The sequence below is a fragment of the Ruegeria sp. CDSC025 genome (assembly GCF_059610805.1).
Genome location: NZ_JBXWOJ010000013.1, coordinates 54505 through 111329 on the forward strand (window position 1 = coordinate 54505; position 56825 = coordinate 111329).

Consider the following 56825-nt stretch of genomic DNA (forward strand, 5'->3'; position numbering starts at 1 on the left):
TGAAAATTCCGCGCCAACCAACCCATCCGAACTGCTCGACGCGATAGGGTTGGCCGATCTTGTCATACCAACTCGTGACCGCCGGCTGCTCGTCGAAGGGCAGCGACAATGCGATATGATGCAGCGACGATCCCGCTCCTGTTACGGGACCCTCTGCACCGGCCCGATGTTGCCCCGATCGTGGCGCGGTGCTGTGGTGAAACAGGGCCAGAACTTGCGTATGGCCGCTAAACCCCTCGGCTATCCGGAAGAAGGTTATAGCGCTGTCATGGTCACCGCTCAGACGCTGCAGGCCGATCACCTGTTCATAGAATTGCACCATAGCGGCCATATCTGCGCAGCGAATGGCAATCTCGCCCAGCGCGCGGGGGTGAAATCCACGGTCATCAATCATGTCGGCAGCCTAGATCGCTCAGGTTTCGTCATCAAGAACCGGTTGCGTTCCGTCTGGCCGATGGTCAAGGATCATCTGGTGGATTTTCTGTTTTTGCAGCGGTTTGGTCAGGTAGTAGTCCAATCCAGCCGATAAAATACCCTGGTCATCTCCGCTCATTGCATGTGCGGTCAGGGCAACGATCGGGACGTGCTGATTGGTTTCAACCTCGCGGCGGCGGATTTCACCTGTGGCCTGTTTACCGTCCATTCCGGGCATCGAGATATCCATGAATATCAAATCCGGGTCGAATTCCAGATGGGCGGCGACCGCCTCAAGCCCGTTGCCCGCAAAGCGAAGATCAATGTTCAGATCCTTGACCATCTTGCGCAGGATCAGCTGGTTGGTCTTGTTGTCCTCAGCAGCCAGAACCCGCATGAGCCTTTGATCCCCGGCAATCGGTCTGACCTGCGCAACCGTTGGGTTTTGCGTGTCGGAACCATTCGATATCGAATCCGCTGATCGTCCCAGAGCGGTCAGACGTGCATATAATTCTGAACGAGGGATCGGCTTTTGCAACACTCCGTCAATAAGCTCGCAGGCCGGATGAGCATGAATCACGCCGGGATTGGCCGACATGACCACGACAGAGGTATCCGTCCACCCCCGACCCTTTATCGTGGCCGCCAAATCCAGCCCATCCATGTCCGGCAGATCGTGATCGCACAGCACCAGATCTACCGTGTCATCAAGCGTAGCCAGCGCCTCGGTTCCGGTGGTACATTCGGTAACCTTGGCACCCAGGCGACCAAGTTGCTTTGACAGGATCGCTCGATTGACAGCCAGATCTTCAACCACGACCACATGGCGCAGACATCCTTCCAGATTCGGGGGGGCAGGTTGCGGACCTTCGACCGTCGGCAGCGTTATCCGAAATCCAAAACAGGACCCCTGGCCCGGCTCGCTTTCGACCCAGATGGCACCGTCCATCAATTTGATCAGTCGTTTGGTGATGGCCAGACCCAACCCGGTCCCTTCAAACTGTCGGTTTTGTTCATCCTCGACCTGATTGAATTCACCAAAGATATGCGCCGCTTTATCCTCGGCAATACCGATACCGGTATCTTCTATGGCAACATGAATATCACAGGCCTGGGCCTCCGCGCGGGGGACCCCCGTGACGCGGATCAAGACATGCCCTTCCGCGGTGAACTTGACCGCGTTGCCAACCAGATTGGTCAAGACCTGACGTACCCGGCCCGGATCGCCCACGAACAGAGTTGGCAAAAACAGGTCATAGTCGACTAAAAGGCTTAAGCCCTTGTCACGAACACTGGGCTGCAGCAGCATCGCCACCTCAAGGATACAGCGTTCGAAATCGAACTGTTCGGGGTGCAGGACCAGCTTATCCGCCTCAATCTTCGAGTAATCCAGAACATCGTTGATGATCACCAGCAAGGCTTCACCGGAATTGCGGATCGTGTTGAGATAGAGCCGTTGTTCTTCATCCAGCGCGGTTTCGGTCATCAACTCGGTCATGCCAACAATACCGTTCATGGGCGTGCGGATTTCATGGCTCATATTGGCCAGGAATGCAGATTTCGCGCGGTTTGCGGCCTCGGCCCGTTCGCGCGCAGCGGTCAGTTCGGCCTGATGCCGGACCGAGGCGGTTATATCAAGCGCAAGGCTGACCACATCGCCACCGCCACCGCGTTGATCAATCAGCTTGATATAGAGCCCGTTCCACAGCTTGACGATTTCTGACGGCGGGTTGGACAACTTCCAACGGGCCAGCATCCTGGCGCGCCAATCATCCTGCGCCTCGTCCACGGTATCAATCAGACCCTCCTGCGTGAGGGTTTCCAGAATTCTGCCATAGCTGATGCCGGGCGCTACTTCATCCAGCCCCTCAAACAGGCTGAAATATGAGGCATTTGCCCCGATCAACCGGCTCTCTTCGTCGAAGAATGCAAACCCGTCTGGGAAGGTCTGGATCGAATGCCATAGCCGCCGTTCGGCCACTTCGATCTTGGCATTGGCCAATGTCAGGTCCGATTTAACTTTTTCATTTTCATCGCGCACCGTCTCAACCTCGGCCCGCGTTTCACCAATGCGTTTAGTCAGAGCCATCGCGTGCAGGCCCAATTTCCGGTTGGCCGCTGATAGCTCGGCTTGTTTCATCTCAAGCAGACGTTCAGCGGCAAGCCGTGCGCGTCTTTCCTGTGCCAGTTTGGTTGCAAGACTCATCAAAGGTGATCCCGGTACAATCTGCCCACAGCATCCCAACAGAGCGTGAAAAAGTGTTTAAGTCGTTGCCTGTTGCAACAGACCAAATGCAGGCTCAGAGGCCGTAAACGCCCAAAACTGCCTGCCTCGCCGGTACCTGCCTTTTCCTACTCAACGCAAAATCTGCGGTATCTGAATGCGCTACAGGCGCTCAGATCAAAGAAATTGTGTGGGATTACACGACAAACCTGACGCAGCAAAGCCGGTTCAAACGGTGCTTTACCAAGACTGATGCTGGTGGTTGGGGCCACAATCAGCGTTGTGGTCGAATGACCTAACGTCGACCTTCACGCAGCCAACCCGCCAGAAGGAAACCGCCGGCCAGCAAAAGCACCAGCCAGGGCGGTAGAACACCAGCCTGTGTTACAGAGCTGGTCTGGTAGGCATCGCGCGGGGTCAGCCCGATCCAACCGCGCCCCGATGCTGGCCGCCCAGCGCGGACATTTCGGATCGAAGGCAAACCGTCCTCGACCCGGATCACACCGCCGCGCAATTCGGCCAGAACCGGCTCAAGGATCTGATCAGTAGCAATCGTGCGCTCAAATTCTTTGGGGGCCGCAGGGCCCAACCCAATTACCGCCGAATGTTCACCCTCTTGCAGCCGATAGAGGCCAATCTCGGGGCCGAAGATCTGAGCTTCGAACCGCCCCGGAGAAACTTCGTTCAGCGTCACCTCAAGTGTCTCGCCATTGGGCTGCGTGATGGTAACTGTTCCGACGTCATCCCCCAGGGTTTGACGGATGACGCGCATGATTTGACCATTTGCTTCGGCCCACAGAGCCTCTTCCTCAAGCTCGGGTTCTTTCATCATCCAATGTGCCAATCGCCGCAGCAGTTCAAGCTGCGGACCACCGCCGTCGAAGCCACGGCTCCAGAGCCAGGCGTGGTCAGAGGCCAGCATTGCCACGCGCCCCTCTCCGACCCGGTCTAGCACCAGCAGCGGCCGGTCATCGACGCCGGTCATCAGCGTTTCACCTGATCGGAACAGGACATCAACCTGGCGCAACCATGCTCCCCAATGCTCGGAATCGCCCAGATCCGTCGTCACCGGGTGCCGGTGCCCCATATCTGTAACTGTGGGGACAAAGCGTTCTTCGATGACCCGCGCGGTGGGTTGGGCCGGAAGAATCGGCGCCAGCGGCGAGCGGAAGATACTGTCGGCACTGGCAAAATCAGGGCCAGCCGCAATCAGAACCGCACCACCATCATTGATGTAATTGGTGACATTCTCCAGATAGACCGCAGGCAGAATACCGCGCCGCTTATAGCGATCAAAGATGATCAGATCGAAATCGTTGATCTTTTCCAGAAACAGTTCTCGAGTCGGAAAAGCGATCAAAGACAACTCGTCCACAGGCACACCATCCTGCTTTTCAGGCGGTCGCAGGATCGTGAAATGCACCAGATCGACCGAGCTGTCGGATTTCAGAAGGTTCCGCCAGGTCCGTCCACCGGGATGCGGTTCACCCGAAACCAGCAGCACCCGCAGACGGTCGCGCACACCATTCATCTGAATCAGTGCGGTGTTGTTGCGGTCGGTCAACTCTCCTTCGACGCCTGGTACGGTAAACTGGATGACATTCCGCCCGCCATGGGACAGCTTGACCGGTAGCTCGACATCGACACCGATTGGAATGGTGAAATGCTCTGGCGCATTGCCATCAACCGAAATTTCCAAAGGCGCATTCGCAGCCGCAACAGGAACTGCGCCGCTATCCTCAACCCGCAACGTCAGCGTGACCGGTTCTCCGATAATGGCAAAAGCCGGTGCATTGCGGACGATCAGACGGCGGTCCCAGTCGCTGGCCCGCCCAGTCTGCAACAAGTGCATCGGTGCAGGCAGGTCAGGGGCCTGATCAACGTCATGCACGATCCCATCCGAAACCACGAGGATCCCCGCAATGCGCGCACGGGGTTCCTCGGCCAGGACTTTGTTCAGCGCAGCCATGACCTGTGTGCCCTCATCCCCATCGCTGTCAGCCACCCGGATCCGGCGCAGCTCGGTATTGTCGCGCGTGTCGATCTCGGCCGCCAGTTCGGCAGCGGCCTGTGCTGTCTGTTCCGGGCGATCGGACAGGGTCTGGCTGGCGCTTTCATCCTCGATCATCACCACGATGTCGGTCAGCGGAGTGCGATCTTCGACCTGATAAACAGGCCCCGCCATGGCCGCGATCACGACCAGGGCGGCCAACCCGCGCAAGGCCCAGCCAGACAGGCCCCGCCACAGGGCTAGAACAACGCCTGATATGGCAATCGCGGCAACGACCATCAGAACGGGCCACGGAATCAGAGGGTCAAATATAACGGTTCCGGTCATTGTCCCAACCTGTCCAGCAGCGCAGGCACATGGACCTGATCCGATTTGTAATTCCCGGTCAGCACATGCATCACCAGATTGACGCCAAACCGATTGGCCAATTCCCGCTGCCGCTCACCGGCATATCCGCGCCCGACCGGCAACAGGGCCTGCCCGTTTCGGTCGACGGCCCAGGCTCCGGCCCAGTCATTCCCGCCGATCACTACCGGGGTCACATTGTCGTTTAGGTTGCGGAACGGCATGCCGTCGATTTGTTCCGCATCCGGCGGGGCGGCTTCGACCCAAATCTCGGTACCGGCATATCGGCCCGGGAAATCCTGCAGCAAATAGAAGGCCCGCGTCAGAACATGGTCATCCGGAACAGGCTCTAACGAAGGGATATTCAGCGGGGCGGCCAGTTGTTGCAGCTTGCGGCCATTGGGGCTGGCTGCACCGAAACGCGCCACATCCGCGTCGCGCGTGTCGAACAGGATCATGCCGCCCGAGCGGAGATAGGCATTCAGCTTGGCATAGGCTTCGTCCGAGGGTTGCGGCTGTTCTGGCGTGATCGGCCAGTACAGCAGCGGGAAAAACGCCAGCTCGTCCCGTTCCAGATCAACGCCGATGGGCTCTGCCGGTTCGACCGAAGTGCGGAAGAACAAAGTTTGCGCCAAGCCACGCATCCCGGCGCCCGCGATATCGTCAACCTCCGCGTTTCCGGTCATGACATGAGCCAGTACCAGCTCTTGCGTTGCCATCAGGGCAAAATCGGTTTCCTCGGGCGTCTGAGCCTGAAGGTCAGGTGCAATCAGCAACGCACCCAGCGCCATCGCCGCGGCCCGGGCCAGCCCAAGTCGCCCCGACAACAGAAGTGACGCAATGACGTCCACTGTCAGCAAGATCAGCGCGAGGCTAAGCAAAATGCCCCCGACCGGCGTTTCGGCGCTGATTTCCTGCCCTTTGATCGGCACATCAGATGGCCAGATGGCTGGCGTCAGCACCGTATCCGCATCCAGTACATTCAGCGCCAGTTTTTGCTTGCCGCTTTCATACAGGCCCGGCCGCAGGTCCGGCCCGATTGCGCCCGAGGCCAGATCAACCCCATCGACACCGGCCAGGTTATCCGCATCCGACAAACCTCCGAACCCATCCATGACCTGCAGCGGTTCCCAGGTCGTGCCCTGTAGTTGCGATTCTTCCCGGGATTTCGCAGCCGAGGCAACGGCGAGCCGGTCCAGCATCTCGACAAACAGGCCCGACAGAGGAAGGCTCGACCATTCGGCATCAGCGGTGACATGGAACAGCACCACCTGCCCCAACCCCAACGCCTTGCGCGTGACCAGAGGTGTGCCATCCGAGAGCGATGCAATCACCCGATCGGCCAAATTAGGGTCTGGTTGCGCCATGACCTGCGTGGTCACCGAAACATCCGGTGGCACGCGCAGCCCGTAGAAGGGTGAGGTTTCGGGGAACGGGGCCAGACCTTTGGCCTCACCCCAGCTCATCGCGCCGCCGACCGAACGGCCACCGCTGCGCAGGCGCACCGGCAGCAAGGTATCCTCGACATCCCGCCCCAGATCGCTAGCGGCCATGCGCGGCCCGGCAAAGCGCAACAGCAGCCCGCCCTGTTCGACCCATTCGGTCACCGCCAGTTGTTCCGCTTCGGCCAATTTCGCCACATCCGCCAGAACAATCACATCCGGATTGGCGGGCAACACATCCATCAACCCGCCCTCGACAAAATCCGCGGTCGGGACCAAAACCTGCGTCAGATAATGTAGCGGCGACAACAGCTCTAACCCTTCACGGTTCAAACTGCCCGCAAGCAGGGCCACCTCACGCCTGCGCAGGCTGTCATCGGTCAGCGTTACGGCACCCGCCGACCGCTGGCCCTGAATCTCGAACCGGGTGATTCTGGCCCGTAGTTCCGAGGGCAGCGCCAGCTCCACCTGAGCAAGCGTTTCACCTTCAGCAAAGACGACATTGGCGGATTGCAGAACCCGCATTGCGCCCGCCGGATCGCGCCCCTGTGCCAAAATGGTCAGGATGTTTTCCGGACCAGCAGTGGCGCGTTGGGTCGTCAGTTGAATGACACCATCCTGATAGGCGGCGGGCAGAATCGCATAAACAGGCGAGCCTGACTGGTACACGGTCACTTCCCCGCGCGATTGCAACGCAGCCAGAACCGTTTCCCGACCCGCAAATCCCAGACCGTCGCTGAACCAATATGTATCAAAACCACCATCAAGCTGATCCAGCACATCGAGCACCTGATCCATCTGCAGCTGAGTTGGTTGCCAGGGCATCGGAGTCACCCCCGGAAGCCGACCCCGCCACGCTTCGGCGGCCTGAAAGACTGGGGCTTCTGGCTCCGTCAAGTTGAGCAAGGCCACCGTGCGTCCGGCGCGTCCGGCCTCGGTCAGCTGCGTATCAAGCTGGTCCTGAAGCGATGGCCAGCCGCTTGCACCTGCCCAGCTGGCATCCAGCACCAACAACAGCGGCCCCGAACCCACCTGATCCCGCGAGGGATTCAAAACCGGCCCGGCCAGACCGATAATGATCGCCGCCGCCGCCAGCATTCGCAACAGCAGCAGCCACCATGGTGTCCGATCCGAAACACTCTCGTCGTCCTTCAGCCCCAGCAGCAGCGTTACGGCCGGAAACATTCGCCGGATCGGCGCAGGCGGCACAGCGCGCAGGACCAGCCACAGGATGGGCAGGGTCAACAATCCCAGCAACACCCAGGGCGCGGTAAAGCCTATCCCAGCCAAAACCGTCATACTCTGCCCCCGTCCAAAGCGCGATACAGCCATAACAGAGCCGCCTGTGCGCTGTCGCCAGTGTGGTGCAGCCCCAGTTGCCATCCCGTCACCCGACACAAGCGCATCAAGGCATCCTTTCGTTCGGCAAGGCGCGCAAAATATCGGTCACGAAGATCAGAAGCCTTTAGCGTTTCATGCCGGGCCGAGCCGCCCACACTTTCGAAAATGGTGCGTCCACGATAGGGGAAATTCTCTTCACCGGGATCCAGCACCTGCAGGACCACCCCGCGCACGCCACGATCCGCAGCTTTGGACAGGGCCAGTTCAACCTCTTCCATCGGGCCAAGAAAATCAGAGATGAACACCGCCCGCGCATGAGGGATCATGGCGCGGTGTTCGGGTGGCGCATAGTCGGCTTGATCATCCTCGGACCAGGCCTGCGCAAGCCGGATGATCTGGGCATTGCCGCGCCGGGGCGGCAGGGTTGTGCCCGTCAGGCCCACACGCTCACCACCACGCGCCAGCAAGATCGAAGTTGCCAGCCCCAGCAAACGCGCGCGATCCGCCTTGGTGGGCAGCGAAGCGTCCGAGGCAAAGCGCATCGACGCGCCCTGATCCACCCACAGCATCACCGATTGGGCAATCTGCCATTCGCGTTCGCGCACAAATTGTTGATCGCCACGGGCCGAGCGGCGGTGGTCAATCATCCGGCGGCTGTCGCCAACCTGTGCCGGGCGGTATTGCCAGAAATCATCGCCCATCCCGGATCGGCGACGCCCATGGTCACCCAGCAGGACGGTTCCGGCCAGGTGTTCCGCCCGCGCCAACAGGGGCGGCAACCGAGATGCCTCGGCCTCGGATCTTTCACGAAGGGTCAGCCCGGCATTCACGCCGCAGCCTCGGTTCGGATCAACCCAAGTGCAGTCGAGTCAATCAGATCGGCCAGACTGTCACCGCGCGCCCGTGCCGCAAAGTTCAGCGCCATACGATGGCTGAGGACCGGGCGGGCCATCTCAAGAACATCTTCGGCGTTGGGGGCCAGTCGCCCCTGCAACATGGCGTTGGCACGCACCGTCATCATCAACGCCTGCGCCGCGCGGGGGCCAGGGCCCCAGGCCACGGTTTCGGCCACACGATCGGACACGCCTGCTTCGCCGGGGCGGAATGCGCGGACCAGATCCAGAATCAGTTCGACCACAGACTCGCCAACCGGCATCCGGCGCAACAGAAGTTGCGCCGCCAGCAATTCCTCTTTGGTGAAAATCTGATGGGCGTCGTCTTCTTCGACACCGGTCGTGGCCAGAAGGATATCCCGCTCGGTCTGACGATCCGGGTATTCTACGTCAATCTGCACCAAAAAGCGGTCCAACTGCGCCTCGGGCAGCGGATAGGTGCCTTCTTGTTCAATCGGGTTTTGCGTGGCCAGCACGTGAAACGGCTCATCCAGCGCACGATCCTCGCCCGCGACGGTGACGGTGCGTTCCTGCATCGCTTGCAGCAAGGCCGACTGTGTGCGCGGGCTGGCGCGGTTGATCTCATCCGCCATCAGCAATTCGCAGAAGATCGGTCCGGGAATGAACCGGAAGTGGCGACTGCCATCCTCGGCCGTATCCAGAACCTCGGATCCCAGAATATCAGCCGGCATCAGATCCGGCGTGAACTGGATACGGTTGCCATGCAGGCCCATTACGGTCGACAAAGTCTCAACCAGCCGGGTCTTGCCCAGCCCTGGCAATCCGATCAGCAATGCGTGCCCGCCGCATAACAGCGCGGCCAGCGTCAGGTCCACGACCCGCTCTTGCCCGATAAAGCGTCGGGTGATCGAGGCCTTGGCCTCTTGCAGTTTGGTTTCCAGCGCTTCGATCTCGGATACGAGGTCGGCAGGTTCGCTCATGACTTTCCCTTCCGTGGACGAGTATGGTTGAAGTGTATCGCGCGAAAAGGAAATGGCAAAAGTAATGAGCGGACAAATCCCTGTGACACCTTCTCCTGATGGCATTGCGGCATCAGTCAAAGCCGCGAAAACACGGGATTTACCCCCTGTTCACCTGTGGAATCCCCCGTTTTGTGGCGATCTGGACATCAGGATCGCAAAAGATGGTTCTTGGAGTTATTTAGGCTCGCCCATCAACAGGTTCGAGCTTGTGAAGCTTTTTTCCTCAATTCTTAAGAAAGAAGAAGGCAAATATTACCTGGTGACCCCGGTCGAAAAGGTGGGAATCACGGTTGAGGATGTCCCGTTCGTCGCTGTCGACATTGATGCCACAGGCTCAGGCGCGGCGCAGATTTTGACTTTCAGCACCCATGTGGGTGACACGGCCAAGGCCGGACCGGATCACCCGATCCGTGTTGAGTTTGATCCGAAGACCCAGGAACCCTCGCCCTATATCCTGATCCGCGCAAATCTAGAGGCGCGCATTGACCGCAAAAGCTTTTACCGGCTGGTCGAGATCGGCACCGACCATGAAGACTGGTTCGGGGTATGGTCAGGCGGTCAGTTCTTTCCGCTGATCCGCTCAGCCGATCTGGGCTGAGCGCGGCCTGCGATCCTGCGCCAGAACAACGGCGACCGCCACGATGCCCGCGCCCAGCGCGCGGGTTGAATTCCACTCATCCCCCAGCACAATCATGATCAGCATCACGTAAAATGGCGCGATGTTCATATGGAACGAGGCCAGCGCCACGCCCAGCTTTCCAACCGAAGCAACGAACAGGATCTGGCTCAGCCCCAGCGAAATCAGCGCGTAAATCCCCAGCATCCCGATCTGCTGCACGTCGATGGCAACCTCAGGCATCACCTCCATGCCCAGCAACCCAGCGGCAAAGCACAAGATCACGGCCATGGCAAAGCCCCCGATCAACGTGATCGTCGCGCGCCCGGTCTGGCTGAGTTCGGGGAAATCGCGCGCTGTGGTCATGCTGCCCCAGCTGAAAAAGACGACCGACACGACCGCGCATAAGGCCCCAAGGCCCAGCTGCGCCGGGGCGACGGCGCTAGTGGCGATCAGCCCGCCGATAATTGAAACCAGAACGCCCAGGCCAAAATTCCAGCTCAGCCGACGTGTGCCCGCCTTAAGCTCCAGCAGGGTTGCGATTAGTGGCGCGCAAGAGGCGATGATGACGACGGTTACCGGATCGGTCAGCTTTTGCGCCAGGATCAGCAGGAACATCGGGCAGCCAAAGCCAAACGCCCCGACGATCATGGCCCATCCCCATCTGGCCCTTAGAATACGACTGGGACCGTCCAGCATCAGCCAGATCGGCAGCAGCACCAGAACCGCCAGACCCAGACGTGCCGCCAGCAAGCCCACTGGCGACCAGCTTTGCAACAAGACCTCCGCCGCCGGAAAGCCTGCGGCCCATGCAAGCATCGAGGCAACCGCCAACCCGTTGCCAGACAACGCGGAGTTGCGGTCGGCAGACATAGAAATAGCGGTCCCGCGCACGGGGTCAGGGCTCATTGCCATGGGTCATACCTCTGGTCAAAGCGGCGCCAGAAATGATTCGCCGCATTGTCCCGAACGTCACTGAATTAAACCGGGTGATCTGGCCGATTTTCGACAATCTGTCGTTTTCAGTCCCTTTCGCTGAAATCTCCCGACCGATATGGTCCGGCGAACAGACACGCAAAGGCCATCCATGCCCAAATTCGCTGCAAATATCTCACTGCTCTTTGCCGAATTGCCCTATCTCGACCGGTTTCAGGCCGCCGCGCAGGCCGGGTTCAAAGCGGTTGAGATTCTGTTTCCCTATGATCTGGCCGCCAAGGAAACCCGCCGCGCCCTGTTGGCCAATGGGCTCGAGTTGGTGCTGATCAACGCCCCACCGCCCAACTATACCGGTGGCACCCCCGGATATGCCGCCATTCCCGGCGGTGAGGCGCGGTTTCAGTCCGACATCCGCCGCGTCCTGCGCTATGCCGGGGTGTTACGGCCCGAGAAAATCCACATCATGTCGGGATATTCCACGGGCGCGGATGCGATGGATTGCTTTGTTCAAAACCTGCAATGGGCAGCAGACCACGCTCCCCAACAGCCGTTCACGATCGAACCGCTCAACCCGGTGTCACAGCCTGAATATTTCCTGAACTCTTACGATCTGGCCGCCGAGGTTTTGGATAGCGTGAACCGGCCCAATGTCGGCCTGCAATATGACAGCTTCCACGCCCAGATGATCCATGGCAACGGGCTGCAAGTCTGGAAGGATTACCAAGACCGCATCGTACACGCCCAGATCGGAGCGGCCCCGGATCGCGCAGAGCCCGGTCGAGGTGAGATGAATTTTGCCGAGTTGTTCCGAGCGATTGATGACAGCGGCTACACCGGCTGGGTCAGTGCCGAATATCAGCCCTCGATCCAACGTACCGCCGAGACGCTCGGCTGGATGCACCTTTGATTGTCCGCTCGCACTGGTATTACCCGGAAAAATGGCGCAGATCATTGCCACCTCACACCAAGGATGTCCGGATGATCCCTGCCCGCTATGCCCGCGCCCTGTTCAGCCTGATCATGTCAGGCATGATGTCCTGCATCGTCACCGGTATCGCCACGGCCAAGGCCGTCGGCTTCGGTCCCGCGACGCTGGGCGACTGGATGGGCTCATGGGTTTTCTCCTGGCCCATCGCGTTCACAGTTATCCTACTGCTGGGCCCCAGCGTGCAACGGATGGTCAACCGCATGGTCAGACCACAGGGCTGACCCGCCGCGAAGAGGGCCCGCAGGGCTTGATGAACGGCGGCGCTAGTGCGCCTCGGCCCAATTCGCGCCCTGTCCCGCATCAACGTTGAGTTTCACATCCAGTTTCACTGCTGGGTCCGAAGCCCCCTCCATCACGTCGCGCGCCGCGTCGATCAGCGGGTCAACGGCGTCCTCGGCCACTTCGAACAGCAATTCGTCATGCACTTGCAGCAACATTTTCGCCGGCAACCCATGGATCGCATCCGGCATCCGCACCATGGCGCGTCGGATCACGTCGGCCGCGGTGCCTTGAATCGGAGCGTTGATCGCTGCCCGCCGCGAAAATCCCGCATGCGGCCCCTTGGCATTGATTTCGGGCGTATGGATTTTGCGCCCGAATAGGGTCTGCACATAGCCATTCTCTTTGGCAAAGGCGACGGTGTCGTCCATATAGGTCCGAATGCCGGGGAAGCGTTCGAAATAGCGGTCGATGAAGCCCTGCGCCTCGGCCCGTGGAATACGCAGGTTGCGCGCCAGACCAAAACCCGAGATGCCATAGATCACACCGAAGTTGATCGCCTTGGCCTGACGGCGAATATCCGGCGTCATCTCATCCAGCGGCACGTCGAACATTTCGGACGCAGTCATGGCGTGAATGTCCAGCCCATCGGTAAACGCCTGCTTCAAGGCCGGAATATCGGCAATATGCGCCAGAATGCGCAGCTCGATCTGGCTATAATCCAGGCTGACCAGCACATTTCCCGGCTCGGCAATGAACGCCTCGCGGATACGGCGGCCTTCTTCGGTGCGCACAGGGATGTTCTGCAGGTTCGGATCGGTCGAGGCCAAACGACCGGTGTTCGCCCCGGTGATCGAATAGGATGTATGTACCCGGCCCGTATCGGGGTTGATATGGGTCTGCAGCGCGTCCGTATAGGTCGATTTCAGTTTCGATAGCTGCCGCCAATCCAGCACCCGACGCGGCAATTCATGCTCGGTCGCCAGATCCTCAAGGATATCGGCCCCGGTTGAATATTTACCGGTCTTGCCCTTCTTGCCGCCTTCCAGACTCATCTTGTCGAACAGAATCTCGCCCAGCTGAGCGGGCGAGCCGACATTGAAGCTTTCACCAGCCAATTCGTGGATTTCAGCCTCTAACCCGGCCATTTTCTGGGCAAACGCGTTGGACATGCGGCTGAGGACATCGCGGTCAACCTTGATGCCATGCATCTCCATTTCGGCCAGAACCGGCACCAGAGGGCGCTCCAGCGTTTCATAGACGGTCGTTACCTGAACCTGATGCAGCTGAGGTTTGAACAGTCTCCACAGACGCAGCGTTATATCGGCGTCCTCGGCCGCATAGGCGGTCGCTTCATCAATCGGAACCTTGTCGAATGTGATCGCCGATTTGCCGGATCCCAACAGCGGTTTGATCGGAATCGGCGTGTGGTTCAGATAACGCTCGGACAGGGTGTCCATGCCATGCCCATGCTCGCCGCCATGCATCGCATAGGACATCAACATCGTGTCATCAATCGGCGCCACATCCACGCCATAGCGGGTAAAAATCTTGGCATCGTATTTCATGTTTTGCCCGATCTTGAGGATCGACGGGTCCTCTAACATCGGTTTTATCAGTGTTAGAGCCTGTTCAATCGGCATTTGCCCCTCGGCCAGAGCGTCCGAGCCGAACAGATCGTCGGTGGCGCTTTGACGATGGATCAATGGGATATAGCAGGCATCGCCCGCCTCAATGCAGAGCGAAATGCCGACCAGATCTGCGATCATCTCGTTCAGCCCAGTGGTCTCGGTGTCCACTGCAACCCAGCCACGCCCATATGCCTGGTCTATCCATTTCTGCAAAGCCCCCGCGTCGCGGACGCATTCATACTTCGACGCGTCGAATGGAATGTCTTCAGCCTCGGCCACATCTGCAACGGGCGCAGGCGCGTCTGCAATCACCGGTGCCTCGGCCCCCAGCTTGTCCGCTATGCGCTTGGTGAGGGTGCGGAACTCCATCTCAGCAAGAAAGCCCAGCAGAGTGTCCGGTTCAGGGTCTTGCACCTCAAGATCGTCTAAGGTGAAATCCAGCGGCGTATTCTCATCCAACTGCACCAGTCTTTTCGACAGCTCAATCTGGGCGCGTTTGTCGATCAGGGTCTGGCGGCGTTTGGGTTGTTTGATCTCTTCGGCGCGGTCCAGCAGGGTTTCCAGATCCCCAAATTCATTGATCAAAAGCGCCGCCGTCTTGATCCCAATGCCCGGAGCCCCCGGCACATTGTCCACGCTGTCCCCGGCCAGCGCCTGCACGTCCACCACACGTTCAGGCCCGACGCCGAATTTCTCGAACACGCCATCGCGGTCGATGCGTTTGTTCTTCATCGCATCCAGCATTTCGACCCCATCGCCGACCAGCTGCATCAGGTCCTTGTCGGAACTGACGATCGTGACGCGACCACCGGCCTCACGCGCCTGTATGGCAAGGGTGGCAATGATGTCGTCGGCCTCATAGCCCTCAAGCTCTTTGCAGGCGATATTAAAAGCGCGGGTCGCCTCGCGTGTCAGGGGCATCTGAGGGCGCAGATCCTCGGGCATGGCCTCGCGGTTGGCCTTGTAGAGGTCATACATGTCATTGCGGAACGTATGAGAGCCCTTGTCAAAAATCACCGCCACATGCGTCGGCGCGTCTGGCCCGGTGTTTCCTTCGACATATTTCTGCAGCATGTTGCAAAAGCCCGACACGGCCCCAATCGGCAACCCATCCGACTTCCGCGTCAGCGGCGGCAGCGCGTGATAGGCCCTGAAGATAAAGGCCGATCCGTCAATAAGATGAAGGTGACACCCTTTTCCGAAATTGCTCATGCGCGCGCTCCCTGTCGGTCAGGGATGGTTCTGCCACAGGGGCGCACGGGTGACCAGTACAGAAGGTGAACTATCCGCCGAACAGGCCGCCAAATACATCCGAAAAGCTGTTGAGCAGCGCCATAATGACCAGCACACCGAGGAAAGCGAAAAACGCAAAAGCAAAGAACTGAAACAGGATTGCGCCGATGCCGATTGCGATACCCGCAATGGCCGGGCGCAGTTTTTCGTGGCGCAGAATGCCTATGGCCGACAGGATGACGGCCAATCCTCCCAAAAGGGCTATGCCGATCTGCAGAAAGTCGTCCAGATCACGGACCCGGGCCACCGGCTCGGGTTGGTCCAGCCCGGCGGCCGAACGCAGGGTGGATTTTCCAAGCTCGGCTGCAAGCTCTCCCAAAGACACGCCAGTCGATTGTTGCGGTGCGAATGGCCCGGCCCAGAACAGGAACAGGGCGCCCAACAGGGCCATCGCGGAAACACTAAAACCAATCCATCCGAAGACCGGTTGGTTGGTATTTTGGATACTGGCGTCCATCAACACACTTCCTCCATTGAGCCGGCGCAAAGCTATCGTCAGAACACGACATTAGTTGGGCAGGTTAGACCTTGCCTGATTGGTTTATCAAGCAGGACAAAGTGATCGAGTAAGGCAATGGCATCCTTGTGCCGAAGTCTTCATTCGCAGCCCACAGCACCTCACCGGCCCAGACATGGCAGGTTCGCAGCGCGTTGAAACGCCCTCTGGCCTTAAAACTGATTTCGGTCGAAAAAACCCGGCACCCAGGAGGCCTGTAGATCGGCCCGCTGACCAGGTGATTTCGATCGTATCATCGCCCTGCGCCCGATTTCCCGATCCGATTAGAAGCATTCCGATAGCGGCGGCCAGACAATAGCCAACAGCTCCAATGATCAGGCAGAGGTCAAACCTGCCCGCGGCTTTGCACAATCAGGCGCTGGCCTCGTGCCCTTTTAAGACAAATTTGCAGTCGCAATAGGGGCACTCGACCCAGCCGGTGTCTTCGGGGATCTGTAACCAGACACGTGGGTGGCCTAATGCACCTTCGCCACCATCACAGGCGACACGAGAGGTTTCGACGATCTTGGTTTCCGGCGCTTCGATTGTCACGGCTGGCGATCCTTCACTGGTTGTCGGCCTCGCGGGCATGCATTAGGTGCGTTTATGAGCGATGAGCAAACCGGGGGCAAGAGCCACATGGACAATGCGGCAATCAGGATCGAAGGGCTGCGCAAGACCTATCGCGGCAGCAAGGGCCAGCCCGAAAAGCAGGCGCTGAGGGGCATCGACCTGACAATCCCGCGCGGTTCAGTCTTTGGATTGCTGGGGCCGAACGGGGCTGGGAAATCGACCCTGATCAACATTCTGGCCGGGTTGGTGGTGAAATCTGCAGGCCATGTGTCGATCTGGGGTCATGACCAAGACCGCAACCCGCGCCAATCTCGCGCTGCCATCGGCGTTATGCCGCAAGAGCTGAATCTGGACCCTTTCTTTACCCCGCGCGGTGCTTTGGAGGTTCAGGCTGGCCTATATGGTGTACCAAAGGCGCAGCGGCGCAGTGATGAAATCCTCGAACTGGTTGGCCTCAGCGACAAGGCCGAGGCCTATGCCCGCACCCTGTCCGGCGGTATGCGGCGCCGGTTGCTGTTGGCCAAGGCTTTGGTGCATAACCCCAAAGTGCTGGTTCTGGACGAACCCACAGCGGGCGTGGATATCGAGCTGCGCCAAATGCTCTGGGCCAACGTGCGCAAGCTGAACCAGCAGGGCATGACCATCATCCTGACGACGCATTACCTGGAAGAAGCACAGGAGATGTGCGACCAGATCGCCATCATCAACCATGGCGAAAAGATCGCACAGGACAGCACGGCAGACCTGCTGAGCCGCATGGATGGTCGGACGATGGTAATTATTCCGGATGGCCCCGTCACTGAACTGCCTGCGACCGAGGGAGTCGAGGCCACACTGCGCAACGATGGCAGCCTGGTGCTGCGCTATCGCAGTGCCCAGACCAGTGCCGAACAGGTTCTGGAATCCGTCAGGGCCGTGGGCATGCGTATCCGGGACGTTCGCACCGAAGAAGCAGATCTTGAGGATGTGTTCCTGGCCCTGACCTCGACCCGGGCGGGCGATGTCCCGGCAGCTGATCTTGATCAGCCGCGCCGGGGATTGCACCGGGTTAAGCTTTAGGCGCGGTCGATCCGCGCGTGATAGCAGTTATTCGACGCGGATCTGATGTGGATATAGGCGACATCCGCGCGGGCAAAGATATCCCCGGCAGCGTTTTGCAATTCCGCCTGCGGCGTAATGATCCCGGTGCCGTAAACAATCCTGTCGTCCGATCCGTACCCTTTAATCAGATAATTGGGTGAGGCGGTCAGCGCCTCGGGCAGGTTGGTGAGATCCTCATAGCGCTGACAAGGCTCTACACAAAGGTAAATCGGCCCGGTTTCAGCAAAAGGTTGTGTCGCTGGAAAGGGCCGGTGGGCCAGCACCAGCATTTCCTTTCCCTTGGGAATATAGGTCAGGCAATGACGGCAGGGATTTCCTTCCCCGTTCGATATCGCCCGTTCGGGCGGGTTGCCATAACCATCAGGCGCGCCTTGGCGATAGGCCTGAACCTGCGCGGTGGGGAGGGCAGATATTTTGTGCATGTTAGGTCTCCTTCTTTGTACAAAAGATGCCTGACCCGGCGAGGGGAACCGACCCGTTTCCTGCGCAAACGCTTCTTTGAGACAGCGCGACATATACGCGCCGTGGCTTGACAGCACGGGCTACAATCCGATCTGAACGGGGCGCAATTCAGTTTCGGAACGCCCATGTCCAAACCTACCCCTCCTGCCCGCCCAGGAATTCCTCCGAGGTTTCCCGCCACCGCTGAACAGATCATGTCGCAGGTGAGCGCATTCTACGCCCGCGTCCGGCAGGACGAGGCACTGGCGCCGGTCTTTGCAAACCATGTCAGCGACTGGCCCCCGCACGAGAACAAGATCGCCGCGTTCTGGCGCAACGCCATTCTGCATGAGCGTTGTTATGACGGAAATCCGCAGCGTATTCACATCGAAAGGCCCGATATCAGGCCCGAATTGTTCGATCATTGGCTGGACCTGTTCGAGGAGGTGGCCCATAGCACCCTGCCCGCAGAAACCGCGCTGCCCTGGGTGGCGCTGGCCCGGCGCATCGGCGTAGGGATGAAAGTGGGTGTACAATCCGCGCGCCAGCCAAAGGACGCGCCACCGATCCTGCGATGATCTCAGATCATGGCCGGTTGCCATGTTAGCGGTAAAATAAGGGCTATCAGACTCTGAAAAATGGGTTTATGCAACGGATGAACCCACCATTCCGCTGCCCAAGGCCAGACCGATGAGCACTCAAAACACCACCCTCAGGGGCCTTGGCTATGCGTTTCTGGGCTTTGCTGTCTTTGCCAGCCACGATGCGCTGATCAAGGTGCTGGGCGGAACCTATTCGGTGATGCAAATCATCTTTTTCGCCACGCTGTTTTCCTTTGTGCCGATGGCCGTGACAATCCTGACAGACCGCTCTACCGGCAACTTCCTTCCGCACCATCCCTGGCTGGTCCTGCTGCGGTCGGGGTTGATGGTCACAGGCATGTCCTGCGCATTTTATTCCTTTTCGGTCCTGCCTTTGGCCGAGGTATATTCACTCCTGTTCTCTTTCCCGCTGATCGTCACGGTCCTGTCGATCCCCATATTGGGCGAGGTGGTCCGCGCCCAGCGTTGGGCCGCGGTTGGCGTGGGCCTGATCGGCGTGTTGATCGTTCTGCGCCCGGGTACCACGGACATCACGCTAGGCCATCTGGCGGCGCTGACGGCCGCGTTCTGCAGCGCTTTCGCGTCAGTTTTGGTCCGTAAGATCGGCAATGAGGAACGCTCGGCCGTTCTGATCCTTTATCCGATGCTGCTGGCCATAGTGGTCATGAGCATCGCGCAACCGGCCGTTTATCAGCCTCCGTCCCTGTTGCATCTGGCCATGATGGCACTGGTCGGAGTGTTTTCTGTCATTGCCCAACACCTGATTATTCTGGCTTATCGTGCCGCGCCAGCGGGGGTCATCGCCCCCAGCCAATACAGCCAGATCATCTGGGCCACGATCTTTGGCATGGCGTTTTTCGGCGAAAAGCCAGACGGCTGGGTTGCCGTCGGCGCCAGCATCATCATCGCATCTGGTGTCTTCGTCGTCTGGCGCGAGAGCCGGTCGAACACCACCTCAGCCAACACCCCGGTTCTGCGGGTTCGCTCACCGCGTTCGGATACAGGGGCGACGCGACCAGGAGAATGACAAACGGCGCGCCAGAAGCGCGCCTTAACAACTTTTCCGTCTGGATTAGAGCCTTAGTAAACCACAACCGAGCGGATGCTTTCGCCCTTATGCATCAGGTCGAACCCATGGTTGATGTCGTCCAGTCCCATGGTGTGGGTGATCATCGGGTCGATCTCGATCTTACCTTCCATGTACCAATCGACGATCTTGGGCACATCCGTGCGGCCACGGGCGCCGCCAAAGGCCGTACCGCGCCAGGAACGACCGGTGACCAGCTGGAACGGGCGGGTCGAGATCTCGGCCCCAGCAGGTGCCACGCCGATGATGATCGATTCACCCCAGCCCTTATGTGCAGATTCCAGCGCCGTGCGCATCACGCCGACATTGCCCGTTGCGTCAAAGGTGTAATCTGCGCCGCCCTTGGTCAGATTGACCAGATAAGGCACCAGATCGCCTTCGACCTCGGACGGGTTCACGAAATCGGTCATACCGAACCGGGTGGCCATTTCCACCTTGGAGGGGTTCAGGTCGACGCCGACGATCTGGTCGGCCCCTGCCAGTCGCAGGCCCTGGATCACGTTCAGGCCGATGCCACCCAGACCAAAGACAATGGCGCGGCTGCCGATCTCGACCTTGGCGGTGTTGATCACCGCGCCGATGCCGGTGGTCACGCCGCAACCGATATAGCAGATCTTGTCGAAAGGCGCGTCCGGGCGCACTTTGGCAAGCGCGATTTCCGGCAGGACCGTGTGGTTGGCAAAGGTCGAGCAGCCCATGTAATGCAGGATCGGATCACCATCCAGCGTCGAGAACCGCGAGGTGCCATCGGGCATCAACCCTTGGCCCTGCGTCGAACGGATCGCCTGACACAGGTTGGTTTTGGGATGCAGGCAGTATTCACATTCGCGACACTCGGGGGTGTAAAGCGGGATCACGTGATCGCCCGGCTTCAGGCTGGTCACGCCCGGGCCGACCTCGACCACCACACCTGCGCCTTCATGGCCCAGAATGGCGGGGAACAGGCCTTCGGGGTCTGCACCCGACAGGGTGAATTCGTCGGTGTGGCAAATGCCGGTCGCCTTGATCTCGACCAGAACCTCGCCCGCCTTGGGGCCTTCGAGGTTCACATCCATCACTTCCAAAGGTTTGCCGGCCTGCACGGCGACGGCGGCACGGGTGCGCATGATGTACTTCTCCCAGTCAAATTTGGCCTGACCCTGCGTTAAATGCAGGATTTTTTCAACTGCGCTTTGATGGCAGCAATGCTAAATATTTGATATTACAGAAACGACATTGCCAGAAAAAGGAGCGCCAATGCGCCGTTTGACCCCTGTTTTGATTTTGCTGGTCGCATGTACGGAGTCGCCCGCTCCTGAGGACGCGCCACTGCCACTTGAACCCACTCCGGTAGATTTGGCCTTTTGCAAAGGAGAGCCAATTGCCGATGCGATTGGCAAGCCTGTATCGACCATTCAGTCGCAATTACCCGAACGGTCGCGCGTTTTAGGCCCCGATGACATCGCCACACAGGATTATCGCATCGACCGGCTGAACGTCTTTGTAAACGGCTCGGGGATCATACAGAGCCTGACCTGCGGTTAAGCCTGGCAGAAGCTCAAAACCCCAATGTTAGGGCCTATCTTCCGCGATATATCACCCAATCCGGCAAATAGCCTACAAGGCGGATCAGCCATGAAAACGGCGCTGGGAAGTCTGTGCGGAATCTGTGGCGGGACATTGCCCGAACCACATGCTGGGCCGCGCCCTGAGGCGTCATCAGCATCGGCATCCGGAAACTGTTCTTTTCGGTCAGGCGAGTCTTGATGAAGCCGGGATTTACGATCCGAACCGTGACGCCCGAACCCGCCAGATCATGCCGCATGGTTTCTGCCAGTGAAATCAAAGCCGCCTTGCTGGCACCATACCCGACTGCAGATGGCAGGCCATGATAGCCGGACAGCGACCCGATCAGCGTGATCTCCCCCTGCCCGGCCTTAACAAACCCAGGAAGTATTTCGCCCAGAACCCGCAAAGCGCCCTGAAAATTCACATCGGACATCCGAAGAGCGGCCTCGGTGTTCCACTCAGTGCTGCGCATCGGGTCATAAGCTCCGGCATTATAGATAAGGCCATCCACTTTTCCGGCAGCGGAAGCGGCACGTCGAACAGAGTCTAAATCAGCGACATCGCAACGAATGGCTTTTGAATTTGGCAGAATGCTGCAGATTTCATCCAGGCGTTTCGCGTTTCGCGCCGACAGGATCACCCGGGCGCCGCGATTGCTTAGAGCTTGCGCCAATGCACGACCCAGACCTTCGCTTGCGCCAACTATCCAATAAGTTTTCCCGTCAAAGCTGTTCATGCCGACCATTTCTGAATTGTGTTATTTCAATACGGTTACACGGCCAGTTTGGATCACCTTCGGTTGCTCGCGGTGAGGCCGCTAAATTGCAGCCGCACCTGAAAAACCCATGTCTTGAATGATCCAATCCTGCCCCTACTGCGTATTCAATATCAAAACGTCACGTAACGAGGCTATCATGTTCGACGAAACCCAAAGGGGTAGGAAAAAAATCGCCATAGTTGGCGCAGGCATTTCAGGCCTTTCAGCAGCTTATTATCTTTCCGAAAACAATGACGTGACACTCTTTGAGGCTGAACCCAGGCTTGGCGGGCATGCCCGCACGGTCATGGCGGGAAAAAATGGCGATCAGCCCGTCGATACCGGTTTTATCGTCTTCAACTATGCCACCTACCCTTACCTGACACGGTTGTTCGATACGCTGAACGTGCCTGTCGAAAAATCCGAGATGAGCTTTGGTGCGACCATCGACAACGGGCGCATCGAATACGGGCTGAACAACCTGCGCACTCTTACGGCGCAGAAACGCAACCTTGCGCGGCCGGCCTATTACAAGATGATCGCCGACATCCTGCGTTTTGGCAGAGAGGCCCCGGACGCAGCCAAGGACGATGACACAACGATCGGAGAGCTGGTTGATCAGTTGCGGTTGGGGCACTGGTTTCGGCACAATTACCTGATGCCCATGTGCGGGGCGATCTGGTCGACCCCGGTTGAATTTGTGGATCAATTCCCGGCGCGGTCGCTGGTGCAGTTCTTTCGCAATCACGCTCTGCTGGCCAATGGCCGCGCCAATCAGCACCAATGGTACACGGTCAAGGGCGGCAGCATTGAATATGTCCGCCGGATTGACGCCACCCTGCGTGCCCGCGGGGCCGAAATACGTCTGGCCAGCCCCGTTCAGAGGGTGCAGCGCAATGAGATAGGCGTGACCGTTCACAGCCAAGGCCAGTCGGATCAGTATGATGAGATCATTCTGGCCACCCACTCGGATCAATCCCTTGCCATTCTGGGCCAGGATGCCACCCCAGCCGAAGCAGCCGCGCTTGGCGCGATCCGGTATCAGCCCAACACGGCCATCCTGCATTGCGATCCGTCGCAGATGCCCAAACGCCGGGCCTGCTGGTCCAGCTGGACCTATCGCTCGCAGGCCGGGAATGTCGGGGTGACCTATTGGATGAACCGGCTGCAGAATATTCCCGACAGTGACCCGCTGTTTGTGACGCTGAACGCCTCATCCGAGATCGCCGCCGACAAGATCTATGATAAGGTCGAATTCGCCCATCCGGTTTTTGACAAGGCCGCACTTTGGGCACAGGGGCAAATCCGCGAGATGCAGGGACAGAACCGCACCTGGTTTGCGGGCGCCTATAACCGGCACGGGTTTCACGAAGACGGGATTGCCAGCGCCATGCATGTCGTCGAGCGGATCACTGGCGGCCCGCAAACCATCGGAGCAGACAATGGCACCCCCGAACAGATCGCGGCCATCCCTGTTGCGGCCGATCTTTGAGCTGTTGCGCCAGGCCATTCTGGCGCTGGCGATGGTGCTGCCCTGCGGTTTAGCGGCGTCACCTTTGGCTGAACGGTTGGGCGATCCGCAGGTTCTGGGCAGCTCTACGTTCCGGTTCCTGGGTTTGCCGGTTTACGATGCCAGGCTTTATACGCCCGGCGGCGCGCCGTTTAACTGGAATCAAGAGTTCGGACTGAAACTGACATACCGCAGATCCATCGCGCAGAAGGCTCTGATCAAGTCGACGCTTGACGAAATGGTGCGACAGGGCAACCCGCCTCCAACCGCCGATCAGTTGCAGGCCTGTTTTCAGGCCGTCAGCAAAGGCGACAGCTATTTGGCAATCTCGAAGGGGCCGGACAAGATCGGGTTCTGGCGCAATGGCAGCAGAACCTGCACCTTGTCGAGCCCGGGCATCACGCGCGCATTCATGTCGATCTTTCTTGGCAGCAACACCAGATCGGCCAACTTTACCCGGCAGTTGAAGGGTCAGTGATGCTGTATCCCCGGGTCAGTCTCTATGCGTTGATGCTCGCCGCTGCAGGCATCCCGCTTTACATTCACCTGCCGCGTTTTGCGGCGGTCAATCTGGGTATTGGCCTTGGGGTGATCGGCGCCGTCCTGTTGCTGATCCGTTTGGTTGACCTTGTGCAGGATCCCCTGATTGGCTGGGCGATTGACCGGTGGCCTGGTGGCCAGCTTTTGTTTGCTGCCCTCGCCGCACTTGGGCTGGCGGTTGGCTTCCCGCTGCTGTTCACTCTGTCTGAGGGCGCGTCCGTTGCCAGTTTGGTGGCCATCCTTATCCTGCTGTTTTCAGCCTACAGCCTGGGAACCATCCTGCTCTATGGCCGCAGCGCCACGTTGGCCAAAACGCCCACCCCGTCCGAGCTGATGACACTCGCCGCCTATCGCGAGGGCGGGCAGCTAACCGGCGTGATACTTGCCGCAAGTGCCCCCGCGCTGTTTGTCGCCTTTGGCGCGCAGGCGCAGGGCTATCCTGCGTTCGGGCTGTTTTTGGGCCTCATCGCCATTCTGACCTTTGTCCTGACGGCCCCGATCTGGCGACGCGCGCCGATAACCGGACAAGCCCTGACCTTTTCCGGGCTCGGCGATGCCGGTGCGCTGCGCCTGCTGGTTCTTGCGCTGATCAACAGCTTGCCGGTCGCCATCACCTCGACTCTGTTTCTGTTTTTTGTCGAAGACCGGCTGCAACTGCCAGGCATGGCAGGACCGCTGTTGATCTTGTTCTTCCTCAGCGCGGGGGCAAGCGTGCCCCTTTGGGCGCGGCTCAGCAATCGGATTGGCCCGAAACAGACCCTAATGATCGCCATGCCGCTGTCGATTGCGGCCTTTGTCAGCGCCGCGACGCTGTCAACCGGCAGCCTAGCCGGGTTCGCCCTGATCTGCATTGCATCGGGCGCCGCACTTGGGGCGGATATGGTGGTGCTGCCGGCCATGTTCTCGGTCGCTCTGACACGCGCAGGTCTGAACGCATCCGCCGCATTCGGCATCTGGTCCTTCGCGGGCAAGCTGGGGCTGGCCCTGGCGGCCTTCTTCACCCTGCCATTGCTGGAACGCAGCGGATTCACTCCGGGACAGGCAAATTCAGCCGAGGCGCTGCAAACGCTCAACCTCGCCTATGCCATTTTGCCCTGCATCCTGAAACTCGGCGCGTTTGGAATGGTCCTGACGCTGCCAACTGAGGTCTCAGCCAAATGAAACTACTTGCCATTGCCCTGCTCATCATCTTCGCCCTGTCCATCGCAAAAGGGCGCTATCTCAGCTTTCGGGCCCAATCGCCTGAGGATTACAGCGGCACCGGCCCCGCGTTTAAGATGACGGAAAACCTGAACGGGGAGATCCTGTCCGAAGGGCTGATCTATGGCCCCGACGGTAAGATGTCGAACAGCTTTGTCGCCCGTATGGTCGGGGAATGGGACGGCAACACAGGCACTCTGACCGAGAATTTCACCTATTCCAACGGCAAGAAGATGGCCCGCAAATGGTATCTGACTCTGGGCACAGGAAACACATTCATCGCGACAGCAGATGACATCGTGGGCGAAGGGCGCGGCACGGTCTCGGGCTCGACCGTAAAGCTGACCTACAAGATCATCCTGCCCGAGGACGCAGGGGGACACACGCTGGACGTAACCGACTGGATGTACCTGACGGAAAGTGGCGTGATCATGAACCGGTCCGAGATGCGAAAGTTCGGCATCAAAGTCGCCGAGCTGATAGCCACCATGCGCCCGGCGCCCTCCACCAAATCGACCTATCTGGACCGGGCGAATGGCCATGACACCGCCGCTGAAACACGGGTGCTGCAATGAAACCACGTCGTCTTGTCATCGCGGGCCTTGCTGTTCTGGGGCTGACCGTTCTGGCTGCCTGCTCCGCGAAACCCCGAACCCCCAAGACCTTTTTGTCCGATCGGCAGTTGAACCTGGAAGAGTTCTTTGAGGGTCAGACTGTGGCCTATGGTCAATTTCAGGATGTTCTGGGCAATGTGCCACGCCGGTTCACTGTTGATATCAATGGTACATGGGATGGCGAGACGCTGACCCTGATCGAGGATTTCGTTTATGACGACGGCGCAACCGAGCAGCGCGTCTGGACCCTGACCAAAACCGGCGAGGATACCTGGACCGGCACAGCCCCCGGCGTGCTGGGCACCGCCAGCGGGATCGAGCGTGGCGATACCTTCAACTGGACCTACAAGATCGACCTGCCCGTCAAGGATGGGACCATGCGGGTCGATTTCGATGACTGGATGTGGCTGCTGAGCGATGACCGGCTGCTGAACCGGGCCTATGTCTCGCGCTATGGCATCCGGCTGGGTGAAGTCATTTTGTTCTTTGAAAAGAAATAGTCAGACAGAAAAAGGGCGGACCCGAAGGCCCGCCCTTAGATCAATATGGTTCAGATCAGCTTAGAAGTTGAACTGAGCACCAAAGTCGGCACGGATCTTGCCGTCGTCATCGCCGTCTTTGATCTCGCCAACTGCACCACGCAGCGATACACCGCCGCCCAGGTCATAGATGGCGCCAACACCGATGTTGCGGGTGTCGTCGTCAGCCGAACCGTCACCGTAAACCAGCTGCAGCGTGGTTGCCGCACCCAGATCATAGGCGACCGAGAAACCATAAGCGGTGCCGTCTTCGGCGTCGTTGTTGACGTCATCGTCAGCAACGAACAGGGTGCCGTAGAAATCGCCCAGTTCTGCACCCAGGGTCAGAACAGTCAGGCTTTCCTTGTCAACGCCTGCGCCTTCATCAGTTTCACCATATGCCAGCGAGGCGGTGAAGTTGTTGAAGGTGTAAGTTGCGCTTACGTCCCAGCGATCACGGTCGTCAGTGATGCCTGCGCCCAGGAATTTCGTGTCCTGGTCATAGGATGCCGAGAATGCCAGATCGCCAACGGTGTAGCGGAAGAACACAGCATTCGCGCCCGTGCCGGTTGAGCTGTATTCTAGGAAGGAATAGTTCACGCCCGAATACTGACCCAGGAATTCTTCCAGGCCCGGCTCGGTACCGAAGTAGTCATCCAGGTTGTCGAACGAACCCGAAACGTTACCGGCGTCAACACGCAGGCCGCCATAGATAACCGAGAAACGGGCGCCATTCAGGCCAGCTTCGTTCTGCTCGCCGGTGCTTGAATCGTCATCCGCCTGCAGACGAACACGGCCCTGGAATTCAACGCCGCCATCTGTTTCGGCACTGGCGTCGATGTTCAGACGAAAACGCGACACCAAAATGGTATCGTCGGTCGAGGCGTTGTTCGAATTGACCGCACCAGACGCGGTCGTTGTGGTGGTGGTTGCTGAACGGTCTTCTTCATAGCCCAGACCAAAGCGGCCATAGCCGCTGAATTTGACTTCCGCGGCAGCAACACTGGCGGTTGCAATCAGCGCGGTCGATGCGATGAGTACGTTTTTCATGGTTAATCCATAAGTTTTGAGAGGAGTAGTGCCACCGAAGCGGCGGCTAAATTCGTCGAATAATTTCAACATGGGCACAATAGCGAGACGGGATTTTCCACGCCCTCTGCCTGCAACGGTGTTGCCACTTTGCACCGGGCAAAAAGGCCGCAGGGCGTAGATATTCAAGCTTTTCGAGCACTTTGTTCGCTCATTGGAAACGTTACAAAAATTTGAACGCAAAAAAGCCAGACCACCTCTTTAAACCGGGAATTATTGACAGGTCGCATGATTCAGGGATTCTCGGTCCCTACCCCTGTTGTGACTGCAGCCCAATTTCAGGTGAGTCGCAATCTGAGAGTCCGCATTCCGGGAATTGCCACGCCCAAGAGCACGCCCAGTCACACAGCATAATGCCCAGCCGCGCTTCGGGTCGGATGCGATCCTGCTACGGCACCATATGCTAGTTGCTGTTATAGAAAAATGACAGGCTGCGGCTGACACCGCCAGGGGGCAACGGGAAAGGTGACGCCGCACGAACCTGCGCCTTGGCAGCGCGGTCGACTTCGGGGGATCCAGAGCTGTCGACCACATCGACAAAGGCCAAGGTGCCATCCGGGTTGATCTGAAAAAAGACTTGAGCGAAACCGCGTGCCGAAACATAGACCAAAGGCGCCCGGTTCAGATGCATGAGCACACGGCCAGCATAGTTGGTTTTGGTGGAATTGCCTGGCCCCCTTCCCCCTGAACCTGCACTGGTGTTGCCGCGTGTGAACGGGTCAATTCCCGCGCGTTTGTACTGCGACAGCGGGGATTCGACTTCTTTCTCTGGGAACCGCAGATCACTGAAATCGTTGGAGCCCGGCAAGACGCCCTGCGGTTTGGAACTAGGTCGTTGATCCGGTAGCTTCGGACGCACCGAAGAGGTTAGTGCCGTCGCTGTCTCTTCTTCCGCCTCAGGTTCGGGTTCGGGCTCGACAAGTGGGATGTTGACGTCGGGTATGTCAGCTATCAGCGGTATGTCGGGAACCGGCGATGGCTCGGGCGTGGGAACTTCGGCCGGGGCCGGGTCAACCGCTGCCTGTTCTTCGGCTTGCACCGGGCTGGCCTCGGGCACTCCTTCGGGTGTTTCGGCCTGCTCATTGGGTTCGGCCTGAGGCGTGGAATCTTCGTCCTGGCTGGCGGCTTCATTTGCGTCCGAAGGTGTCTCAGACGTGGTTTCCGACGGCTCAACCGTTTCCGTCACAACCGGGCGCACGATTTCGGACTTGCCCAGATCGGGTGAAGGGACCTGCTGAGGGTTATCAGAGGCGACCAATGCTTCGCTAACCGGCACTTCTTCGGGTTCGGGTGCCGGTTCGGGCTCCAGCGGCTCTTCCGGTTCCGGTTCGGATTCGGGGGCGGGCTCGGGCTCAACCGGGTCCGCAACGACATCGGCAATCTCTTCGAACTCATTGCCCAGCGCGATGGCATCGGCCGGGCCTGCAGGTTCCGTGGTTTCAGTCAGACGGGGCGCCGTCACGCTCAACCCGACTAAGTGAATTAACAGGGACACCAGGACCGCAATAGCCGCAATGACAACCGAGCGTCTGATCATTCCAGCGCCTTTTCGGTCACTACAAAGACCGACGTCGCCCCCAACCGCCGCAGAGTCCCCGTCACCTCGATCAGCCGGTGGCCGGGTGCATCCCGGTCAGGCACGATCCGCACCGGCGCGGGGTCGCGGCCGGTCATATAGGCTTCGGGGGTCATCGGCTGGCCCCGAAAGCTGAGCAATCCGTTCTTGTGCAGAACCAACGCGTCGGGGGGCTCACTGCCCTCCAGTTCCGACGTATCCACAAGTTGCAGATCCGGATCCAGCGGCGGCGCGATGGTTCCGGTGATCAAAAAGAAGATCAGCATCAGAAACACGACATTGATTAAAGCAATGGTCGAATCGCGTTTGCGGCGGGGTCGAATATTGCGGATCATCGCCTCACTCCAACACCAGAACGCTCAACCCGTCGCGCCCACGCAGCCGCACCAGCAGATTGACCAGCCTTTGCGAGGTTGTATCGGGGTCAAGGCTGACCAGGACTTGCCCGGTGTTCACCTGCTCGACCACCTCGTCCAATGTGACCGGAACGCCGTTCAGGATCAGGCGCTCTGATCCCAGCTGCAGAAACACCCGCTGACCCGTAACTTCGTCGGTCGAGGCGCCGCCGGTCGCACTGCTCAATTCGATCTCGGCATATTTCGAGAAGGTCGAAGTCAGCATGAAGAAAAGCAACAAAAGGAAAATGATGTCGATGAGCGGCGTCATCGACATTGGCCGTCGCACAAATGGTGCCCGATTACGCATGATCTGCTGTCGTTGGGACAGCGGCCATCTGGGCAGGGTCTGACGATCCCCGCCCCGGAACAAGAACGGTCCTCAAGGCCTTGTCGGCGAAAACCCGTTCGCGCGCAGTGCGGCTTTCGAACCAGGACAGAACCATCGAGGTCGGCATCGCCACGGCCAGACCAACCGCTGTGGTGACCAGCGCTACCCAGATACCGCCCGCAAGCAGCGAGGGATCAACCGACGATCCGGCAGTCTGAAGGCTCTGGAACGCTTCGATCATGCCAAGGACGGTGCCGAACAGGCCCAGCAGAGGCGCCAGCTGTGCCACGGTGTCCAGCAGGCGAAAGCCGCGTTCAAGGCCCGCCAAGGCCAACCCGGCCTCGGCATCCAGCCTTTGGTCCAGCCCGGGCATGATGGGCGCATCCATGGCAGTGCTGACTAGCGGCGCAAGATAACTGCGGCTTTCCGCCAGCTTGGCCCTTGCGGCTTGCGTGTCACCTGCATCCCAGGCCGCAAGCGCCTGGGACAGGATCTTGTGCCGACCGACACCGGAAACGGTGAACTGCCAAAGCTTGTACAGCGTGACGGCCAGCGTCACGATCGACATGGCGATCAGGACCGCAACCACCGGCCCGCCAAGGGCAACAATTTCACGCAAAGCATCAAGCGGGCTCATCTGAGAAACTCCACATCTGTTCGGTTGTTTAGCGTAAGGGCTTCGTCGCAAAGATCGCTTTCGGCGCCTTCGACCGTACATGTATTGGATCCATTGATCAGAATCCGGCCGACATTGCCGCAGCTCATGTCCACGATGGTGAACTGCCGCACCCGCATACGTCCCGCAGGAATATCGCGGAATTTATACAGCGTCAGGCTGACAACATTGCCCTGAGCGTCAAAAACAACGGCTTCATAACTGGCGGCCTCAATCTCGGCACCGGTCTGATTTTGCAACAGAAATGACAATCGGCAGTTGCCATCGACCTGTTGCAAATTGTTCAGTTCCATCAACAGCCCAGCGCTTGGGTCCTCGGCGGATTGCGCAAGGGACATGGTTGGAATGCCAAGACAAAGGATCGCTAGTTTCGCCAGGCGGAAAGACGTCACAGGTATTCTCCCGGTAATTCAATGAAGACATCGAAGGCCGGCGTTTCGGTGCTGGCGCGTTATTCTTTTATCCAAGAGCTATGGCCCGCGAAAGGGCTCGCGACGCATTTGTGACCAACCGGCATATTTACGGCCATCCGGTCAGACCACTGGTTTCCGGCCGGATTAACCTGAACCCCTGAGGCCTTGTACCTGGTGCCAATTAACCTCGGACCGACCGAAATTGCGTCTGAGTGGTGCGACCACACCGGGCTGGTTCCGATTTGACAACAAAACCATTCATTTGGGAGGCTTGACCGCAATATCATAGCAATTCGGCCTGACATCTGCCACACTTGTTACCAAATTGGTCTGATACCACGTCAATCTTTTGGATTCGGCGCGATATTGACGCGAAAGAGGCATGCAACGATGTGCCGAAGAAGTACCAGGGGGCAAGCGCTGATCAATGACGACTGTCATCGGGAAATCCACACGCCTTTCAACTATTCTGCAAAACGCCGATCTACATGACTTCAGCGCGCGGTTTCTCGAAGAAGGGATAGACGACGTAATATTGGACGAATTGACAGACCCGGAACTTCGAGATCTGGGTTTGACTGTCGGTCAAAGGAAACGTTTTCGGCAAACACAGGCAGAACTGAAGCTTCAGGAAGCGTCCGACAAACCCGCAATGTCCCGTGTGGCCGAACGGCGACAGCTGACGCTTGTATTCTGTGATCTGGTCGGGTCCACGCAATTAGCACAGCGGCATGATCCGGAAGAGCTGATGCAGATCATGAATCTGTATCTGGACACCGCCATCGGCACGATGAAACAACACGGATGCCACCTGGCTTATAAGCAGGGCGATGGCATCATGATGTATTTCGGATATCCGAAAGCCACTGAAGATGATACCGAGCGCGCGGTGCGTGCGGTTTTGGAAACCATCGAAGCGGTTCAGAATCTGGAAAACAAGTTCGGTGAAAACCTGGACCTGCGCGCGGGAATCGCAACCGGAGTTGTCGTTGTCGGGGTTGTTTCCTCTGCCAGTCTGGGAACACAGGATTTCATTGTTGGCGAAACGGCCAACCTTGCCTCACGCCTTCAGGGATTGGCCAATCCCGGTGAAGTTGTCGTCTCGTCCGAGACATGGCGCCTGACAAAAGGGGCCTTCAACTTTGAACCGCGCGGCAATCACGAATTGAAGGGATTTGATGGTGAGCGCTCGGTCTTCCGCGTTATTGACGAAAAGATCGCCGCCAGCCGGTTCGACGCGCGCACCGGCAAGTCCACGGTCAAATTGGTTGCCCGCGAAGACGACCTGACCGACCTGACAGGGCTTTGGGATCATGTGCTCCGCGGATCGGGTCAGGTTGCGCTGGTTGGTGGCCCGGCTGGTATCGGGAAATCGCGCCTGATCAATTCCCTCAGCAAAACGCTGGGACAAAGGCCTATGACCCTGCAATGTGTCCCGCATCTTGCCAGTTTGCCCCTGCACCCGCTGCGTGCCGAGCTTCGACGGTTTGCAGGGGATGAGACTGATACCGACAAGGTAACCGAGTCGATCAGGGAATACGCGAAAAACGCCTCTCGTTTGACCGAAGAAGATGCTGCGCTGCTATTGGATTTGGCCGGGTTTGAAACTGACGCTCCGGTCGAACCCGATCCGATCAAGAAAGCCCGCAAATCTTTGGATTTGCTGATCCGCTGTGCCGGGAGCATCTGCGATGAACGCGGGTCATTGCTGTTGGTATTCGAAGATGTGCACTGGGCGGACGCAACCACGCTGGATGCCTTGGACGCGCTGATCGACGCCTTGGATCAGTTGCCCATCCTTGTGGTTCTGACGCACCGCCCTGAATACGAGCCTCCGGAACATTTTGAAGGCCGCGCGTCAATCGTCGAATTGACACCTCTTTCGGTTCTCGAAGCGTCTGAACTGGTGCGCCGTGTTGCCGTACCGCGCAGCCTGCCGGTCACTTTGGTCAGACAGATTGTCGAAAAAGCCGATGGTGTACCGCTTTATATCGAGGAAATGACCAAGGCGGTTCTGGATCAACTGCCGCAGGACGTGCCCATCGACGCCGGGGTAATGGGAACCCTCAGTATCCCCGCAACTCTTCATGACTCGCTGATGTCGCGGCTGGACCGGATGGAAAATGCGCGACCTGTAGCGCAGTTGGGATCCGTGATTGGCCGCAGCTTCACGTCGGCGATGATCCATGCGGTAGCGCCCAAGGAAACGGATGTGGAATCGGCATTGATCCAACTGATCGGTGCAGGTCTGGTATCCATCACCAGCGAAGCCGGGGCGCCGACTTACACGTTCCACCATGCGCTGGTGCAGGACACAGCGTACCAGTCGCTTTTACTTGAAGACAGGGAACAGATTCACCTGAAAATCGCCAAAGAATTGCTGGCCGGTCACAAGGCTTTTGGTAACCCGACACCGGATACCGTGGCGCATCACTGCGATCTAGGCGGTCTTAAGGGCGAGGCTGTTACCCACTGGGTTCTGGCGGGTGAACAGGCCCTCAGCCGCCTTGCGAACCTACCGGCGATTGCCGCTTTTCAGGCCGCATTGCGCAATATCGAAACGATGCCCGGCGGTCCCGAACGAGATGGAGTAGAGCTTGGCGTCCAGATGAATGTGTTGCCTGCGTTCATGGCGATACACGGTTGGTCATCCACACAGGTTGGGCAGACCGCAGCCCGTGCGATGCATCTTGCACAGGCGCTGGGTGCGGGCGAAACCCTGTTTGCCGCGACCTTCTGCCGATGGACGCATTTCTTTGTGTCGGGCCAGATGAACCGCGCACTTGAGATGGCGCAGGCCCTTGACGGCATGGCCAGCCTTGCACCGGATCCGGTTACAAACGTCCTTGCTGCTCGGGCGCTCAGCTATACTCATTATTTCCGCGGCGAGTTTGCCGATTGCGAAAGACAGCTTGAACGGGGCCTTGCCCTGATCACGCCCGAGCTTGACATGGCCATGATGCCGATGACCCAGTCCTCGACCAGCGCGTCGTTCTTTGCCATTCAGGGCTGTCTTCTGTGGCAGCTTGGCAAATTCGACGAGGCCGAAGAGGCCCGCTTGAAGTCGATCGAAATCAGCAAGCCGTTCGAACACGCCCCCAACCTTGTTTACATTATGGGCGCGTCGTCGATGTTCCTTCCGTATGCGGGCGAATGGGACTTGCTGGACGATACGATGAACGAAGCGCGTCGGATCGCGGACGAAGAAGGGTTCCTGTATCTTCACGCAATGCAGGATATCTATCTGGGTCTGGCTCAGGCGGGCAAAGGTGACGTGATCGGGGGGGCTGCTCGTGTCGGGACCTATATGGACCTTGTGTCCCAGGCTGGCGGCAACTTTACCTTCCCGCAAAACCAGATTGTCCTGTCGGAGCTGTTGATCGATCAGGGTCATATCGAGGATGCCCTGAACCGGCTTGAACATGTTTGCACGCCCGGGTGGGAGCGTGGAGAGATGCTGAACAAGCCGGAATATCACCGTGTGCGCGCCAAAGCATTGGCCGCCCGTGGCGACCTTGACCAAGCTGTCACTGAGGCAAATCAAGCCTTGCAGCTTGCACATGACATCGGGGCAGTTGTTCAAGAGAAACGCGCTCTGGATTGCCTGAACAAATTTGCTAAAACGTTATGAAATTAGATAGCTGCCAGATTTAACCGCGCAGTGCCATCCAGAAGGGGGAGACGATGACCGAAGCACTTGAATTGGACCAGCAGCAGTGGGACGCTGTGAACAAGGCCGTCCACGATGAAGCGTTGCGCGCGCGTATTGCTGCCAGTTTTCTGCCGCTCTACGGCCCGCTACCGGCTGATACCCAATCGGTTCCTCTGAACAAGCTTGAACTGGTTCCCGAAGCGACCGGTCCAAAGATGCGCTTTGGCGTGAATGATTTTGATACGACGCGGCTGTCGACAGTGTCCGTGAACGTCCATGTCAAAGGCGCACAGCTTGCAGATCCCGAACTGGCCGCCGCGCTGATTATGTTCCGCCGGGCGGCTGCCATTGTCGCACGGGTCGAGGATGAGATCATTTTTAACGGTCAGGCCGGCACCGGTGAAGGCCCCCAACCCGCGCCCGGCGCACCCGTCACGCTGCCCCCGGTTTATACCGTAAGCGGTGGTGGAAAATACGAAGGCCTGCTGGAAGCGGGGGAGGCACAACCCATTTCCAGCGGTTCCAAGAAAAAGCCTACCGGCCCCGAGGTTTTCGAGGCCGTGGTTGCGGGGATCAGTCAACTGGAATCCCTGGGTCATCTTGGACCCTATGCCTGTGTGATGGGTAACGGCCTGTTCCAGGCGGTCACGACACCGATGGAAAACTCAATGGTCTTGCCCCGCGACAGCATTCTGCCATTTCTGGACGGGCCGCTGCTGCGGTCTGGCGCATTTCCGGTGAACAAGGCCGTGCTGGTGTCTTTGCAGGGCGCACCGGTTGAGATTGTTGTGCCTTCTGACATTGCTGTCAAATATCTGCAGACCTCGGCAGATGGCGATCATATCTTCCGCGTTCAGCAGAAATTCCGCCTCAGGATCAAAGAAGCTCAGGCTATCTCGACCATCACGTGCTGACCGGCGCGATGGGTATGCGGGAATTCAGCGACGGCGGGGTCACCCTGCGCTGGTCCGAAGCCGCCTTTCAGGCCGCCACCGGGGTACAGCGGGTTCTGGTTGAGGCCGGGCCTGCGATATCTCCGCATGACACGCTGCGCCTGTTCTATCGCGAAGGGGGCGGACCTGAACGGGCTGTCCGTGGGTGGCCACTGGGTCAGGATCCACAATCGGGGTTGCAACAATTTGCAGCGGCCCTGCCCGTTCCCGCTGTGGGAAAACAGATGACCTGGCGGCCGGTTCTGACCTCGGGCGGGCGCGATTATGACCCCGGAAACGCGGTCGCGCCGAAACCAGAAGATCGCGCGCCAAAACACGAGACATCCAGCCCGGTGCTGGATCATATCGCCCATTTTGAGGTGCCGTTTTCAGGCAACTTCAACCCATCGGGTGAAACTCCCGATGGCATATGGCTGCATTTTGCGATCAAAGAGGGCGGTACCGTGACCGGCCCGAACCTGAACGGAACGATCGAGCCCGTGGGCGGAGACTGGATGCGCGTGCGCCCTGATGGCGTGGGTATTCTGCATGCCAAGGCGCTGATCAATCCGACAACCGGCGGTGCCCCGGTCATGTTCGACGATACCGGGATCTGCGATTTCGGTACGGATGGCTATGCCGCCCTTGCCAAGGGCAAGCTGCCACCCAGTGCCCCGGTTCGGCTGGCGCCCCGGTATCTGACCTCGAATCCGCGTTATATGTGGATCAACCGTCTGCAGGGTTTCGGAATCGGAGAGGCCAGCCTGTCCGACATCACCCTGCGATTTGACGTCTATTCCGCGAAAGGAACATCCGATGGCTGAAAAGGTGGTCATATTAGGCGGAGGCGTCGGCGGGATGAGCGCCGCGCATGAGCTGATCGAACGGGGTTTCGAAGTCGAAGTGTATGAGCGTCAGCTTATCGCCGGCGGCAAGGCCCGCAGCATTCCGGTGCTTGAAGGCGAAGACGATCACGGTTCGAAAGAGGAACATATCAGAGCGCTGAAAGACTGGATCGGGATGCACGGCTATGACCTGCCACCCGGTGTCAAACGCCCCTGGTTGCCCGGTGAACATGGGTTCCGGTTCTTCCCTAACTTCTACCGGCACATCACCAATACGATGTCGCGCACGCCCTATTATGACAAGGGCACCTGCTACGACAATCTGGTTCCGACAACCCAGGTATTGGTCAGCCAGTTCGACCACCCCGGTATCATCGTACCCGAGCGGTTTCCACAATCGCTAAAAGAGGTCGCCAATGCGCTCAAGACCTTTGCCTATACAATCTCGCCGCGCAACGAAATCGACTTTGAGGATATCGAACATTTCCTTGGTTGCATGTGGCGCATTGCGACCTCGTGCAAAGAGCGCCGGTTCGATGAGTATGAACGTATCGGCTGGTGGGAATTCATCGGCGCCGCGGAGCGGTCCGAGGCCTATCAGAAGTTTCTGGCAATCGGCCTGACCCGATCACTGGTGGCGGCCAAAGCGACAACCGCAAGCACCAAGACCGTCGGCGATGTCGCCATTCAACTGCAGCTTGGGATCGCAACACCCGAGGCGACCAGCAACAGGCTGCTGAACGGGCCGACCAATCTGGTCTGGATTCAGCCTTGGCTGGAATATCTGAAAAGCCGGGGTGTGGTGTACCATTTCGATTCCAAGGTCACCGGGATTGAATGCCGAAACGGCCGAATTTCCAGCGCCACCGTTGAACAGGACGGCACGCAAAAGCAGGTCACCGGTGATTGGTTCATCAGCGCCCTGCCCATTGAACGCATTGCACCTTTGGTGACGCCGGCCATGACAAAGGTAGATCCGGGTCTGGCCAAGCTGCCATTGCTTGCCGAAGACGTGCAGTGGATGAATGGCATCCAGTTTTACCTGACCAAGGATGTTGAACTGGCCCATGGCCATGTGATCTTTATCGACAGCCCTTGGGCGCTGACGGCTGTTTCGCAAAAACAATTCTGGTCCCAGATAGATTTTGAAAACTGGGCCGATGGTAAGACCAAGGGATTGCTCTCGGTCGATATTTCCGAATGGGACAAGCCGGGCACGAACGGAAAAACCGCGCGCGACAGCTCTCGTGAAGAAATCGCCAAAGAGGTCTGGGAACAGCTCAAACGCAGCCTGAACGTTGATGGCAACATCGTCCTCAGGGATGAAGAACTGCATTATTGGTTCCTGGATCCCGACATCGTTGAGGACCCCGATCATCCTGCCCGAGAAAGCAATGTCGAACCGCTGTTGGTAAACCGCATTAACAGCTGGCGGCTGCGGCCCGAAGCGGCGACGCTGATTCCGAACTTTATGCTTGCGTCCGACTACGTCCGGACCAACACCGACCTTGCCACCATGGAAGGCGCAAATGAGGCTGCCCGAAGAGCCGTCAATGCCATCCTACGGCGCAGTGGTTCTGAGGCGCAGCCCTGTGAAATCTGGGATCTGCATGAGCCCGACATCCTGCAACCCCTGCGGGCCTATGACTATGCCCGATATCAGGCGGGTGAGCCCTGGGATGAACGCTTTGCCATCGCTGTCGAGGCCGCTTTGCGCATGGGACAAGACGCCACCGGCACCAAACGTGGTGGGCAAGGACCGCTGGCCGCGATTGGTCCGCTGACGGCCGAATACTCCAAGCCCGGCGGAATTGTCGAAGACCCTGCGATCTCGGACGCGTTGCGCATGGTCGCGGCACCTCCAGAGCTTTATAATCTGATGGCCGCGCATCTACCGGGCCGGGACACACCGATCCCCGGCGCGGACTTTGCTGAAGATCTGGCGATCGGCATTGTCGAGGCGACCACACCGCCAACCGACATGTCCGGTCGCAAAGTCATCATCACACAGAAGGGCTGACAGGTGACTGTTCCCAAGGCGCAGCCGGCATCCGCGGCCACGCAAGGTTTCCTTGAGCAGCTGACGCGTTATGGCGATCAGGCGCGCAAGGTACTGTTGGACAAAATGCCAGCGGGTGAGCCGCAAGCCTATCTCTATGGGCCTATGCGGGACTATATCGAAACCTCGGGCAAAGGGCTTAGACCTGCCCTTCTTTTGGCCACGTGTGAAGCATTCGGCGGAAAAGCCGAGGATGCCGAAATTGCTGCTGCGGTCATCGAATTGCTGCACAATGCATTTCTGGTTCATGACGATATCGAAGACCTCAGCGATTTCCGACGGGGTCGGGAATGTATGCACAAACGTCTTGGTGTGCCCTTGGCGATCAATATCGGCGACGGCATGCAATCTCTGGCGCTAAGCCTGCTGCGCCAGAACCTCGGCCCTCTGGGCCCGATGACCGGCGCGCGTGTGGTGGACGAATTTGATCACCTGCTGAAAGAGTCGATCGAGGGCCAAGCCCTTGAATTGGGATGGATAAAAGACAATCGCCTTGACCTCAGCCCGTCCGACTATCTGACCATGTGTCTGAAGAAAACCTGCTGGTACAGCTTCATTCACCCGATGCGTATAGGTGCCCTGATCGCGCGCCCGGACGATGTCGCCTCCGGGGCGCTGAATCTGGATGACTTCAACGCGTTCGGCTTTTTTCTGGGGGCCGCCTTTCAGATCCAGGATGACGTTCTGAATCTTGTGGGAAGCCAGGGTAAATACGGCAAAGAGATCGGTGGGGATATCTACGAAGGCAAACGCACGCTGATGCTGGGACGTCTTGGGGCGCAGGCGGATCGGCAGGAACAGTCCCGACTGTCAGAGTTTCTAGAAAAGCCAAGAACGGCCCGTTCGGAGCAAGAGGTCGAATGGGTATTGGCGCGGATGAACCACTATTCTTGCATTGAATATGCTCAGGCCGCAGCAAATGACCTGCTTGCGGCGGCCCGTCGGGAATTCGATGTTGTATTTGCAAATACCAACGCGGCGCCGCGCGCGTTTCTTGGTCAGTTCATGGATTATCTGGTGGCGCGTCAGGTCTAACACTCGCCCTTTTTTTTTGTAGATATTCAATATCTTAAATTTCGAAATCCCGTGAATCCACCGCCGAATCCAATACGCATTCCTTTCAAGTTTGTCATTTACTAAACGCTGTAGGCTGTGCACATTGAGCTATGCCTTATTTCGAGCGAAAACCATTTGTCAGCGCTCTCCGCACGGCCACCAAGGCCGTTCCGGAGCAGGATACACTTCCGATATCTCAGATCGCACGGGGCATTCTGAATGCGGAAAACAGCACCACACAACAGCTGGACGGACCCTTTCACTGCCGCAAGCCCTGCAGGCCCGGTGAGACAGGAACCATTCTCTTGTCCTTTGCTGCACCTGCCGGAGCAGACGTTGTCGACTTGCAGTTCGAACCGGGCGACATGATCAGCCGCGACGGCAACGTGTTGCCAACCGACAAGATGAGCATCCAACCTTCCGCAGTCCGTATTCCCCCGGGACAGGCCGTCGACGTTGCCGTAAGCCTCACCATTCATGATCTGGCAGAACCCGGCCAGTATCAGGGGCGCGTATACACCAAAGGCAGCGAAAACACCGCCATCGTTGTCACCTTTGAGGTTGTGGCTGACTAAAGTGATCCTGCCCCGAAGGTAGGGTGCAGTATTGCCCGTGGTCGGAGTTTTCTATTTCGATTGCACATATGCAGAAAAATAGCTTCGAAAAATATTTCGATTTGTAATCATCTGCCTCATACGAAGCTGGCACCGGGCGAGGCTAAACATGCGCCTCATAGATAGCTTAACTATTCCTGCCATTGGGCTGTTAGGTGCCACAGCCAACGTGAATGCCGAGCAAGAACAAACAGCTTTTTAAATCGGGTGAGATGGGTCGCCTTGGCACAAAATTCGACCAAAAGATTACCGGCAAAACGATATAAACTGTTGAGCAACATCGACGCGCGAAGCGAAATGACCAGCCAGAATTGTCCCCTGTCTCTCGCATACGGAATCGAAGGCGGTCAGGCATCGCGCTTTGCTTCAGCCACCTCACGCAACCAAAAAAATGACGATGCCCTGAACCCAAATTGCGCGCACTCGGAATTGCCGCGATTGTCCGATTTGAGAACGCGCTTCTGCTTGATACTCAACCGCTCAAATCTTCTACGGCTTGGCGCACAGCAGCGATCATCTGCGGCGCCAAACCGTTGTGACCCAGTCTCTCAATCTCCTCAAATTGAAGCTTTCCAGCTTGGGCAAAGGCACGGGCAGGTTCAATCGGGCATATTAGGTCATCCGCCCCATGGATCAAACGATGTGGGAGTACGGAGATTGTATTTGGATCTCCGGGGCCGGTAGCAGGTAGGAAGAAATTATTAAGCCAGTACCAAAGGTACACGCGGGTGCGATTTATGTCGCTTTGGGTGACGGATGCCGGAAGCCGCACAGTGCCGGGTTGCGGTCCATGAAACGCATCTTCAAGCGCCATCACACGGCGGGCTGCCTCACGTGCTTGCGCGTCATTATCTTCCATACGGGCAAACCATGCTATGGCAGGATGGAGCTGTTCTGTCTCATCGAGAGGATCGAGAAACAGGCCGCGCGCACGCTGCCCGGCTTCGAAACGCTTTGCCCTATCGCGCAACATCCACTGGTCCATTGAAGGGCGGCAGATATGCGTGCTGCGCACGATCAATGCGCGTACCCGATCAGGATGAGCGGATGCGTAGGCCAATGCCAGTGCGCCACCCCATGAACCACCCAGCACTATCCAATCTTCATATCCCAGGGCCATCCGGATAGCCTCGGCATCGCGTAGGGTGTGCTGGGTCGTGTTTGCAGTGACCCGACCAGCTCTGCCCGACAACCCTGTTCCGCGTTGGTCAAAAAGAACCACCCGATGGCGGTCGGCGTCGAAATAGGCTGTGTGCTGCGGGTTGAGACCCGACCCTGGCCCCCCATGGAAAATGAGCGCGGGCGTATCGCCATGCCCCCAAATCTGTACGTTCAAGCCGTCTATTGGGACAGGTTTAAAAGTGTTCATCGGTAGGACTGCGACCTCCTTTATCATTATCTCGCGACTGTCTTACTGGTGATGCTCTTCAACGAAGTTCGACGCGAAAGCCAATACGCCACGATGGCCAATACCCCGCAGATTACAAAGGTGAGCTGCATCCCGTTGGCAATCGCTTCAGCAGATGCTGCCTCGACGGTGCGGGCCCCGATCCCAAAGGAAAAGACCGTCCCCATGACAGAGGCGCCGAAAATAAGGCCCAGATTGCGCGACAAGCCAAGCAGCCCTGAAACTGTCCCCCGCTGATCTGCCCGAACCCCCACCATGATCATGGTGTTGTTGGCGGCCTGAAACAACTGGTATCCCGGTGTCAGGATGCTGATAGCGCCAATGTAACCAATGACACCGAATGCGACTGGCAGGACCGCAAGCGCAAAGGTCCCGGTGGTCAGAGCAATGAGCCCAAGCGACAGAACACGCGCTGCCCCCCATGCATCCACTAGCCGACCCGATGGGACGCCGAGGAAGATCGATATGATTGGTCCGACCGACATGACAAGCCCCACTTTCGCCGCGCTCAGCCCAAGAGACTGCCCCAGAAAGAAGGGGCCTATCAGCAAAGTGGTCAACATCACATTTGCCACCAGAAAATTTGCCGCAAGGCCGGGGATAGCGCCGCTCTTTCGCAGTGCAGTTAGTCCGACCAGAGGTGTTATCCCAGAGGAAACACTTGCGGGCAAAAGCCGAACGGCCAAAATGGCCGTAGTCAGGCTCATCGGCACCAGGACAAAGAACACTCCTTGCCACCCGAGTTTTCCAATCAGCACGCCACCCAACGAAGGTCCCAGTGCGGTTCCGACCGCCGACATCGTGCCCAACAGGCCCATGGCTTGCCCGACACGCTCTGTTTCAAAAATATCGCGAACGAGTGCGACGGTCAGCACCATGAGGAATGCAGCGCCAATTCCCTGAAGAGACCGCGCGGCACTCAACACCTTAAGATTGGGCGCCAAGCCGCAAAACGCAGAGGCCAGCGCGAAAAGTATAAGCCCGAAGATCAGCATCTGCTGTCGTCCAAAGCGGTCCCCAAGTCGTCCAGCCAGCACAGAGAACAGCGTCAGTGTCGCGAGATATGCGATCACCACCCATTGCACTTGATGTACCGGCGCTTTCAGGTCCTGGGCGATTGCAGGCAAGGCGATATTGGCAATGCTGGTGCCCAATGAGGCCAGCAGCATGGACAGGGAGAAACACAACAAAGCGCCGGGTCTCGTTGTCTTCAATGCATTTGATTTGATGTGCACCACTATTTTCCTCTTGTCGGAATCGCTACAGAAGGCGACGTTACGAATTCAAGTCGACTTGAGGTCAAGCATGAAACTTTTGGATATAGGCGAGGTGTCGAAAATGACCGGCACCCCAACTTCAACGCTGCGTTACTATGATGAGCTTGGCCTGATTTCGTCTGTTGCGCGGCACGGGCTTCGTCGGCAGTTCACGCCGGATGTCTTATTGCAACTAGCCCTGATCACGATGGGCAAATCTGCAGGGTTTTCACTTGAGGAAATCTCGGGGATGTTCGGCCTTGATGGAACTCCGAATATCCCCCGGCAAGAGTTTCACATTCGTGCGGATGCGCTGGATCGGCAAATCCGCGAGCTGACGGCGCTGCGCGATACCCTGCGACATGTGGCGGATTGCCCGGCGCCATCGCATTTGGAATGCGCAACATTCAGACGGCTCATCGACCTCGCCCATCACCGGGGCACGAAGAAAGCCAGTGGCAGGTAGCGGCAAGCCAACTACGAATTTTTGGTATACCGCTGAGGGGTATGGTCGGCCCGCACCATTGGATGCAATGCCGATATGTAAGTGTCCGAAATACACTAATTCAGATCGAAGTGAGCGGCCAAACTGTCAATTATCATGTCAAGAACTTGGGCGCGGTCCGTTCCCCCAGGATCAGTGCAAACAGGATCGTCCTGCTCTTCGATCAAAATCGCTTCACCGGCGGGCTTACATAATCCAAGCGCGGTGAAATGCATTGCGGGCGCGATCGTCATCACCGTGGCCTGAGGAACCAGCGTCTCAAAATTGCTTCCCAGGGCGCTCGTGTCTGTTGCATTCAGCCTGTCGGCCCCGTCACCCAATCCAATCAGAAAAAGCGAGGCTGTCACGTCCCGCACATCCTTATGCGCAAGATCCCAAGTTAGTCCCGGATCAATGGCTGCGACGGCACTGACCCGTGGATCCTTGTAAGATGCCTCATATTTTTCCTGGTCGATTGCAGTTACATCGACACCCTCTGCCGTCAACTTTGCGCAAAATTGTGACCCTGCCCCTGCGGCCTCGCAATAATCGAAAAATCCGTCACGATTGCCCTGGACGCCCGCAAGCGAAAGGGCTGTCCAGCCACCATAAGAGAAACCCGTGGCGTAGATCCGTGAAGTGTCGATGAGGGGGGCGAAAACCGGGTCTTGCAGCGCGTGATCCAACGCGGTGGACATGTCCTGGGCGCGGGTCCAATGATTAAATGCGGTATCGAAATCCAAATCTAAGGTCGTGCTGCCTGGATGGTTTACTGCCACTACGATTGCACCTTGCGAGACCAACCCCGCACTAAGCCACGCCATTCGTGCATAATTGCCGCCCCATCCGTGTGAGAGAAGAACAACCGGATGTTGCCCTGGCACCGGCCTGGCGTTTTCGACTACTGCTGTTCCATAGAACACTGCATTTTCTGCAAACATAGTCTGGCGCTGACCTGCCGCAGGGAACATGACAGCCATTTGCATGTCCTGATCATGATGAGGTGCGGCAATCGTCAATTCGACGAGGCCGACATCTTGTGCAGCAATTTCCGTGCCCGCCGAAAGGGTCATGACGAGGGTAAGAAGAGGAAGTTTCATGGCGCGCCTTTTTTGTAGGGTGGCATTAGTGTCGGCCTACATTCAGACGCTGTCGGGATTTCATACGACCTGAATCCGGTTTAAGGTCGCGCAGATCAGGATTTAGGTCCTATGACAGACGAAAACGGACCCCCCTGATGCCAGTTCTACCAATCCCAATGATTACTGCCCTGCTGCTTTCGGGCTTTCTTTTACATCGCTTTCTGACCCGCAAAACCCATCCCACGCTTTTGGTCCTCATCGGATGCTGCGCAGCACAAAGTGCGGTTATCGCGCTTGTGCAATATTATGGCTTTACGGGTCTCAGGGTCGTTCAGCCCATTCTTGCGACTGTAATTGCCGCATCCGCGTGGCTGTCCTTTCGTCAGGCCTCGGTGGGTTATCTGCGCAGACAGGACTTGTATTTGCATGCGGTAGGTCCGGCCCTTGCGATAAGTTTTCTGGCAACCCGACCCGAAGCGCTGGACGTGTTGATCCCCTTTCTCTTTGCGGCATACGGTATCGCCATCGCGTCTATGCTCTTGCGCGGCGAAGATTGTTTGCCCCATAGCCGCTTAGAAAACGGGCGCATGATTGTTTGGGTTTGGCGTGTTCTGGCCATCGCTTTGATCGCCTCAGCAGGCAGCGACATATTCATTGCAGTCCGCCTTGCATCAGGAGACACCGAGGTCTTGCTCTGGCTGCCAAGCCTGTTTTCCGCAATCACACTGCTCATATTAGGGGCGCTCAGCCTATCGCATGCAATCGAAAGTCAGAGCATTGGCTCTGACACGCGCGATGCGTATTCCAAGCAAGATAAAACCCGTGACACCGCTATTGTCGAAAAGCTCGACGCCTATATGGAAACACATAAGCCATATCTCGATCCCGATCTCACACTGGCCCGGTTGGCCCGAAAATTGCAGGTTCCAGAAAAGCAGCTTTCAAGCGTAATCAACAAAGGCAAAAGCGAGAATGTGTCTCGCTACATCAATAGGCATCGGATTTCTCACGCTTGCGCCGTAATGAAGACTGGAAAATCGGTGACCGAGGCGATGCTGGCCAGCGGGTTTAACACCAAGTCGAACTTCAACCGCGAGTTCTTAAGGGTGATCGGCGTCAATCCGCGTCGCTGGTTGAGGTCTCTTGTGGAAGTGCCCGATGAAAGGGTCAAAACCTAAGACGTTCTGGTGTACCAAGCATCCTTGCCACAGCTGCCGAACCTTGATTTAGGACATCGGCGTCAGAGCCGTGAAAGCCGTCAAACAGTGAGAATCCGATCTCTATTCTGTTTTCTGTCAGCATGATTATATTACTATCAGGAAAAACTGATGCTATGGTAATCCGAATAGAATTGGGTATTGCGCCGCGCCTGCTTGCAGAACCGGTTTGGACACGTGTAGCAAGACGTTGAAAGAATGAAATTGAAAAAACGCGACAAAGAAATGGCAGCAAACCTGACGCAGGACCCACATTCCGTTCGTTCGGGTGACAGAGAGAAAGTTCTTGAAGTTGCCATCGGCCGCGAGGTTCGTGCCTTTCGCAAACAGCAGAACATAACGGTCGCAGAGCTGGCCCAGTTGACCGGCCTTTCGATTGGCATGCTGTCCAAGATCGAAAACGGAAATACGTCGCCGTCCTTGACGACTCTGCAATCTCTGGCGGATGCGCTTTCGGTTCCTTTGACAAGCTTTTTCCGACAGTTTGAAGAACGCCGCGAGGCGGTTCATACAAAAGCAGGAGAAGGCGTCGAACTGGAGCGTGAAGGAACACGTGCGAACCATCAGTATAACCTGTTGGGACATATTGGTGCCAACGGATCCGGCGTGATCGTCGAACCGTATCTGATTACCCTGACCGCTGAATCAGATGTGTTCCCAACTTTCCAACATGGCGGGATCGAAACGATTTACATGCTGGACGGTGAGGTGGATTACCGCCACGGGGACCAGATTTACCCGCTAAAACCCGGCGATACCCTGTTCTTTGATGCAGATGCTCCGCATGGGCCCGAACGGCTTGTCAGTCTGCCGGCGCGGTATATATCAGTTATCAGCTATCCGCAGACAAACTGATCGGTTTGCGCAATAAGAAATCTGTGGGTCTGTCATAACCTTCGCGACTGCCCGTGCTTACGATCGTGAACCCCAGCCTCGAAAATACGCGATGGTTCTCAGTAAGTTCCACGCGTGTTTCCAGTTCCAGCGCAGGTAAGCCAAGCTCTGCTGCACGGCGTGCAGCATGATCCACCAACCTGCGGCCGATACCCTGACCCCGCAATCCATCCTTCACCGCAAGCTTTCCAAGGTACAAACTGTCGGGCTTGGGCGTCAGAAACATACACGCGAAAAGTGGTCGCCCAACGGCCCAGATCTCGCCGCCACCCTGACAATGCACCTGCATTCCTTCCACGTTCAGACTATGGATAGAAGACGGAGGGTCGATCCGGGCATCCATGTACTGAAATGACGCGCGAAGCAGCGCAAGCACGTCATACAAAGCAAAATCGTCACTCGAGATGAGCCAAGGCGCTTCGCCCGGATCAATCATATGAGTTGAGAAATTTCGCAAGTCTCGCTTACTTAGACAAAGGTGGTTCCGTTTCCAAATCCGGCCAGATCCCCGGAGAAGTGGGCAACCCGTCGTCAAACTGGCTGAGATAGTCCAACATAATGGGGCGGTTATCGATGAACCCTTTATAGGTTGCCAGCTCGACCGGCAGGTCCCGGATGACCCGATGCAGACGGCGGCCCCATTTGGGAACGGTCATCAGGTCCTGAAAACTACACAGGTAGCAGCGGATCGGGAACACCAGGGCGTTGGATCGCGGTAGACGGAAAAAGGTTTGCAACTCGACCCGCAGATACTGTTTGTGCGCTATGTTTTCAGGTGTCAGCGTCGTCTTCTGGATACCCCATTTGTGATAGTTTTCCGGGCTGGTATCCAGCAGCGGATTCACTGTCATAGTCCAATTCAGACGCCGTGCCGGGGCACCCTGTTGAATGTTCAGCAGGAATTTCAGCGCGCGTTGGAAAATGCCCATTTCATGGGCTTTGGGAACCGGCGCGTGCCACTCGAAAAAGTTCATTCCGATGTCAAAATCCAGACTCCAATCCGCTTGGGTCGTCACCATTCCCGCGTCCATCCACAGCATCTCGTCACGCTGATCCAGCACGGCGAAATCGCCCTGAGCTTGTCGCGTGATGTATTCCATCGGCCCATAAGGCAGCGTGGTTTCATCCATGAAGGTAAAGCTGTGATCGATGCCCAATGGCTTGTTGATCCAACGCCACTGATTGCCGTTGCGATGCAACTCGAACAGATCAGGATAGTCTTCGGACTTGCTAACCATGATCAGTTCCAGCAAGTCCCAGCCGGCCAATGTCATATGCGGCAGTGACTGACAGCGCAGCGGGTCCTGATCCAGAACCATCGCGCGGTCTTTCATCTCGGACACATAGTGTTCGTCGACGTCGAACCGCATCTCGTAGACCGATCCTTTGGGCCCGCCGCGATGCTGTTCCATGTTGACTGAATACATATAGCTGTCTTCGTGAAACGGAAACGGAAAGCGTTTGATCGCCCAGTCCGAGTTGTGAAACGTATAGTCGTCGCGGAAGGATTCGTCGTTGAATTGAATGGTCATGTTGGGCCTCCTCTCAACGGTCCAGCACGAGGGACTTGCCCTCGAAGCGCGATACACAGGGCATGATTTTCTTGCCCGCGGCCTTTTCTTCGCCGGTCAGCCAGTGATCGCGGTGAACGAAATTACCTTCATGGTCGAGCACAACGGTTTCGCACTGACCGCAGGCCCCACCGCGGCACAGATATGGTGCGTCCACGCCTTCACGTTCGATGGCCTCCAGCAGGCTTTCGTTTTCACCCACATGAATGACCTTATCCGATGCCGCCAAGCGCACCTCGAACGGTTTGCCGGGCTGAGGCGCCAGGAACTCTTCGTAGTGCACGCAATCTTCGGGCCAGCCTTCGGCGGCAGCCGTGTTTCGGACCCAGTCGATCATGCCCTTTGGACCACACACATACACATGCGTTCCCAGGGGTTGCCCGCTGAGTAGATTTTTCAGATCAATCGCCTGGCTCTGATCGTCATAGTACAGATGGGTTTCGTTCGGATGTCTGTCTGTCAGTTGCTCAGCATAAGATGCCAAGGCAGTGTTTCGGCACGCGTAATGCAACTCCCAATGCCCGTGCAGCAATTCCAACTGTTTAATCTGTGCCAGAAACGGGGTGATCCCGATGCCACCGGCCAGAAACAGATGCTTGCGGGCGCGCAAGTCCAGTGAAAACAAGTTGACCGGATAGCTGATGGTCATCTCGTCGCCCAGCTTGACCTGGCGGTGCATGAACAGCGACCCCCCCCTGCCCTCATCATCGCGTCGAACCGAAATTGTATAAGATGACTGATCAAACGGATCTGACATCAACGAATAGGGGTTAAGCCGTGTAATGGCACCATCCTGCATTTCGACCACAGTATGTGCCCCGCCCGAAAAGGTTGGTAATGGCGCGCCGTCGATACGTTCGAACCGGAACCGCGTCACCAATTCGTTCAGCGGAGTGATCTCGGTCACCTTGACCTGAATTTTCTCAGCACCGCTCATTCGTAAATCCCCTTCGACTCGGGCACATTACCATGATCCTCGGCGTCGATACGGACGCCCTGATAGGCGGCAAGACGGCGGGAGTAGTGATCGCGCACAAACAGGTTTAGGCCGCAATGTGAACAGACAAACGGGTCAATCTCGACGTCTTCGGTGATGCCTTTGCAATGCACGCATTGCATCCGACGGGCGACCGATCCGCGATGTTCGGTCTGGATCGCCGTGTGCGGCAGGCCTACGGCCATCACTTCATTCATGGCCTGCCCCATCATGCCTTCGGTGCCGGTCAGGTAGACCTGCAATCCCATATGCGCGTCCTCCAGAACCCTGCGAATGCGCGGCAGAGACGCCTCGAAAGACGGGCCTTCATAGAACTGAGCAGGGTTCAATGCCCTTAGCTTTTCCGCGAAATCGGTGCCTTTCGGGATATAGATCAGATGGGTTTTGGCCATCAGGTCAGGTGTTGCGATGTCGAGAATGGCTTCGGCCCCTTCGGCCTCGGCTATCATGAGATGATGTTCGCCCTGGCGAACCTCTAGCGCGCCCCAGACCGGGCGGCTTGCGATTGACTTGGGAAATTCGAACTTTGACATTGTGCCCTCAAATAGGAAAAGGGCGCCACGGTGTGTCCGTCGCGCCCCCTGAAACTCAGCCCTTTGCGGTTCTGATCGATTTGTCCTGATCGTAGAACGGCATCTCTTCCGCAGTTGCCGTTATTTCTGTCCCATCGCCGTTGCGCACCGTCAGCTTGGTACCGGGTGATGCACATGCGACCGGCATCCGCGCGATACCCACATTGTGACCATTGATATCAGAATACATGCCGAAGGTGACAACGCCGACTTTCTCGCCGTTTTGCAGCAGATCCGCGCCTTCATCCGCTGGGGTCGTGCCGTTCAGTTTGACGCCATAGATCTTAAACCGCTCTTTGCCTTGCGATGCATAGTGGTTCTCGGCGCCGATAAAGCCGGTTTTTCCAGGTGAGACAGTGAAATCCAGGCCCAGTTCCCACAGTGTATCACCACAGGTATCGCCATCGAACGGATAGGTTTCGGAATTGTCGCCCGGATAAAACAGCAAGTAGCTTTCGGTGCGCAGCAGATCGAGCGTCGAGAACTGGACCGGCACGATGCCCATGTCTTTGCCCTCGGCCAGAATGTTGTCCCACAGGTGTACGGCGTGCTTAGCCTGACAGAAAATCTCATACCCGCGCTCACCAGTATAGCCGGTCCGCGAAATCATCACTGGGCAGCCATAGAGTTTGGTTTGCATGATGCCGAAATAGGCCAGATCGCGAATTCCGGGGATGTGCTTAGCCAGGAAGTCTACAGCCACCGGACCCTGCAGCGACATGTCATGCATGTCATCATCGAAGATGACCGAACAATTCTTACCCGCCGCCACGGATGTCAGCTGCTCCATTCCGGTGCCTGTGCCATGCACCACCAGCCACGTGTTCACCGACAGGCGATAGATGATGCAATCATCAACAAACTTGCCTTCGGCATTCAGGATCGAGGCATATGTCGACCGCCCCGGCATGATCTTTTCGACGTTCCGCGTGGTGACACGATCAATGACATAGGCGGCATCCTCACCAACCACGTGAACCTTTTTCAAGCCGGAAACATCCATAAGACCAGCTTTGGTTCGAATTGCTTCGTAGTCAGCTTTGGCGCGTTCAGGGCTTTGGTCATAGAACCAAGCAGTCCCCATCCCGTTCCAGTCTTCAAGCTCGCCGCCGATCTGGGCGTGGCGCTGCGCAAGGGCCGACGTTCTCCAAAGAATGGCCATGGTTCGGTTCTCCCGTTGATCGTTTTTGTTGCCCATATTGAGGCCGATGTTGGGTTGAAAATCAACACCTGTGTGCAGAATTTTTTCCTGTTGGGAATATTTGCCTGCAATTTTTGCACCCTAAGAACATTCGAGAATATTGATATTTCTTTTCTTTATCTGTGGCTTAGTGCGTTTTTGGACGTGTGGGGACATACATCAAGCACAGACCTTAAAGATGTTTGCCCCACATATCTATTGACAGGTCGCCAATGAGATTGTCCCCTTAGTATACAATTATTCCCAGCAGGAAATGCTTCGCAGAAAGACCTCCTGCTGCAACAACAGGGAGACTACGAAGTGGATGGCAATCTAAATGCACTTACGACGGTCTTTACCGAGTTTTATTACTGGGTAACGGTCGTCTTCATGTTCCTCATCCATGTGGGCTTTTGCATGTACGAAGTCGGTGCCAGTCGGGCCCGTAACCATATGCACACATTGATGAAAAACATCATGATCATCCCGCTGGTGACGGTCACGTTCTTCTTCTTTGGATGGTGGATCTACTGGGCGTTCCCGAACTTTCCGTTCTGGGGCGGTCTCGACACCGAAGCAGGTGCCGCAAATCTACCGTGGGCGAACACAATGGCAACCAATTTGGACGACAGAATCACAGGGGTCTTCTGGGCCGCGTTCCTTCTGTTCTCGTGGACAGCCGCCTCGATCGTTTCTGGTTCAGTGATCGAACGGATCAGGTCATCGGCTTTGTGGGTCCATGCAGTCATGATCGGGTCCGTCTGGTGGATCATCGACGCTGCTTGGGGCTGGCACTATGGTGGCTGGATGGTGCGTATATTGGGGTATCACGATGCTTATGCGTCAGGCGTTATCCATGCAATCGCAGGTGGTTACGCACTTGGTGTGATCATGGTACTGGGTCCACGACTTGGCAAGTTTGCCAAGGATGGAACGCCGCGGGATATTCCTCCGCATAATCCATGGTTGCTGACCATCGGTATTTTCCTGATCTATACCGGGTTCTGGGGTTTCTATGCCGCCTGTAACGTTCCGGTAATCTCGCCCGAGGTTATCGACGGTCAGATCGTTGGCGCCACCTGGACTGCAACCAACATCTATCTGGCCCCGACCACGCTGTCGGCGATTACGTTCAACTTCCTGATGTCGCTGTCGGGTGGGTTGATGGCAGCCTATGTCGTCTCGAAGGGAGATGCCTTCTGGACCTTCTCGGGCGGTCTGGCCGGTATCATCACCGCGTCTGCTGGAAACGATTTGTATCACCCGATCCAAGCGATGATCATTGCCGCAATCGGCGTCGTGATCGTCTATAATCTGCACTACTGGGTAGAGCGTCGGTTCAAGCTGGACGATGCCGTTGGTGCCGTTGCCGTGCATGGCTATGCAGGTGTCGTCGGGCTGGTCATCGCGGGCTTTGTCCTGTGGGGCGTGCCTTCGTCACCATACGAAGGTTATGCAACCATCAACCCGATCGGTCAGATCACGGGTGCGGTCATCATGTTCTTTGTCCTTGGGTTCCTGCCAGGCTGGGCTCTGGCGAAAATGCAATCCGCTGCCGGCGTACTGCGCATCCCGGAAGAAGTTGAACTTCAGGGTCTCGATTACGCTGAACACCATGCCTATGAGGACGCCAAAGCTGCCATTATCGAAGCCGATAAAGAAGAACTGGCCGCCCGTGGCGTAGCAGTGAAATGAGGGAGTAAGATATGTCTACGAATGGTTATACAAACTGGGCCGTGGATCTGGCCGAAGTCGGGCCGGTCTATCCCTTCCAAGGTTACGAAGTTCTAATGGTCATCATTGGTGTCGTCTTCTGGGTTGGCTGGCATCGCATCCAATTCGTCCGCGAAGCTGAGCACCTGGAAAAGGCGCGCCACACCGGTGACGAAGAAAAGGTGAAAGCACAGTTGGAGCGATATTGATCCAGCCTTGAATGCTTGCAATGGGCGCGAAAAACACAGGTCGCGCCCATTGCCTCTTAGGAAAAAAACTTTCCTATGATTATTGATGTCCCACTGATTTGTTGGTACCGTCGAATCATAATGAAACACATAAGGAGATCTGCCAGCCATGTGCGGAATTGTTGGATTATTCCTCAAAGACCAGTCTCTTGCGCCCCAACTGGGCAATATGCTGACAGACATGCTGATCACGATGACAGATCGTGGCCCCGATAGTGCCGGTATTGCAATCTACGGCTCTGAGTCCGATGGCAAAACCAAGATTACAGTTCAGTCCCCCAACCCCGAAACGGACTTTGTCGATCTGGCTGATGAGCTAGGCAAAAGACTTGGCGTGACGGTTGGTCAGGCAGACAATGATACACATGCCGTCTTGGAAATTCCCGCCCGTCAGTTCGAAGCCGCGCGCGCCGCGCTGGCTGAAATCCGGCCGACGGTTCGTATCATGAGTCGTGGCGATAGCCTCGAAATCTACAAGGAAGTTGGCCTGCCCAAGGATGTTGCAGACCGCTTCAGCCTTAGCGGCATGAGCGGCACTCATGGCATTGGACACACACGCATGGCGACGGAATCCGCCGTGACAACAATGGGCGCACATCCGTTCAACACGGGGTCCGATCAATGTCTGGTTCACAACGGATCGCTGTCCAACCACAACTCGTTGCGCCGCAAGTTGCGCCGCGAAGGCGTTACCATCCAGACAGAGAACGACACCGAAGTTGGTGCCGCATACCTGACCTGGAAAATGATGAATGGCGCCACTTTAGGGGAAGCTCTGGAATCCAGCATTGATGATCTGGACGGGTTTTTCACCTTTGTAGTAGGGACCAAAGACGGGTTTGGCGTCGTACGTGACCCAATCGCTTGCAAGCCTGCAGTGATGGCAGAAACAGATCAATATGTTGCCTTTGGCAGCGAATACCGCGCCTTGGTGAACCTGCCAGGAATCGAAGACGCCCGAGTTTGGGAACCTGAACCGGCCACCGTATATTTCTGGTCGCACAACGACAGTCCCACAACCCACGAAAAGGCCGCCTGAAATGCAGACCTATGATTTAGAGGCAGACGGACTGCGTGGATTGAACTCGTCCCTGCAGGCGCAAAACGCCGAGACCAACCAAACCAGCTGGGAAATTGTAAATCCAAAAGGCAGCCATGCGATTGCTGTCGGACTGGACGCGCCGATCGAAGTGACGGTCAAGGGGTCTACCGGATACTATTGTGCCGGCATGAACCAACAGGCGACCATCAAGGTTCAAGGCTCAGTTGGTCCGGGTGTGGCTGAGAATATGATGTCCGGCCAAGTCATCGTCGATGGCGACGCCAGCCAGTATGCCGGGGCCACAGGCCATGGTGGGTTGCTGGTCATCAAGGGTAACGCAAGCTCGCGCTGCGGTATTTCGATGAAAGGTATCGACATCGTGGTGCATGGCAATATCGGCCACATGTCCGCCTTCATGGCACAGGCAGGAAATCTGGTCGTCTGCGGAGATGCGGGCGATGCGCTGGGGGATTCACTCTACGAGGCACGGCTGTTCGTGCGTGGTTCGGTCAAAAGCCTCGGTGCTGATTGCATCGAGAAAGAAATGCGCCCTGAGCATCTGGATATTCTGAGGGATCTGCTGGACCGCGCTGGCAGCGACGCCAAGCCGGAAGAGTTCAAACGCTATGGCTCGGCTCGTCAGCTTTACAATTTCGACATCGACAATTCCGCAGCTTACTGAGGAAGAAGGGTATGAAAGATATGGACGATCAGATCCCCCGCACCCTGCCGATTCAGTCGGCGACATTTACCAATCCGATCAATGCTGAGATCCGTCGCGCCGCTGCGACAGGTATCTATGACATTCGTGGCGGTGGCGCCAAACGGAAAGTTCCTCATTTCGACGATCTACTCTTTCTGGGTGCGTCGGTGTCGCGCTATCCGTTGGAAGGCTATCGGGAACGTTGCGATACCTCAGTAACGTTGGGCACGCGCTTTGCCAAAAAGCCGATCGAGCTGAATATCCCGATCACCATTGCGGGTATGAGCTTTGGCGCGTTGTCCGGTCCGGCGAAAGAAGCTCTGGGCCGCGGCGCATCCGCAGCGGGCACGTCAACCACCACCGGTGATGGCGGCATGACGCCCGAGGAACGTGGCCACTCAACCAAGCTGGTGTATCAATACCTGCCCTCACGCTATGGCATGAATCCCAACGATCTGCGTAAGGCTGATGCGATTGAGATTGTGGTTGGCCAAGGCGCCAAACCCGGCGGGGGCGGCATGTTGTTGGGTCAAAAGATCAGTGACCGTGTGGCCGAGATGCGGACCCTGCCCAAAGGCATTGACCAACGGTCCGCTTGCCGCCATCCAGACTGGACAGGGCCGGACGACCTTGAGATCAAGATCCTCGAACTTCGGGAAATCACTGATTGGCAAGTGCCTATCTATGTGAAAGTTGGCGCCACGCGCCCCTACTACGACACTGCATTGGCAGTGAAAGCCGGGGCGGACGTTGTCGTCATGGATGGCATGCAGGGTGGCACCGCTGCGACGCAAGACGTATTCATTGAGCATGTCGGGTTGCCAACACTGTCATGCATCCGCCCTGCCGTTCAGGCATTGCAGGATCTGGGCGTACATCGTGAGGTTCAGTTGGTCATCTCAGGCGGCATTCGCACCGGGGCCGATGTGGCCAAGGCATTGGCACTGGGTGCAGATGCAGTTGCTATTGGCACGGCTGCTCTGGTGGCCCTTGGGGACAACGATCCCAAATGGGAATCCGAATACCAGAAGCTGGGCACAACCACTGGCGCTTATGACGATTGGCACGAAGGTCAGGACCCGGCAGGGATCACCACGCAAGACCCCGACCTGGCTGCGCGTCTTGACCCGGTTGCTGCGGGTCGCAGGCTGCGCAACTACTTGAAGGTGATGGCGCTTGAGGCCCAAACCATCGCGCGTGCATGTGGCCACAATCACCTGCACAATCTCGAACCTGAAGACCTGTGTGCCCTGACAATGGAGGCGGCCGCCATGGCGCGTGTCCCCTTGGCGGGCACCAGTTGGTACCCGGGCAAGGAAGGGTTCTGAACCGATGCTGCGCGGCTCCCTGATGGGGGCCGCGTTTTTGCTTTGAAAAACTAGAATTCAACAGGGAAAGGAAAGCAATCGTGACGACAGATCTCGCAGCTTTCGCAAAAGAAAAAGGCGTCAAATACTTCATGATCTCGTTCACCGACCTGTTCGGTGGACAGAGGGCTAAACTGGTTCCTGCGCAGGCGATTGCCGACATGCAGCAAGATGGTGCAGGCTTTGCCGGGTTCGCCACCTGGCTGGATATGACACCGGCTCATCCTGACATGCTGGCAGTTCCAGACCCATCATCGGTCATTCAGCTGCCCTGGAAGCCCGAAGTGGCTTGGGTTGCCGGCAACTGCGTTATGGAAGGCAGCGATGTCGCGCAAGCCCCTCGTAACGTATTGCGCCGCCTGATCGACGAAGCTGCAAGCGAAGGAATGCATGTCAAAACCGGTATCGAAGCCGAGTTCTTCCTGATGACACCGGACGGAGAGCAGATTAGCGATCCTTTCGATACAGCTGAAAAGCCTTGCTATGACCAACAGGCCGTGATGCGCCGGTATGATGTCGTGCGCGAAATCTGTGACTACATGCTGGAACTGGGCTGGGGACCTTATCAGAACGACCACGAGGACGCCAACGGCCAGTTCGAGATGAATTGGGAATTTGACGACGTTCTGCGCACTGCTGATAAACACTCTTTCTTCAAGTTCATGACCAAATCGGTTGCTGAAAAACACGGGCTGCGTGCGACGTTCATGCCGAAACCGGTGGAAGGCCTGACCGGTAATGGCTGTCATGCGCATATCTCGGTCTGGGATGCGCCAGGCGATGCGGCCAAGACCAACGTGTTTGCAGGCGAGGGCGACGGCCCGACCGGTGAGGTTGGTCTGGGAGAGCGTGGCAAGCACTTCCTCGGCGGCATCATGAAGCACGCGTCAGCACTGGCCGCGATCACCAACCCCACGGTGAACAGCTACAAACGCATCAACGCGCCGCGGACGATGTCGGGTGCAACATGGGCGCCCAACACCGTGACATGGACGGGCAACAACCGGACTCACATGGTGCGTGTGCCCGGCCCCGGGCGGTTTGAATTGCGTCTGCCGGACGGAGCAACCAACCCCTACCTGCTTCAGGCCGTGATCATTGCGGCTGGACTGTCAGGTATCCGATCCAAA

The 56825-nt window shown here is 57.5% G+C and carries 54 protein-coding genes (2 of these 54 only partly in view); 27 read left to right on the forward strand and 27 right to left on the reverse strand.

Annotation, left to right across the window (positions count from 1 at the left end; all coding sequences use genetic code 11):
- The 6 genes from AC2FH8_RS16520 to AC2FH8_RS16545 form a co-directional block, all read right to left on the reverse strand.
- Positions 1 to 394, reverse strand: the 5' portion of a protein-coding gene (locus AC2FH8_RS16520; protein WP_496690274.1) for a VOC family protein. It extends 68 nt beyond the left edge of the window; the window shows 394 of its 462 coding nt (coding positions 1-394); its start codon is at positions 392 to 394; its stop codon lies off the left edge, out of view.
- A gap of 18 nt (positions 395 to 412) precedes the next feature.
- Positions 413 to 2620, reverse strand: coding sequence for a response regulator (locus tag AC2FH8_RS16525; RefSeq protein ID WP_496690275.1), 2208 nt, complete (start codon positions 2618 to 2620; stop codon positions 413 to 415).
- A 313-nt stretch (positions 2621 to 2933) separates the two neighbouring features.
- Positions 2934 to 4976, reverse strand: a complete 2043-nt coding sequence (locus AC2FH8_RS16530; protein ID WP_496690276.1) for a hypothetical protein — start codon at positions 4974 to 4976, stop codon at positions 2934 to 2936.
- Positions 4973 to 7735 (reverse strand): DUF4159 domain-containing protein, encoded by a 2763-nt coding sequence (locus AC2FH8_RS16535; protein ID WP_496690302.1) that lies wholly within the window; start codon positions 7733 to 7735, stop codon positions 4973 to 4975. The genes AC2FH8_RS16530 and AC2FH8_RS16535 overlap by 4 nt, the downstream gene beginning before the upstream one ends.
- Positions 7732 to 8607, reverse strand: a complete 876-nt coding sequence (locus AC2FH8_RS16540; protein ID WP_496690277.1) for a DUF58 domain-containing protein — start codon at positions 8605 to 8607, stop codon at positions 7732 to 7734. The genes AC2FH8_RS16535 and AC2FH8_RS16540 overlap by 4 nt, the downstream gene beginning before the upstream one ends.
- Positions 8604 to 9611, reverse strand: coding sequence for an AAA family ATPase (locus AC2FH8_RS16545; protein ID WP_271951824.1), 1008 nt, complete (start codon positions 9609 to 9611; stop codon positions 8604 to 8606). Before AC2FH8_RS16545 ends, AC2FH8_RS16540 begins: the two co-directional genes overlap by 4 nt.
- Positions 9612 to 9675: 64 nt before the next feature.
- Between AC2FH8_RS16545 and AC2FH8_RS16550 the strand changes: the two genes are divergently transcribed.
- Entirely contained in the window at positions 9676 to 10251 is a 576-nt protein-coding gene (locus AC2FH8_RS16550; protein ID WP_496690278.1) for a DUF1285 domain-containing protein, read from the forward strand.
- Here AC2FH8_RS16550 and AC2FH8_RS16555 read toward each other — a convergent pair.
- On the reverse strand, positions 10234 to 11178 hold the full coding sequence (locus tag AC2FH8_RS16555; RefSeq protein ID WP_496690279.1) for a DMT family transporter: 945 nt from the start codon (positions 11176 to 11178) through the stop codon (positions 10234 to 10236). The genes AC2FH8_RS16550 and AC2FH8_RS16555 overlap by 18 nt on opposite strands.
- Before the next feature lie 178 nt (positions 11179 to 11356).
- Between AC2FH8_RS16555 and AC2FH8_RS16560 the strand changes: the two genes are divergently transcribed.
- Together AC2FH8_RS16560 and AC2FH8_RS16565 are read left to right on the forward strand one after the other, a co-directional pair.
- Positions 11357 to 12112, forward strand: coding sequence for a hydroxypyruvate isomerase family protein (locus tag AC2FH8_RS16560; protein ID WP_496690280.1), 756 nt, complete (start codon positions 11357 to 11359; stop codon positions 12110 to 12112).
- Positions 12113 to 12183: 71 nt separating this feature from the next.
- Positions 12184 to 12414 carry a DUF2798 domain-containing protein gene (locus AC2FH8_RS16565; protein ID WP_142638700.1) on the forward strand — a complete coding sequence of 77 codons (231 nt, stop codon included), beginning with the start codon at positions 12184 to 12186 and terminating at the stop codon, positions 12412 to 12414.
- Positions 12415 to 12456: 42 nt separating this feature from the next.
- Here AC2FH8_RS16565 and polA read toward each other — a convergent pair whose 3' ends face one another.
- From polA to AC2FH8_RS16580, 3 genes are all read right to left on the reverse strand, one after another.
- Positions 12457 to 15255 (reverse strand): DNA polymerase I, encoded by a 2799-nt coding sequence (gene polA / locus AC2FH8_RS16570; RefSeq protein ID WP_496690281.1) that lies wholly within the window; start codon positions 15253 to 15255, stop codon positions 12457 to 12459.
- Between the two features lie 70 nt (positions 15256 to 15325).
- The gene (locus AC2FH8_RS16575) at positions 15326 to 15793 is read right to left on the reverse strand and encodes a hypothetical protein (protein ID WP_496690282.1); all 468 of its coding nucleotides are present in this window, start codon (positions 15791 to 15793) and stop codon (positions 15326 to 15328) included.
- Between the two features lie 411 nt (positions 15794 to 16204).
- Complete coding sequence (locus tag AC2FH8_RS16580; protein WP_142638543.1) at positions 16205 to 16384, reverse strand: zinc-finger domain-containing protein; 180 nt, start codon at positions 16382 to 16384, stop codon at positions 16205 to 16207.
- A gap of 87 nt (positions 16385 to 16471) precedes the next feature.
- Between AC2FH8_RS16580 and AC2FH8_RS16585 the strand changes: the two genes are divergently transcribed.
- On the forward strand, positions 16472 to 17464 hold the full coding sequence (locus tag AC2FH8_RS16585; protein WP_496690303.1) for an ABC transporter ATP-binding protein: 993 nt from the start codon (positions 16472 to 16474) through the stop codon (positions 17462 to 17464).
- Here AC2FH8_RS16585 and AC2FH8_RS16590 read toward each other — a convergent pair.
- The gene (locus tag AC2FH8_RS16590) at positions 17461 to 17928 is read right to left on the reverse strand and encodes a DUF1203 domain-containing protein (RefSeq protein WP_496690283.1); all 468 of its coding nucleotides are present in this window, start codon (positions 17926 to 17928) and stop codon (positions 17461 to 17463) included. The two genes, AC2FH8_RS16585 and AC2FH8_RS16590, sit on opposite strands and share 4 nt — an antisense overlap.
- Before the next feature lie 165 nt (positions 17929 to 18093).
- Here AC2FH8_RS16590 and AC2FH8_RS16595 point away from each other — a divergent pair, with 165 nt between their 5' ends.
- Both AC2FH8_RS16595 and AC2FH8_RS16600 read left to right on the forward strand, forming a co-directional pair.
- Positions 18094 to 18525, forward strand: coding sequence for a group III truncated hemoglobin (locus AC2FH8_RS16595; protein ID WP_281995734.1), 432 nt, complete (start codon positions 18094 to 18096; stop codon positions 18523 to 18525).
- 112 nt (positions 18526 to 18637) lie between these two features.
- On the forward strand, positions 18638 to 19576 hold the full coding sequence (locus AC2FH8_RS16600; protein ID WP_496690284.1) for a DMT family transporter: 939 nt from the start codon (positions 18638 to 18640) through the stop codon (positions 19574 to 19576).
- Between the two features lie 53 nt (positions 19577 to 19629).
- Here AC2FH8_RS16600 and AC2FH8_RS16605 read toward each other — a convergent pair whose 3' ends face one another.
- Positions 19630 to 20742, reverse strand: coding sequence for an S-(hydroxymethyl)glutathione dehydrogenase/class III alcohol dehydrogenase (locus tag AC2FH8_RS16605; protein WP_142638535.1), 1113 nt, complete (start codon positions 20740 to 20742; stop codon positions 19630 to 19632).
- Positions 20743 to 20872: 130 nt separating this feature from the next.
- Here AC2FH8_RS16605 and AC2FH8_RS16610 point away from each other — a divergent pair, with 130 nt between their 5' ends.
- Entirely contained in the window at positions 20873 to 21160 is a 288-nt protein-coding gene (locus AC2FH8_RS16610; protein WP_142638533.1) for an I78 family peptidase inhibitor, read from the forward strand.
- A 34-nt stretch (positions 21161 to 21194) separates the two neighbouring features.
- Here AC2FH8_RS16610 and AC2FH8_RS16615 read toward each other — a convergent pair whose 3' ends face one another.
- Positions 21195 to 21920 carry an SDR family NAD(P)-dependent oxidoreductase gene (locus AC2FH8_RS16615; protein WP_142638532.1) on the reverse strand — a complete coding sequence of 242 codons (726 nt, stop codon included), beginning with the start codon at positions 21918 to 21920 and terminating at the stop codon, positions 21195 to 21197.
- Between the two features lie 178 nt (positions 21921 to 22098).
- Here AC2FH8_RS16615 and AC2FH8_RS16620 point away from each other — a divergent pair, with 178 nt between their 5' ends.
- The 5 genes from AC2FH8_RS16620 to AC2FH8_RS16640 are packed head-to-tail and all read left to right on the forward strand — an operon-like array spanning position 22099 to position 26305.
- Complete coding sequence (locus tag AC2FH8_RS16620) at positions 22099 to 23433, forward strand: NAD(P)/FAD-dependent oxidoreductase (protein WP_496690285.1); 1335 nt, start codon at positions 22099 to 22101, stop codon at positions 23431 to 23433.
- Complete coding sequence (locus AC2FH8_RS16625; RefSeq protein WP_496690286.1) at positions 23384 to 23929, forward strand: hypothetical protein; 546 nt, start codon at positions 23384 to 23386, stop codon at positions 23927 to 23929. Before AC2FH8_RS16620 ends, AC2FH8_RS16625 begins: the two co-directional genes overlap by 50 nt.
- Positions 23929 to 25152: an MFS transporter gene (locus AC2FH8_RS16630; RefSeq protein WP_496690287.1), complete on the forward strand. Its 1224-nt coding sequence runs from the start codon at positions 23929 to 23931 to the stop codon at positions 25150 to 25152. Before AC2FH8_RS16625 ends, AC2FH8_RS16630 begins: the two co-directional genes overlap by 1 nt.
- Entirely contained in the window at positions 25149 to 25766 is a 618-nt protein-coding gene (locus AC2FH8_RS16635; protein WP_281995739.1) for a DUF3833 domain-containing protein, read from the forward strand. Before AC2FH8_RS16630 ends, AC2FH8_RS16635 begins: the two co-directional genes overlap by 4 nt.
- On the forward strand, positions 25763 to 26305 hold the full coding sequence (locus AC2FH8_RS16640) for a DUF3833 domain-containing protein (protein ID WP_142638524.1): 543 nt from the start codon (positions 25763 to 25765) through the stop codon (positions 26303 to 26305). The genes AC2FH8_RS16635 and AC2FH8_RS16640 overlap by 4 nt, the downstream gene beginning before the upstream one ends.
- Positions 26306 to 26365: 60 nt before the next feature.
- Here AC2FH8_RS16640 and AC2FH8_RS16645 read toward each other — a convergent pair whose 3' ends face one another.
- The 6 genes from AC2FH8_RS16645 to AC2FH8_RS16670 all read right to left on the reverse strand — a co-directional run bounded on the left by AC2FH8_RS16645 (position 26366) and on the right by AC2FH8_RS16670 (position 30782).
- The gene (locus tag AC2FH8_RS16645; RefSeq protein ID WP_142638522.1) at positions 26366 to 27373 is read right to left on the reverse strand and encodes a porin; all 1008 of its coding nucleotides are present in this window, start codon (positions 27371 to 27373) and stop codon (positions 26366 to 26368) included.
- 442 nt (positions 27374 to 27815) lie between these two features.
- Entirely contained in the window at positions 27816 to 28949 is a 1134-nt protein-coding gene (locus AC2FH8_RS16650) for an energy transducer TonB family protein (RefSeq protein ID WP_496690288.1), read from the reverse strand.
- Positions 28946 to 29323 carry an ExbD/TolR family protein gene (locus AC2FH8_RS16655; protein ID WP_271951792.1) on the reverse strand — a complete coding sequence of 126 codons (378 nt, stop codon included), beginning with the start codon at positions 29321 to 29323 and terminating at the stop codon, positions 28946 to 28948. Before AC2FH8_RS16655 ends, AC2FH8_RS16650 begins: the two co-directional genes overlap by 4 nt.
- Before the next feature lie 4 nt (positions 29324 to 29327).
- A complete protein-coding gene (locus AC2FH8_RS16660) occupies positions 29328 to 29693 on the reverse strand; it encodes a biopolymer transporter ExbD (protein WP_246097257.1) in 366 nt (121 codons plus the stop codon).
- The gene (locus tag AC2FH8_RS16665; protein ID WP_271951788.1) at positions 29686 to 30351 is read right to left on the reverse strand and encodes a MotA/TolQ/ExbB proton channel family protein; all 666 of its coding nucleotides are present in this window, start codon (positions 30349 to 30351) and stop codon (positions 29686 to 29688) included. The genes AC2FH8_RS16660 and AC2FH8_RS16665 overlap by 8 nt, the downstream gene beginning before the upstream one ends.
- A complete protein-coding gene (locus AC2FH8_RS16670) occupies positions 30348 to 30782 on the reverse strand; it encodes a hypothetical protein (protein ID WP_496690289.1) in 435 nt (144 codons plus the stop codon). Before AC2FH8_RS16670 ends, AC2FH8_RS16665 begins: the two co-directional genes overlap by 4 nt.
- Before the next feature lie 448 nt (positions 30783 to 31230).
- Here AC2FH8_RS16670 and AC2FH8_RS16675 point away from each other — a divergent pair, with 448 nt between their 5' ends.
- The 6 genes from AC2FH8_RS16675 to AC2FH8_RS16700 all read left to right on the forward strand — a co-directional run bounded on the left by AC2FH8_RS16675 (position 31231) and on the right by AC2FH8_RS16700 (position 39922).
- A complete protein-coding gene (locus AC2FH8_RS16675; protein ID WP_496690290.1) occupies positions 31231 to 34434 on the forward strand; it encodes an adenylate/guanylate cyclase domain-containing protein in 3204 nt (1067 codons plus the stop codon).
- 53 nt (positions 34435 to 34487) lie between these two features.
- Positions 34488 to 35369, forward strand: coding sequence for an encapsulin (locus tag AC2FH8_RS16680; RefSeq protein WP_271951782.1), 882 nt, complete (start codon positions 34488 to 34490; stop codon positions 35367 to 35369).
- 14 nt (positions 35370 to 35383) lie between these two features.
- A complete protein-coding gene (locus AC2FH8_RS16685) occupies positions 35384 to 36211 on the forward strand; it encodes a DUF3237 domain-containing protein (RefSeq protein ID WP_281995742.1) in 828 nt (275 codons plus the stop codon).
- Entirely contained in the window at positions 36204 to 38252 is a 2049-nt protein-coding gene (locus tag AC2FH8_RS16690) for a hydroxysqualene dehydroxylase (RefSeq protein WP_496690291.1), read from the forward strand. The genes AC2FH8_RS16685 and AC2FH8_RS16690 overlap by 8 nt, the downstream gene beginning before the upstream one ends.
- Positions 38253 to 38255: 3 nt before the next feature.
- Positions 38256 to 39326 carry a polyprenyl synthetase family protein gene (locus tag AC2FH8_RS16695; RefSeq protein WP_496690292.1) on the forward strand — a complete coding sequence of 357 codons (1071 nt, stop codon included), beginning with the start codon at positions 38256 to 38258 and terminating at the stop codon, positions 39324 to 39326.
- A 131-nt stretch (positions 39327 to 39457) separates the two neighbouring features.
- Entirely contained in the window at positions 39458 to 39922 is a 465-nt protein-coding gene (locus AC2FH8_RS16700; protein ID WP_142638504.1) for a hypothetical protein, read from the forward strand.
- A 511-nt stretch (positions 39923 to 40433) separates the two neighbouring features.
- Here AC2FH8_RS16700 and AC2FH8_RS16705 read toward each other — a convergent pair.
- Both AC2FH8_RS16705 and AC2FH8_RS16710 read right to left on the reverse strand, forming a co-directional pair.
- Complete coding sequence (locus AC2FH8_RS16705; RefSeq protein ID WP_281995745.1) at positions 40434 to 41330, reverse strand: alpha/beta fold hydrolase; 897 nt, start codon at positions 41328 to 41330, stop codon at positions 40434 to 40436.
- A gap of 26 nt (positions 41331 to 41356) precedes the next feature.
- Positions 41357 to 42604, reverse strand: coding sequence for an MFS transporter (locus tag AC2FH8_RS16710; RefSeq protein ID WP_281995746.1), 1248 nt, complete (start codon positions 42602 to 42604; stop codon positions 41357 to 41359).
- Positions 42605 to 42674: 70 nt separating this feature from the next.
- On the opposite strand from AC2FH8_RS16710, the gene AC2FH8_RS16715 reads away from it, so the two are divergent.
- Positions 42675 to 43091, forward strand: a complete 417-nt coding sequence (locus tag AC2FH8_RS16715; protein WP_496690293.1) for a helix-turn-helix domain-containing protein — start codon at positions 42675 to 42677, stop codon at positions 43089 to 43091.
- Between the two features lie 95 nt (positions 43092 to 43186).
- On the opposite strand, the gene AC2FH8_RS16720 is transcribed toward AC2FH8_RS16715, so the two are convergent.
- Positions 43187 to 44209 carry an alpha/beta hydrolase family protein gene (locus AC2FH8_RS16720; RefSeq protein WP_496690294.1) on the reverse strand — a complete coding sequence of 341 codons (1023 nt, stop codon included), beginning with the start codon at positions 44207 to 44209 and terminating at the stop codon, positions 43187 to 43189.
- Positions 44210 to 44346: 137 nt separating this feature from the next.
- Between AC2FH8_RS16720 and AC2FH8_RS16725 the strand changes: the two genes are divergently transcribed.
- Entirely contained in the window at positions 44347 to 45369 is a 1023-nt protein-coding gene (locus AC2FH8_RS16725) for a helix-turn-helix domain-containing protein (protein ID WP_496690295.1), read from the forward strand.
- Between the two features lie 237 nt (positions 45370 to 45606).
- Entirely contained in the window at positions 45607 to 46263 is a 657-nt protein-coding gene (locus AC2FH8_RS16730; protein WP_185956716.1) for a helix-turn-helix domain-containing protein, read from the forward strand.
- Here the strand turns inward: AC2FH8_RS16730 and AC2FH8_RS16735 are convergent.
- From AC2FH8_RS16735 to AC2FH8_RS16755, 5 genes are read right to left on the reverse strand one after another with little or no spacing between them, the layout of a single operon-like run.
- Positions 46241 to 46738: a GNAT family N-acetyltransferase gene (locus AC2FH8_RS16735; protein ID WP_496690296.1), complete on the reverse strand. Its 498-nt coding sequence runs from the start codon at positions 46736 to 46738 to the stop codon at positions 46241 to 46243. The genes AC2FH8_RS16730 and AC2FH8_RS16735 overlap by 23 nt on opposite strands.
- Before the next feature lie 28 nt (positions 46739 to 46766).
- Entirely contained in the window at positions 46767 to 47834 is a 1068-nt protein-coding gene (locus AC2FH8_RS16740; protein ID WP_496690297.1) for a heme-dependent oxidative N-demethylase family protein, read from the reverse strand.
- Positions 47835 to 47847: 13 nt separating this feature from the next.
- Positions 47848 to 48810 (reverse strand): PDR/VanB family oxidoreductase, encoded by a 963-nt coding sequence (locus AC2FH8_RS16745; protein ID WP_281973362.1) that lies wholly within the window; start codon positions 48808 to 48810, stop codon positions 47848 to 47850.
- Positions 48807 to 49403: a dimethylamine monooxygenase subunit DmmA family protein gene (locus AC2FH8_RS16750; RefSeq protein ID WP_496690298.1), complete on the reverse strand. Its 597-nt coding sequence runs from the start codon at positions 49401 to 49403 to the stop codon at positions 48807 to 48809. The genes AC2FH8_RS16745 and AC2FH8_RS16750 overlap by 4 nt, the downstream gene beginning before the upstream one ends.
- 55 nt (positions 49404 to 49458) lie before the next feature.
- Positions 49459 to 50604: an aminomethyl transferase family protein gene (locus AC2FH8_RS16755; RefSeq protein WP_496690299.1), complete on the reverse strand. Its 1146-nt coding sequence runs from the start codon at positions 50602 to 50604 to the stop codon at positions 49459 to 49461.
- A 339-nt stretch (positions 50605 to 50943) separates the two neighbouring features.
- Between AC2FH8_RS16755 and AC2FH8_RS16760 the strand changes: the two genes are divergently transcribed.
- The 6 genes from AC2FH8_RS16760 to glnT form a co-directional block, all read left to right on the forward strand.
- A complete protein-coding gene (locus AC2FH8_RS16760) occupies positions 50944 to 52317 on the forward strand; it encodes an ammonium transporter (protein ID WP_142638482.1) in 1374 nt (457 codons plus the stop codon).
- Between the two features lie 11 nt (positions 52318 to 52328).
- A complete protein-coding gene (locus AC2FH8_RS16765; protein ID WP_142638480.1) occupies positions 52329 to 52544 on the forward strand; it encodes a hypothetical protein in 216 nt (71 codons plus the stop codon).
- A 148-nt stretch (positions 52545 to 52692) separates the two neighbouring features.
- Entirely contained in the window at positions 52693 to 53622 is a 930-nt protein-coding gene (locus AC2FH8_RS16770; protein ID WP_496690300.1) for a class II glutamine amidotransferase, read from the forward strand.
- Between the two features lies 1 nt (position 53623).
- Positions 53624 to 54307, forward strand: coding sequence for a GltB/FmdC/FwdC-like GXGXG domain-containing protein (locus AC2FH8_RS16775; RefSeq protein ID WP_142638476.1), 684 nt, complete (start codon positions 53624 to 53626; stop codon positions 54305 to 54307).
- Between the two features lie 20 nt (positions 54308 to 54327).
- Complete coding sequence (locus AC2FH8_RS16780) at positions 54328 to 55656, forward strand: FMN-binding glutamate synthase family protein (RefSeq protein ID WP_496690304.1); 1329 nt, start codon at positions 54328 to 54330, stop codon at positions 55654 to 55656.
- Between the two features lie 80 nt (positions 55657 to 55736).
- Positions 55737 to 56825: the 5' portion of a type III glutamate--ammonia ligase gene (gene glnT, locus AC2FH8_RS16785; protein ID WP_142638474.1), read on the forward strand. 240 nt of this gene lie beyond the right edge of the window; 1089 of the gene's 1329 nt are visible here — the first part of the coding sequence; the start codon lies at positions 55737 to 55739; its stop codon lies beyond the right edge, outside the window.

Excerpts from the sequence above, each read along its gene's own strand:
- AC2FH8_RS16550 (WP_496690278.1), top strand. The coding sequence starts at position 9,676 with ATGAGCGGACAAATCCCTGTGACACCTTCTCCTGATGGCATTGCGGCA.
- AC2FH8_RS16715 (WP_496690293.1), top strand. The coding sequence starts at position 42,675 with ATGAAACTTTTGGATATAGGCGAGGTGTCGAAAATGACCGGCACCCCA.
- AC2FH8_RS16755 (WP_496690299.1), bottom strand. The coding sequence starts at position 50,604 with ATGGCCATTCTTTGGAGAACGTCGGCCCTTGCGCAGCGCCACGCCCAG.
- AC2FH8_RS16545 (WP_271951824.1), bottom strand. The coding sequence starts at position 9,611 with ATGAGCGAACCTGCCGACCTCGTATCCGAGATCGAAGCGCTGGAAACC.
- AC2FH8_RS16780 (WP_496690304.1), top strand. The coding sequence starts at position 54,328 with ATGGACGATCAGATCCCCCGCACCCTGCCGATTCAGTCGGCGACATTT.
- AC2FH8_RS16725 (WP_496690295.1), top strand. The coding sequence starts at position 44,347 with ATGCCAGTTCTACCAATCCCAATGATTACTGCCCTGCTGCTTTCGGGC.
- AC2FH8_RS16675 (WP_496690290.1), top strand. The coding sequence starts at position 31,231 with ATGACGACTGTCATCGGGAAATCCACACGCCTTTCAACTATTCTGCAA.
- AC2FH8_RS16735 (WP_496690296.1), bottom strand. The coding sequence starts at position 46,738 with ATGATTGATCCGGGCGAAGCGCCTTGGCTCATCTCGAGTGACGATTTT.
- AC2FH8_RS16700 (WP_142638504.1), top strand. The coding sequence starts at position 39,458 with ATGCCTTATTTCGAGCGAAAACCATTTGTCAGCGCTCTCCGCACGGCC.
- AC2FH8_RS16535 (WP_496690302.1), bottom strand. The coding sequence starts at position 7,735 with ATGACGGTTTTGGCTGGGATAGGCTTTACCGCGCCCTGGGTGTTGCTG.
- AC2FH8_RS16655 (WP_271951792.1), bottom strand. The coding sequence starts at position 29,323 with ATGATCCGCAATATTCGACCCCGCCGCAAACGCGATTCGACCATTGCT.
- AC2FH8_RS16750 (WP_496690298.1), bottom strand. The coding sequence starts at position 49,403 with ATGTCAAAGTTCGAATTTCCCAAGTCAATCGCAAGCCGCCCGGTCTGG.
- AC2FH8_RS16720 (WP_496690294.1), bottom strand. The coding sequence starts at position 44,209 with ATGAAACTTCCTCTTCTTACCCTCGTCATGACCCTTTCGGCGGGCACG.
- polA (WP_496690281.1), bottom strand. The coding sequence starts at position 15,255 with ATGAGCAATTTCGGAAAAGGGTGTCACCTTCATCTTATTGACGGATCG.
- AC2FH8_RS16640 (WP_142638524.1), top strand. The coding sequence starts at position 25,763 with ATGAAACCACGTCGTCTTGTCATCGCGGGCCTTGCTGTTCTGGGGCTG.
- AC2FH8_RS16685 (WP_281995742.1), top strand. The coding sequence starts at position 35,384 with ATGCGGGAATTCAGCGACGGCGGGGTCACCCTGCGCTGGTCCGAAGCC.
- AC2FH8_RS16605 (WP_142638535.1), bottom strand. The coding sequence starts at position 20,742 with ATGCGCACCCGTGCCGCCGTCGCCGTGCAGGCCGGCAAACCTTTGGAA.
- AC2FH8_RS16635 (WP_281995739.1), top strand. The coding sequence starts at position 25,149 with ATGAAACTACTTGCCATTGCCCTGCTCATCATCTTCGCCCTGTCCATC.
- AC2FH8_RS16705 (WP_281995745.1), bottom strand. The coding sequence starts at position 41,330 with ATGAACACTTTTAAACCTGTCCCAATAGACGGCTTGAACGTACAGATT.
- AC2FH8_RS16680 (WP_271951782.1), top strand. The coding sequence starts at position 34,488 with ATGACCGAAGCACTTGAATTGGACCAGCAGCAGTGGGACGCTGTGAAC.
- AC2FH8_RS16765 (WP_142638480.1), top strand. The coding sequence starts at position 52,329 with ATGTCTACGAATGGTTATACAAACTGGGCCGTGGATCTGGCCGAAGTC.
- AC2FH8_RS16770 (WP_496690300.1), top strand. The coding sequence starts at position 52,693 with ATGTGCGGAATTGTTGGATTATTCCTCAAAGACCAGTCTCTTGCGCCC.
- AC2FH8_RS16740 (WP_496690297.1), bottom strand. The coding sequence starts at position 47,834 with ATGACCATTCAATTCAACGACGAATCCTTCCGCGACGACTATACGTTT.
- AC2FH8_RS16690 (WP_496690291.1), top strand. The coding sequence starts at position 36,204 with ATGGCTGAAAAGGTGGTCATATTAGGCGGAGGCGTCGGCGGGATGAGC.
- AC2FH8_RS16560 (WP_496690280.1), top strand. The coding sequence starts at position 11,357 with ATGCCCAAATTCGCTGCAAATATCTCACTGCTCTTTGCCGAATTGCCC.
- AC2FH8_RS16625 (WP_496690286.1), top strand. The coding sequence starts at position 23,384 with ATGGCACCCCCGAACAGATCGCGGCCATCCCTGTTGCGGCCGATCTTT.
- AC2FH8_RS16555 (WP_496690279.1), bottom strand. The coding sequence starts at position 11,178 with ATGAGCCCTGACCCCGTGCGCGGGACCGCTATTTCTATGTCTGCCGAC.
- AC2FH8_RS16630 (WP_496690287.1), top strand. The coding sequence starts at position 23,929 with ATGCTGTATCCCCGGGTCAGTCTCTATGCGTTGATGCTCGCCGCTGCA.
- AC2FH8_RS16615 (WP_142638532.1), bottom strand. The coding sequence starts at position 21,920 with ATGAACAGCTTTGACGGGAAAACTTATTGGATAGTTGGCGCAAGCGAA.
- AC2FH8_RS16530 (WP_496690276.1), bottom strand. The coding sequence starts at position 4,976 with ATGACCGGAACCGTTATATTTGACCCTCTGATTCCGTGGCCCGTTCTG.
- AC2FH8_RS16575 (WP_496690282.1), bottom strand. The coding sequence starts at position 15,793 with ATGGACGCCAGTATCCAAAATACCAACCAACCGGTCTTCGGATGGATT.
- AC2FH8_RS16660 (WP_246097257.1), bottom strand. The coding sequence starts at position 29,693 with ATGCGTAATCGGGCACCATTTGTGCGACGGCCAATGTCGATGACGCCG.
- AC2FH8_RS16665 (WP_271951788.1), bottom strand. The coding sequence starts at position 30,351 with ATGAGCCCGCTTGATGCTTTGCGTGAAATTGTTGCCCTTGGCGGGCCG.
- AC2FH8_RS16650 (WP_496690288.1), bottom strand. The coding sequence starts at position 28,949 with ATGATCAGACGCTCGGTTGTCATTGCGGCTATTGCGGTCCTGGTGTCC.
- AC2FH8_RS16565 (WP_142638700.1), top strand. The coding sequence starts at position 12,184 with ATGATCCCTGCCCGCTATGCCCGCGCCCTGTTCAGCCTGATCATGTCA.
- AC2FH8_RS16595 (WP_281995734.1), top strand. The coding sequence starts at position 18,094 with ATGTCCAAACCTACCCCTCCTGCCCGCCCAGGAATTCCTCCGAGGTTT.
- AC2FH8_RS16590 (WP_496690283.1), bottom strand. The coding sequence starts at position 17,928 with ATGCACAAAATATCTGCCCTCCCCACCGCGCAGGTTCAGGCCTATCGC.
- AC2FH8_RS16745 (WP_281973362.1), bottom strand. The coding sequence starts at position 48,810 with ATGAGCGGTGCTGAGAAAATTCAGGTCAAGGTGACCGAGATCACTCCG.
- AC2FH8_RS16610 (WP_142638533.1), top strand. The coding sequence starts at position 20,873 with ATGCGCCGTTTGACCCCTGTTTTGATTTTGCTGGTCGCATGTACGGAG.
- AC2FH8_RS16645 (WP_142638522.1), bottom strand. The coding sequence starts at position 27,373 with ATGAAAAACGTACTCATCGCATCGACCGCGCTGATTGCAACCGCCAGT.
- AC2FH8_RS16730 (WP_185956716.1), top strand. The coding sequence starts at position 45,607 with ATGAAATTGAAAAAACGCGACAAAGAAATGGCAGCAAACCTGACGCAG.
- AC2FH8_RS16775 (WP_142638476.1), top strand. The coding sequence starts at position 53,624 with ATGCAGACCTATGATTTAGAGGCAGACGGACTGCGTGGATTGAACTCG.
- AC2FH8_RS16585 (WP_496690303.1), top strand. The coding sequence starts at position 16,472 with ATGGACAATGCGGCAATCAGGATCGAAGGGCTGCGCAAGACCTATCGC.
- AC2FH8_RS16525 (WP_496690275.1), bottom strand. The coding sequence starts at position 2,620 with ATGAGTCTTGCAACCAAACTGGCACAGGAAAGACGCGCACGGCTTGCC.
- AC2FH8_RS16620 (WP_496690285.1), top strand. The coding sequence starts at position 22,099 with ATGTTCGACGAAACCCAAAGGGGTAGGAAAAAAATCGCCATAGTTGGC.
- AC2FH8_RS16600 (WP_496690284.1), top strand. The coding sequence starts at position 18,638 with ATGAGCACTCAAAACACCACCCTCAGGGGCCTTGGCTATGCGTTTCTG.